The sequence below is a fragment of the Sphingomonas sp. 2378 genome, from assembly GCF_038084995.1.
GTDB lineage: Bacteria > Pseudomonadota > Alphaproteobacteria > Sphingomonadales > Sphingomonadaceae > Sphingomonas.
The window spans coordinates 1-50,053 of the sequence record NZ_JAXCMJ010000026.1 but is presented as its reverse complement, the minus strand read 5'-3'; the positions used below and the strand labels follow the sequence as shown (position 1 = coordinate 50,053).

Sequence of the window (50,053 nt, the reverse complement as noted above, 5' to 3'; positions counted from 1 at the left end):
TCGCATGCAACGCCGCGCGCGGGATGCGCTGATCGACAGCCAAATGTGAGGCCTTCGTTCCGGTTGATCCCATCTACGGTAATGAGCGGACGCTTACGGTCAGGCCGTTACTGTCCTCCGCAGGCTCCCAAAGCGCTGCCATCGCGGCGAGCGTCAAAAGAATGTACAACCCCTTATTGGCTATCAACTATCATTCGCAATAAGAGGGTTGATAGTGACGGGCAAATGAAAATGCGAATAAATCGCATTGGTATTATTTTTGGGGTGGAATATATTTGAGGCGCATTGTGGAGTGGCTAAGGACCCGAATGGGTGCACAAAACGGCGGAAGGGTACGCGGAGCGGCGAGGCGCCCGTGCAATCATCGACGCCGTCGCGCCTTGCCCGTAGCGTGTTGGAGCTGCGCCTGGTTTCGGCAGGGCGATTCAGTTTTTCCTGACATTCACAGGCCTGGTGATCCGGCTTCGGCTCAGCCCAGGATGCTCTGGCCCATTTCCAACCGCTTGCCGCTGGTCACGATGACGCGGTCGCCCAGTTTCGTCGCGGCGAACAGCTTGCGCGCGAAGCCGAACGGTACGCCGATACAGCCATGGGTCGCATTGCCATAGCGAACGTCGCTGGCGTGGATGGCGACCCCGTCATTGGTCAGCCGCAGCATATAGGGCATCGGGGCGTCGTAGAGGTTGGAGACATGGTCCGCATCCTTCTGAAGGATCGGGAACACGCCGAGCGGGGTCGGCATATTGTCAGCGCCGAAGATCATCGCCGCCGCACCGATCTCATGGCCGTCGCGGAAGATCGATACGACCTGCGCTGCCAGATCGACGGTGATGACCACCGGACCCTGCGGCGCGCCGCTTTCGTCCCAGACGAATTCGCCGTGATGCAGCGGCTTGTCGATCGGCAGGATGTGGCGGACGACGAAGGGAGCGGGTGTCGGGCTGGGTGTCGGCGACGGAGCGGTGGGCGCCGGCACGGCACTGGCCCTGGCGGCGACCGGGCCGCTGGGCGCGGTATTGGGCCGAGCGGCGTGGCGCGACAGCATCACGCCACCGCCCACCGCACCCAGGAGGATGGCGCCCGCGAGAAGTTGCAAGGGTCGCATCGATGCCATCCTAGGGCCAATCGACATTCATGCTACTCCTTTTTCTCTCTTTCCTGGATAGGAGAGAGAGTCAGCGGAGCTTGCCAGCGTGTTGGCTAGCGCAGCTTGAGTGAGGGGTTGAGCGAGCCGAAGGCTCGCACGCGCTCCGCGCGCACCGCTCACCCAGCTCCGACTGGGTTCAGGAGCTATTGGTCGACTTGCGTAAGGGGCGTCGGATTGATTCATTAGCAGCTAAGGCGCCGCTGATGAGTGACCTGTTCTGGCTGACGGATGAGCCGACGCGCCGGATCGAGCCATATTTTCCGTTGTCGCAGGGTGTGCCGCGCGTGGATGATCGGCGGATCGTGAGCGGCGTACGGTCCGCTCAAGACGATCTACAATCGGTTCATCCGCTGGAGCCGGATGGGGGTGTTCAACCGCATCTTTGCGGGGCTGGTGGCCGAGGCCGAGCCAGCAGACCAGCTGATGATCGACACCACCCACCTGAAGGCGCATCGGACAGCGGCCAGCCTGCTCAAAAAAGGGGTTCGAGCGATGCTCTCGATGTATCGGGCGTGCCAAGGGCGGTCTGAACTCCAAGCGGCACGCCGTTTGTGATGATCGTGGCCGCCCGCACGTCACGCTCCTTACCGAAGGGCAGATGAGCGACTACAAGAACGCTATCCTCATGTTCGAGGCGATGCCGGCCGCTCCGGTGCTACTCGCCGATCGCAGCTACGACGCCGACTGGTCCCGCCAGGCGCGCGGTGTACGCGGCACCGCTGCCTGTATCCCGTCACGCGAAGGTCGAAAATGCCGATCCCGCATGACGCCCTCCTCTACCGGCGCCGCCACAGGATCGAGGACATGTTGGCCGCCTCAGGAGCCTGCCCCGGCGAAGGCCGAGGACTGGCGAAGCATCCACACCCGCCATCGCCCTCGCCGCATCCGTCATCTTCTGGATCAATCGATGAATCTTGAGCCCAGCGCCTCCGCCTCATCCTGGCGAAGCTGGCCGCGCTGGCGCATACGGATGGGATGGTTCTCCTGATGGGGTGGATGAACCCGAGATACGCCGCGAACGTCCGACCGACGCCGCCGATCCGATCAATGTCCTGCCCGATCCTATCAAGGTGAGGCGGGGGGTGGTGCATCTGGAGCACGGCGGAGCTAAGGTTCCTTCCATGACGACGCTGTCCGACCTCGCCGAGCTGATAGAGCGCCACTGGTTCGTCCATGGTCGCGAAACCCCGATCCCGGGCCTGCTCATCACCCGTGCGGAGGAGCCGACCGGCATCATCCGATCGGTCTATAGGCCATCCTTCTGCCTCGTCGTGCAAGGTGCGAAGACGTCGGTCCTGGGGTCCACGCCCTATCATTATGCCCAAGGCCAGTGCTTGCTCGCTTCGGTCGACCTGCCGGTCACATCGCGCATCGTGCGGGCGAGCACGGCAGAGCCCTATCTCGCCCTATCGCTCGCGATCGAGCCCGCGAGCGTGGCCGAACTGGTCGCGGAGCAGGCCGGGCTGCAAGGCTCGGGCGCTGCCTTCAACGCGCTGTCGACCAGTGATCATGACCCGGCGTTGCGCGATCCTCTCAGGCGGTTACTCGAGCTGCTCGACCATCCGGCGGATCGGGCGGTGCTCGCCCCGCTGATCCGGCGTGAGATTGTGTGGCGGCTGCTCGGTGGGACGCTCGGACCGGCGCTGCGCCAGATGGGCCTTGTCGACACCCATGCCGCACGGATCGGGCGCGCGACGGCGTTCATCCGAGACCATTATGCGGAGACGTTGCGGGTGGCGGACCTCGCCGCGCTGGCGGGTATGAGCGTCCCCGGCTTCCACCGCCACTTCAAGGCGGTGACCACGATGACGCCGGTGCAGTTCCAGAAGCAGGTGCGGTTGCAGGAGGCGCGCCGCCGCCTGGTTGCCGCCCAGGATGTCGCGCGGGTCGGCTTTGCGATCGGCTATGAAAGCCTGTCACAGTTCAGCCGCGACTATCGCCGCCTTTTTGGCGTGCCACCCGGCCGCGATGCGGCGGCCCTTCGCGCGCTATTGGTGCCGGAGCCGACTTTGCCCTAATACTTGACTCGGTCAACAAACATGGTCCAGCATGGTGATCATGGAAGATGCAGACATCACCGCCATCCGTCGCTTCAACCGCTTCTATACCCAGACGATCGGCGCGCTCGACGCGCATTTCCTGGGCACCGAGGCGAGCCTGCCCGAAGCGCGGCTGTTGTTCGAGATCGCCACGCGCGAGCCGGTGACCGCAACCGTGTTGCAGGACGCCCTCGGCATGGATGCGGGCTATCTCAGCCGCCTGGTCGCGCGTTTCGAGAAACGCGGCTGGATCGTGCGCGAGCGGCGGGAGGACGACGCCCGCGCACGGGACCTGCGGCTGACCGAGCCGGGGCAGGCGGCCTTCGCGGTCGTCGACCAGCGGCAAAGCAGCGCGGTCGGCGACCTGCTCGGCACCGTGGAAGGTCAGGCGCGGCGCGATCTGATCGAGGCGTTGACGCGCGCTCGGCTGCTGCTCGACCCATTATCAGGCGGACCGTTCGTCATCCGCCCTTTCCGCACCGGCGAACCCGCACTGATCGCCGCCCGCCAGTCGGTGCTCTATGCCGAGAGCCATGGCTGGGGCCGCGAACTGGAGACGATCGAGAGCGAGGTGACGGCGACCTTTCTGCGTGACTTCGATCCGGCGCGCGAGCAATGCTGGATCGCCGAGATCGACGGCGTGATGGCGGGCGCGGTGTTCGTCACCGACGAAGGGGAGGGGATCGCACGGCTGCGCTTGCTCCATGTCGAGCCCTTTGCCCGCCGCCGGGGTATCGGCGATGCACTGGTCGAGCGCTGCGTCAGCTTCGCGCGGAAAACCGGCTACCGCGCATTGGTGCTGTGGACCCACACGGTGCTGGAGTCCGCGCGCCGCATCTATGCCGCGCACGGCTTCGTGTGTGTCGAGACGGCGATGCACGAAAGGTTCGGCGTTCCGCTTCAGGGGGAAACGTGGCGACTGGAACTGACGGCATGAGCAGTGGCCTGACCATCCGCCTAGCGACCGAAGCCGACCTAGGGGCGCTCCGCCAATTGATGACGCTGTCGATCGATCGCGGGCAGGCCGCGGTGCTCACCCCCAGGCAGATCGTGGCCAGCAGGGCGGTGATGGGGCTCGACACCCAATTGGTGCGCGACAGCACCTATTTCGTCGTCGAGGACCATGGGGTGCCAGTCGGCTGTGGCGGCTGGAGCCGGCGCGCGACGCTCTATGGCGGCGACCATAGCACCGACCTGCGCGACCCGGCGCTGCTCGATCCGGCCAAGGACGCCGCGCGCATCCGGGCCATGTATACGCACCCGGATCACGTCCGGCGCGGGATCGGCCGGATGATCCTTCACGCTTGCGAAAAGGCCGCGCAGGGCGAAGGCTTCGCCGCCGTCGAACTGATGGGAACGGTCGGCGGCGTGCTGCTCTATACGGCCTGCGGTTACGAGCCGGTCGAACGCGCTGATACGGAGGTCGACGGGGTGGTCGTGCCGCTGACCCGCATGCGCAAGCGGCTGCGTGATATGGCCTAGCGGGCCGGCGGCGAAAATTCCGGATGAGCACGTCGCACTGGCCATCGCTGTCTCGTCGTGGCGTCGGAACCCAGGGAGACCGACCATGACACCTGTGTCGCGAACCGGCACGCTCTGGTGCCCGAAGCGATCAAGGCTATGATGGCGCTGGAGCAGAGCTTCATGACGAGTGGGCTCGATCACAGTCTGCTGGAACTGGTGAAGTACCGCGTGTCGTAGATCAACGACTGTGCCTTCTGCCTGCGCATGCACTCGACCGATCTGCGCCGTCATGGCGAAAGCGAGCTGCGGCTGTACATGCTGAGCGCATGGCGGGAATCGACGCTCTATTCGGATCGCGAGCGGGCGGCGCTTGGCTGGGCGGAGGCGTTGACGCACTTGCCCTGTCGGACCTGCTGGCGGAGGACGTCGCGATCCATTCCGGCGGCGGCGGTCGTGTGATGGGGTCCCACAATATCGTTCGGGGTCTGGCAAAGGCGCGACGGCTGTTCGCAGAGCTACGTCGCGAGTATCCCAACGCGCCAGCAGAAGTGATCCGCTTCGCGAGAGTGATCCGCTTCGCGACGATCGACGGGCTGCCCGGCTATGTCAGCCGTGGGGGCGGCGACGGATCGCGGTGATCTATATCGTCCGCAATCCAGACAAACTGGCCCACGTCGCGGCGGCTCTTCAGGCCGGCCGAGCTGCCGCACGGGGCTGACGCCGGAGCGCCAGCAGCATCACGAGTGCTGCCGCCGCCATCGCCGCACCGGCCAGCGACACGACCGGCAGTCCCATTCCGGCACCGATCACACCTCCGCCTAGGGCCGCCCCAAAGGCGTTGCCGAGGTTGAACGCGCCGATATTCATCGCGGAGGCGAGATTCGGCGCGTCGAAAGCCGCGTCCATCACCCGCATCTGCAACGGCGGCACGATCGCGAAGCTGGCGATGCCCCAGATCAGGATGGCCACGGCGACGGCCCATGGCCATTGCATCACGCCCGCAAACACGACCAGCACCGTGGAGAGAACCGCGAAGCTGCCGATCAGCGTCCGCTCGATCGACCGATCGGCCAGTCGGCCGCCCAGCGTATTTCCGATCGTCAGCCCGATGCCGTAGAGCATCAGCATGGCTGTCACGAAGCCGGTCGATGCGTGCGTCTCCTCCCGCAGGATCGGGACGATATAGGTGAAGACGGTGAACATCGCGCTGGCCCCCACCACGGTCAGCGCCAGCGCCATCACCACCGGCCCGCGCGTCAGCACCCGCAGTTCGGCGCGCATGTCGCCGCCCTTGGTGGCAGGAAGCGGCGGTAGAGCGAGCCGCAGCGACAGCATGGCGACCGCGCCCACGCCCGCGATCCCGGCGAAGGCGGTACGCCAACCGATCGCCTCGCTGACCCAGGTCGCCGCCGGTACGCCGCCGATCGTGGCGACGGTCAACCCGGTGAACATCGCCGCCACCGCGCCCGCCCGCTTGTCCGGCGGCACGAGGCTGGCGGCAACCACCGAGCCGACGCCGAAGAAGGCGCCATGGTTGAACGAGGTGACGACCCGCGCCGCCATCAGCATCCAGTATCCGCCCGCCACTGCCGACAGCGCGTTGCCGAGCGTGAAGATGCCCATCAACGCGATCAGCAGTATCCGCCGGTCGATCCGCCCGGTGGTGAGCGTCATGAGCGGTGCGCCGATCAGCACGCCCATCGCATAGGCGCTGACCAGCAGCCCGGCGGCGGGGATCGACACATGCAGGTCGGCCGCGATCACCGGCAACATGCCCATCGGCGCGAACTCGGTCACGCCGATGCCAAAGGCACCGACCGCCAGCGCGAGCAATCCGAGGTTGAACTTCATGATCGTGGCTCCCGTCAAACCATCGATGGCGCGAGGCGGGCAAAACCCTCCTGCTGCCGATAGGGCGTGTGCGGATAGGGCGACAGCACGTCGCTCGCCGCATCGAGCGCGGCCACCTGCTCGGGCGACAGCGCCCAGCCGACCGCACCCAGATTGTCGCGCAACTGCGCCTCGTCGCGCGCGCCGATTATGACCGACGCCACGGTCGGCCGCCGCAGCAGCCAATTGATCGCGACCTGGGGCACGGTCTTGCCCGTCTCGGCCGCCACCGCCTCCAGCGCATCGACGACGCGGTAGAGATGCTCGGCCTCGACCGGCGGCGCGAACTGGGCGGTTTCGTGGAGGCGGCTCCCCGCCGGGATCGGCCGCCCGCGCCCGATCTTGCCGGTCAGCCGCCCCCAGCCGAGCGGGCTCCAGACCAGCGCGCCAACACCCTGGTCCGCCGCCAGCGGCATGAGGTCCCATTCATACGCACGGCCGATCAGCGAGTAATAGACCTGATGCGCGACGAGGCGCGGCCAGCCATGTCGGTCGGCGAGCGCTTGCGCCTTCATGATCTGCCAGCCGGGATAGCTGGAGACGCCGGCGTAACGCACCTTGCCGTCGGCGATCAGCCGGTCGAGCGTGCCCATCACCTCCTCGGTCGGCGTTGACGCGTCGAAGGCGTGAAGCTGAAGCAGGTCGATCCGGTCGGTGCCAAGCCGCCGCAATGCCGCCTCGACCGCGCCGATCAGCCGCGCCCGCGACGCGCCCCAGTCCTGCGGACCGTCACCCATCGGCAGGCCGGTCTTGGTCGAGATCAGGACGGCATCGCGCCGCCCCTTGATTGCTTCGCCCAGCACCTGTTCCGATGCGCCGTCCGAATAGACGTCGGCGGTGTCGAACAGCGTGACTCCGGCGTCGAGGCAGATGTCGACCAGCCGCCGCGCCTCGCTGGCGTCACTTGTGCCCCAGGCGCTGAACAGCGGTCCCTTGCCACCGAAAGTCCCCGCGCCGAACGACAGCACTGGAACGCGCAGGCCGGACGATCCCAATTGCCTATATTCCATAACACCTCCTTTGCGAATGTCATTGTCAGACGCATAGATGGCCGGTGAAGGAGCACGGCGGAACCGCCCGCCGGTGCAAAGGATCTATGCCTTGGACGCAAAGATAATCGGCAACGACGATCGGGCCCGCTCCCTTGCCCTTTTCGCCAGCGTTGTGGAGGAGGGCAGCTTCTCCGCCGCCGGCCGCACGCTCGGGCTGACGCCATCGGCGGTGGCGCGGGCGATCGACCGGATCGAGGCGCGGCTGGGCGTCCGGCTGCTGCTCCGGTCAACCCGCGCGTTGACGCTGACCGCCGAGGGGCAGGCCTATCTGCTCGCAGCCCGGCGTATCCTCGCCGATCTCGACGATGCCGAGCAGCAGATCGCCGACCAGGGCGCACCGCGCGGACGGCTGCGGATCAGTGCGGCGCTGGCGCACGGCCGGTTGTGCGTCGTCCCGCTGCTCGGTGACTTCGCGCGCGCCTATCCGCACATCCTGATCGATATCGCGCTGACCGACACGCTGGTCGACATCGCTGGCGGACAGGCCGATGTCGCGATCCGCTTCGGCCCGCTTGCCGACAGCGGACTCACCGCGCGAAAACTGTCCGTGGCCCGGCGGGTGATCGTGGCGTCCCCCGATTATCTGGCGCGGGCTGGCACGCCCAGGGTTCCGGAGGACCTGCACGCCCATAACTGCCTCAACTTCAACTTTCGCCGCGCCGAGCCGATCTGGCCGTTCCGCCGTGACGGAAAGGATTTCACACTGTCGGTCGACGGCGGCATCGTCGCCAACAATGGCGAGACGCTAGGCCATCTCGCCGCCGCGGGCGTCGGCATCACCCGCGTCGGCCGCTTCAGCGTCGCGGCGGAGATTGCGGATGGACGGCTCGTCCCGCTCTTGGAGGAATATAATCCCGGCGACGTCGAGCTGATCCACGCCGTCTTCGTCGGCGGCTCCACCACCCCGGCACGCGTGCGGGTGTTCGTTGACTTTCTTGTCGAACGGCTAGGCAGCCCAGTCGGGTGACCGGCTTGATACCGCCGACCGCAGGAAGGCGGAGAGCCGATCATCGTCGCTCATCGCGACATTGAAGCGCAGATGATCGCGCCAGCCACCGCTGGTACTGAACACCGGGCCCGGTGCCAGCACGATACTCTCGGCGAGGGCGCGGCGCGCAAGGTCGACGGCGTCGACACCGTCCGGCAAGCGCGCCCATAGGAACAGGCCAGATGAAGGCTCCATCCACGGCTCGATACCGACCGCGCGCAGTCGTTTGGCGACTTTGGCGGTGGCCCGGGCCAGTCGGGTACGGACACCGTCGACGTGACGCCGATAGCTACCATCGGTCAGCACCGCATGGAGTAGGTTGGCGGCGAGCGGACTGCCCGCCATCGACGTCGCGATTCGCAGGTCGGCCAGCCCATCGATCCAGTCGGGCCGCGCCGCGATATGGCCACAGCGCACCGCTGCCGACAGCGATTTCGAGAAGCTGCCGATGCGGATCGTCCGGTCGAGCCCGTCGAAAGCCGCCAGCCGTGGCGACGGCGTGTGCTCGAAGTCGGCGAAGATATCGTCCTCGACGACGACCATGTCATGCGCCTCGGCGATCTTGAGCAGCCGGTGTGCGGTGGCGGCGGCGAGCGACGCGCCGGTTGGGTTATGGATGCCCGAGTTCGTCAGATAGAAGCGCGGCCGATGCGTTGCGGCGGCCTCGGCGAAGGCGGTGACGTCCGGCCCGGTGGGTGTCATCGGCACACCGACCACATTGGCCCGGTGTGCCCGCAGAAGCGCGAGGAAGTTGAAGTAGCACGGGTCGTCGACCAGCACGGTATCACCGGGCTGAAGCAGAAACCGGCACACGAGATCGAGCGCATGGGTGCCGCTGTCGGTCAGCAGGATCTGGTCGGGGCCGGCTTCAATCCCCTGATCCGCCATCCGCCTCGCCAGCAATGCCCGGAGTGGGGGCGAACCCAAGGGGGACGCATAGCCCGCCAGTGTGCCGTTCTCATCGGATCGCGCCGCCCCGCGCATCGCCTTGCGGAGGGCATCGCCCGCCAGCCAGTCGTCGGGCAGCCAGCCGCATCCCGGCATCAATTCATGGCGCCGCTCGCCCAGCGACTGGCGCAGCATCCAGAGTGGATCGACCTCGCGCTCCTTCGTGCTGGCCAGCCGATCCAACGCCAGCGGGGCCAAGGGAGCGGCGACATAAAAGCCGGATCCCGGTCGCGAGCGAATGACGCCTTCGGCCGCGAGGCGGTCATAGGCCTCGACCACCGTCGAGCGGGCGACGCCGCTTGTCTCGGCCATGGCGCGGATCGACGGCAGCCGTCCGCCCGGCGTCAGCGTGCGGGCGTCGATCCGGTCACGGATCGCGCGGACCACCATGCCGGTCCGGGTTTCGTCGGGCGCGCTAGCCATCGTACTGCCAATCTCATCAATACAGTTCGGCATGATCGTACCGATGTGTATCTGTCGTTGCCAGTCGTCGCGCGATAGTACGAGCTAACATCAACAGGAGATGACCGTGACCCGCCCATTCCGCCTCGTCGACGTATTCGGCACCGATCCGCTGACCGGCAATCCCTTGGCCGTCATCGCCGATGCCGATGGCCTGACGACGGACGAGATGCAGGCGATCGCGAGCTGGCTGAATTTTTCGGAGACGACCTTCCTGCTGCCGCCGACCGATCCATCGGCCGACTATCGCGTGCGCATCTTCACCATGGCGCACGAACTGCCCTTCGCCGGGCACCCGACCTTGGGCAGCGCCCATGCGTGGGCGGAAGCGGGCGGACAGCCGAAGCAGGACGGCGTGATCGTGCAGGAATGCGGCGTCGGGCTGGTGACCATCCGGCGCGATGGCGACCAGCTTGCTTTTGCCGCCCCACCGCTGCTGCGCGGCGGCACGCCAACCGAGGCGGAGATTGCACAGGTTGCTGATCTGCTGCGGATCGACCGTACGGCAATCGTCGATGCCGCCTGGGCCGACAACGGCCCCGGTTGGATCGCGGTCATGCTGGAGTCGGCGGAGGCGGTGCTGGCGGTCGAGCCGGCGCGGCACCACCCCGAGCATATCGACATCGGCATCGTCGGACCGCATGCGCCCGGCAGCGAGGTCGCGTTTGAACTGCGCGCGCTCTTCACCGACGCGCATGGCGGGCTGATCGAGGACCCGGTGACCGGCAGCCTCAACGCATCCGTCGGCCAGTGGTTGTTCGCCAGCGGTCGGGCCAGTGGCAGCTATCTCGCCGCGCAGGGCACGCGCCTCGGACGGAGCGGGCGTATCCATGTCTCGCAGGATGAGACCGGCCAGGTTTGGGTCGCCGGTGCGACGCGGACTTTGTTCTCCGGGCGGACGCAAGGGTGATGCAGGTCGCGGTCCTGACCTTCGACGGCTTCAACGAACTGGATTCGTTCGTGGCCGCCGCGATCATCAACCGGCTGCGCCCGCATGGCTGGGCCGCGCACATCACCGCACCGACCGAGACGGTGACGTCGTTGAACGGCGTCACCGTCCATCGCCAACGGCCGCTCGAATTTCTCGAGGAGGCGGATGCGGTGCTGATCGGCAGCGGTGTCCGCACGCGGGAGATCGCCGACGATCCGGCGATGCTCGCCCGGGTTCGCCTCGATCCAACGCAGCAATTGATCGCGGCGCAATGTTCGGGGACGCTGTTGTTAGCCAGGCTCGGCCTGATCGGCGACCTGACCGCGTGCACCGACCTCACCACCAAGCCATGGGTGGTGGAGGCCGGTGTCACCGTCATCGACACACCGTTCGCCGCTCATGGCAATGTCGCGACGGCGGGCGGTTGTCTTGCCGCGCCCTATCTCGCCGCATGGCTGATCGCGCGCGGAGGCGAGCCCGAACTGGCACGAGAGGCACTTCGTTACGTCGCGCCGGTCGGCGAGAAGGCGCGCTTCGTCGACCATGCCATGGCGGTCGTCGCGGGCGAGTTGGCGTTCGCCTGACCCGCCCGCGCGCTCAGTTCGTTGAGAGCCGTCTTGAGCTTTACGCCTGTTGGCCTTCCCAGCCTTCCAGGACGATCTTGCCCCGCGTGGTGGCGCTCTCGATCCGGCGGTGCGCCTCGATCAGGTTGGCGGCATTGATCGGCGAGAGCGTGTCGGTCGCCGTGGTGCGAATGCGCCCCTCGTCCACCAGTTCGGCCACCACGTCCAACAGTCGCCCCTGCTCGCCGACGTCCGGTGTGTCGAAGAGCGACCGCGTGAACATCAGTTCCCAATGGACCGACACCGCCTTGCGCTTGAAGGCGACGATGTCGAAGCTGGCGGGATCGTCGATCAGCGCGAAGCGCCCCTGCGGCGCGATCAGCTCGGCGATGTCGGCCAGATGGCGATCGGTATGGGTGGTCGAGAAGACGAAGGCGGGCGCGCCGATCTCCAGCGCGGCGATCTGCGGTGCCATCGGCCGGGAATGATCGATGACATGATGCGCGCCGAGGTCGCGCACCCAGCCTTCCGTCTCGGCGCGCGAGGCGGTGGCGATCACGGTCAGGTCGGTGCGGGCCCGCGCGATCTGGATCGCCGCGGAACCGACGCCGCCCGCGCCGCCGATGATCAGGATGGCACGGGCGCCGCCGGCCGGCTGGTCGTCGACCTTCAATCGGTCGAACAGGGTTTCCCACGCCGTGATGGCCGTCAGCGGCAACGCCGCCGCCTCGGCGAAGCCGATGCTGCGGGGGCGATGGCCGACGATCCGCTCGTCGACCAGCTGATATTCGGCATTGCTGCCGTCGCGCATCAGGTCGCCCGCATAGAAGACCTCGTCACCCATCTTGAAGCGGGTGGCCTCCGGGCCGACCGCCTCGACTACGCCCGCTGCGTCCCAGCCGAGGATGCGCTCGTCCCGCCCGTCGAATGGCGCGGCGCCAGTGCGAACCTTCGCGTCGACCGGGTTCACCGAGATGGCCCGAACCGCGACCAGAATGTCGCGCCCGGTCGGAACGGGTCGTGGCATTTCGACCTCGACAAGGGCTTCGTCCCGGTCAATCGGGCCGGGCTGGCGATAGGCTATGGCGCGCATGGGTCTTGCTCCTTCTGCTGACGCACGCGAGATAGGGACGGTGTCAGCTTATGTCGTAGGCACAAAAAACGCCCATAGTGTTGAAAAGGATACCGCCCCGATGGCGAAAGCCCGTCACTGCCGCCTCGATTGTACCCCGGGCTGCGCCGTCGAGGCGGCGGTGAGCCTGATCGACGGCAAGTGGAAGGCGGTGATCCTCTACCATCTGCAGGACGGACGCACGCGCTTCAATGAGTTGCGCCGCCGTGCCGGGGACGTGACGCCGCGCATGCTGACCAATCAGTTGCGCGAGTTGGAAGCCGATGGCCTGATCGAGCGCGAGGTCTTCGCCCAAGTGCCGCCCCGCGTCGAATACAGCCTATCGGACCGTGGCCGATCATTGTCGCCGATCATCGCAGCGCTGAAGGACTGGGGCGACGCGAACATGGATCTCTTTGCACGGCGGTAATCATTCGGCCGATGCGCTGACTGACTTTGCTGACACCGCGTGAACTTCCCCCAACGCGGTGAGCGTCTTGTTCGACCGGGAAGGGCGACCCGATCCTACCCCCGCGTCCCCGCGATATAGCGCGAGACATTGTCGGCCAGGACGTTCAACGGCACATTGCCCCCGTCCACCACGGCCTGGTCGAAATCACGCAGGTCGTAGCGGGGGCCGAGCGCCGCCTTGGCACGGGCGCGTTGGGCCACGATTTCGGCGCGGCCGACCTCATAGCCGCAGGCCTGACCCGGCCACGCGCAATAGCGGTCCACCTCGCTCACCGCATTGCTGCGGGGCAGGCCGGTGGCGGCGATGAACTCGGTCAGCGCCTGGTCGCGCGACCAGCCGATGGCGTGGATGCCGGTATCGACGATCAGCCGCACCGCCCGCCAGGCCAGCCCCATCAGATACCCCAACCGCCCGGCCGGATCGTCGGCATACATGCCCAGTTCATCCGCGAGTTGCTCGGCATAGAGCGCCCAGCCCTCCGAATAGGCGTTGAAAGCCAGAATCGAGCGGATGAGCGGCAAGGCCTGCGCATATTCGCCTTGCCAGACATGGCCCGGAATCCCTTCGTGATAGACCAGGTCGGGGATGGTCACACGGTTGTGGATGGTCGGGTCCCCCAGATTGACCCAGACCTTGCCCGGCTCTCGCGCGTCGATCGTGCCGGGTCCGCCATAGGCCGCCGGAGCCCCCGCTTCCTGGGCGAGCGGCATGCGACGGATCTCCAGATGCCCGCGCGCCAGGCGGCGGAACGCATCGGGCAGGCGGGGCCGGATCGCGTCGATCCGCGCCTGCATATAGGCGACGATCTGCTTACGCCCCTCGTCATTGTCGGGAAAGCCGATGCCCGGCCGACGCTGATAGGCAATGGCGCGCTCTGCGACGCTGCCCTGGGTCAGGCCTTCCTTGCGCAGGATCGCGTCCATTTGCGCCTGAAGATCGGCCAGGCGCGCGCGACCCATCTGGTGGAGCTCGGTCGGACTGCGGCGGATGGTCGTGCTCGCACGCAAGCCCCAGTCGTACCATTCGGGACCATGGGGGCGGCTGCCCATTCCTGCGGCATCGGTCGCGACCGCGCGCTGGGCGCGCAACTCGGCCAGCTGTCGCTCCAGCGCGGGCAGGATGCCCGAGCGCACGATCCGCGTCGCGCGAGCCGTCCAGTCGCCGGGGATCGCCCGTGTCTTGCGCGCCAGAGGCCCCACCAGCGGGCCGTCGGCATTCGCCGCCTCGGCGATGGTGCGGGTCATGCCGGTGATCGTCTTGTCGAGCAGGAAGGCGGGCGGAACCAGCCCCTGTTCGCGCGCTTGGCGGATACGCACCGTCTCGCCGTCCAATTGCGCTGCCATGGCGGCCAGGCGGGCGAGATAGGCCTCGGCATCGGCGGCATTGCGCACAGGCTGGTCGCCGTCCAGCATCTGCGGCACGTCGAGCCACGCGCCGACATTTTGGATGACGCCATAGGGCGTGTTGCGCCAGTCGCCGATGGTCGCAACGCCGTAAGGCAGCGCCATGCCGTCGAGCGCGGTCCGGAAGGCGGTTTCGACCACCGCGATGCTGGTCGCGGTCGAGGAGTCCAGCCCCGTACGGGGCAATCGCGCCAGTTCCTTCCGGCTTTGGGTCAGGAAACGCTGGCGTGCGGCCAGCCCAGCGGGCGAGCGATCCTCCAATCGCCGCCGGAGATCGGCCTGCGCGCCTTCGTCCACCCCCAGCGACGTCGCCCGCTCCGGGATCAATGGCAGTAGGCCCTGCGCGATCCGGTCGAGCAGCGCGGTGGCATTCGTGGGCGGCACTGCCCCATGCAGGGCGGTCGCGGCGGTCAGGGCGGTGGCGCCGGCCAGGGTGTCGCGGCGCGAGAAAAGCTGGGTCATGCGATAGTGATGACCAGCCGTCCCGCTCCCGTCAAATGCTCGTGACCGCTCAGGCATTCTTCCCTTTTGTCGAGCGTAAGGTGAAGGGAACTCAACATGCTCGGTGGCCTGTTGTACCCGCTCAGGGCTGACGACGGCTTCCCATGGCGAGCAGTGCGAAGCACAGCAGGCTTGCGCCATGCAGCAGATAATGGACCGGGCGCGCGGTGCCGGACATCATCAACAGCGCGATATCCCCCGCCGGAATGACGAGCGTTGCCGTCAGTATGATGGTCAGCGCCCGCCACCGCGCCGACAAGGTCAGCCCGAGCAGATACAGTGCCAGCGCCACATCCCGCAGTCCGATGGCCCGGACGAAGGTCGTCGCGGCGACGTCGCGGGTCGGCGCACCGTAGAAACTCGCGCCCGCCCGCGGCATCGCCAGGAAGAACAGCCCCAACAGCAGGAACACCAGCGACACCGCGATGATCGTGATCGCGAACGGACGGAACCTCGTCATCGGCGTCCTTCCATCGAGCGATTGCGCTCTTCCTACAAAGAGTCACGGGAACTTCCGTTCCGCGCCTTCGCTGCTGTACCGAGAACAGGAGAAAAGCGATGAGCACAGCCATTCGGGATACCAAGCCCGGCGACCCGTCGCGGTTGCCCGATCCGACGGTCGAGGCCCAGCGTCCGGCGCCGCCGCGCAAGACGTGGCTGATCGGCGCGGCGGCGGCGGGCGTGGTCACGGTTGCTCTGTGGCTGGCGCGCGGATCGGCACGGGGGAAGGGGGCGGTCGTCTATCCCCCGGTGGACATGTTGAAGCCCGTCGCGCCCGATATCTGGATCGTCGACAGCGGCCCGATCAATGCAATGGGCCTGACGTTGCCGGTGCGGATGACGGTCGTCCGGCTGAAGGACGGCGGGCTGTGGCTCCATTCGCCGACCCGCCACACGCCCGCGCTGGAACGGGCGCTGGCGGAGCTGGGACCGGTGCGGCATCTGGTCGCACCGACCGTCGCCCATTGGACGTTCCTGGAGGCGTGGCAACGGGCCTGTCCCGACGCGACCAGTTGGGCGGTACCGGCGCTTCGCGATCGCGGTGCGGTCCGGCGATCTGGGGTGCGGATCGACCGCGATTTGCTGGATACGGCTCCGGCGGAATGGGCCGACGCGATCGGCCAGGGGATAGTTCGGGGCGGTGCGGGCTTCGAGGAAGCCTGGTTCCTCCACCGGGACAGCCGCACCCTGATACTCGCCGACCTGATCGAGAATCTCGAACCCGCCAAATTGCCGCCCGTCACCGCCGCGATGATGTGCGCGACGCTGGCGACCCGCGCGACGACGGGCGTCCATGTCCGTGCGGCGCTGACCTTGGGCGGGGAAGCCGCGCGGGCAGCGATCCGCCGCATGGTCGCGACCGCGCCGGAGCGGGTGATCTTCGCCCATGGCACCCCGTTCGACAGCGACGGCGCGGCGCGGTTGTGGCAGGCCTTCGACTGGATTGCCCCTGGCGGTGCTGTCCCCGTGCCGGGATAGGCACAGGATACCCCTTCGCTATTTGAGCACGAGCGCGGCATCGACGAGCTTCGCGTCGTGCATCTGGTTCAGATAGGCTTCGTAATAGGCCTTGTGAGACGCGCCCACGACCGCGAGCAGCCGGGTGCCGGGCTTCCAACCGAGCACTGCGCGGATATTGGCGACCATGCGCAGGTTACGGGTTTCCCAATAGGCGACATATTGCCGTCCATAGGCCTGGGGCGAGGGTTCGTTCAGCGCCGCGCCCCAGTCCGATCGATAGGCTTCCGCACCATAGGCGGGCGCGTTGTACGCGCGGTACAGGTCGAGCAGCCCGTCGGGACGGCCAAGTCCCGCACTCAACGCATTTCCCTGCGCGATCCGGGCCTTGGTCGCGGGATTGTCCCAGGCGGCGGTCAGGGCCGCGCCATAGGCCTTGTCGTCCACCGGAGCGCCCGAGGAGGACTGGTCGTCGACGCCCCAGACCCGCTCCAGCCCCAGGCGCGCGGCGAGCGCCGCGACGATCAGGCTGTCCTCGCTCTTCCTGGCCACCCTCTTGTCCAGATGGGCAGCAAGGTCGGCGGTCAGACCATCGGCCGCGCGGCGTTCTGTCGCAGGCAGGCGGAGCCACTGGACCAGCGCCGATGTCGGCTCTCCGGCCGCCAGAAATAGCAGAGCCAGGTGACGGCGTTCGGCGGGGGAGGGCGAGGCGGGCCAGTTCGCCAGCCGCCGCTCGACCTCCGCATTGGCGGCAGACACGCCCAGCCCGGCGGCGTTTCCGGCGGCGGTTGGGTCGTAGCAATAGCTCTCGACCGACGATGCCTGGCGCTCGCCTTGAGCGCGCAAGCTGAAGCACAGCAGCCCCGACATATTCTCATTGGCGATCGCCGTCGGTTTCCAGCGGGCGAGGCGGGTGAGCAGCGGCTCGACCATCTCCGGGCCGATATTGCCGGGCAGTTGAGACAGATGCGGCGTGCCGAGAACCAGCACCTCGTTCGGGCGGCCCGCGATCGGTCCTTTCAGCATGTCCGGATGAAAGGACGGGCGATACTCCTGCCCCGATGCGGGCGACAGGGCGGCGGTCAGGCAGAGGGCGGCGCCTAGGAGGGATGTGTGCATCGGTTTCGCTTTCGTTCGTTCGTGGAGGGAGGTTGGCGGACGGTCGTTCTGGGGCACTCTAGTCGTGGCGCAGGGCCCAGGCGGGGGCCGCGCGGCTGGCACGCAGGGCCTGGCCGAGCACGGTCAGGACCGCGATGACGAGCGCCAGCACGGACGCGCCGACGAAGAAGACGGGCGACAGCGCGATACGGTCGTCGAACCCGGCCAGCCATGTCCGCATCGCGACGAATGCCAGCGGCCAGGCGATCAGGTTCGCCAGCAGCACGGGGCGGAGGAACTGGCCGACGAGCAGCCTGACGATATCGGCCGAAGACGCCCCCAGCGTCTTGCGGATCCCGATCTCCTTCACCCGCCGCTGCGTGTTGAAGGACGCGAGCCCCCATAGGCCCACGCAGCCGATCAGCACGGCCAGGCCCGCCCCGATGCCGAACAGCCGCGTGGCGCGATCATCCTCATCATAGAAGGTCTGGAGCAACTGGTCGCCGGTATCCGCCCTGAACGGGGATTCCGGTGCCACCCGGACCCAGGCGGCACGGACGGCGTCGCGCACCGTGCGCGGATCGCCGGTAAAGCGCATGGTCGCGACCGGATAGGGCACGATGCCGTGAGTATAGGTGTAATAGACCGGCGTGGTGGGCAGGCGGGGCGAGAAGAAGCGCAGGTCGTCGACCACGCCGACGATGGTCATCGCGCGGGGCCGCGCCACCGTCTTGCCGATCGCCTCCTGTGGCGACACGAAGCCGAGCGCGGTGACGGTCTTGCGGGAAATGACGATGTTGCTCGCCTCGCTCTTTTGCGCGTTACGCGTGTCGTCCATCCGGTGCGCGTCGTCCAGCAATCGGCCCGCCACGGGCTTCGTGCCGAACAGGCGGAAGAAGTCCGATCCGACATGGATATGCCGGACGGCGGGCCCCGGTCCGGGCCGCCCCGCCAAAAGCAGATTATCCGCATTGTTGTTTCCGACATCGCCAAGACCGGTATCGGAGGTCGTCACCATCGACACGCCGGGCACGCGGCGGAAGGAGGCGATCAGGGCGGGGTGCTTGACCGGATCGACATAGCCCAGCCACGGCGCGACCAACAGGCCTTCGCGCTGGAAACCCAGATCGGCGGCGCGGACATGCCGGGTCTGCGCGACAAGCACCCCCGCACCGATCAGGAACGCGATCACCAGGGCGAACTGCCCCATGACGAGCATTTCCCGCACCCGCGTCCCCGCGCGGCCGCCGCCCGGTGAGCGCGCCGAGGCAAGGACCGCCGCCGCCGGAAAGCGCGACAGGAGCAGCGCCGGGTAGAAGCCCGCCGGAACACCGACACCGATGGCAAGCAGCACGAGCACCGGTACGACCAGCGCATAGGGCATGCTCAACGACAGCGCACCCGCCGCATTGACCAGCGGCAGGCCAAGCTCCGCGAGCATCAGCCCCAGCATGCCTGCCACCCCGGCGGCCAGTATCGCTTCTCCTAGGAACTGGCGGACCAGCGTGGCCCGGTCGGCGCCCAGGACCTTGCGCATCGCCACCTCGCGCGCCCGCAGTCCGGCACGGGCACTCGCCAGATTGACGTAATTGACGATCGCGATCAGCAGCGTCAGCACGCCGACCAGACCGAGCGTGACGATGGTCAGCTTGCGGCTGGCGCTTTCCTGTCCGGAGGGCTGGAGATGCGCCTCGGTCAGGGGCAGCAACGGCAGGCCGATCCGCGTCGCCACGTCGTCGCCCAGGTCGCGCCGCCCATGCCGGGCCACGAAGCCGGGCATCTTCTCTTCAAACGCCTTGGCGGCCGCTTCATCGGGAAAGCGGAGATAGGTCCTGAGCGAGGTGCTGCCCCAATGGTTCCACCAGTCGCCCAGGTCGCTGGTCGGCAATCTGGCGAGGATCGAGAATTTGAAATCGGTCGTCTTGGGCAGATCCTCGAAAACGCCGGTCACACGGTGTGGCGCGGTCTTGTCGAGTGCGAGGGTCAGGGTCTGGCCGATCGGATCGGCCTCGCCGAAATATTTCCTGGCGGCCGAGCGGCTGAGGATCACGCTCGCGGGATCGGCGAGCGCGGTGGCCTTGTCGCCCGCTACCCAGGGCAGGTCGAACACCTGGAGGAAGCTGGCGTCGGCCTGGCCGATATCGTCGAAGGTGGCGATCCCGCCCCGGACCACGCTGCCCCCGTCCTTACCGTCCATATTGGTGCCGCCCATGAAGCGGGTGCCGACCAGACCGGGCAGGTCCTGCCGCAGTTCGTCCAGAAGCCCGCCCATCGTACTGGGATAGCGACCGGCGAAGGGCCCGTCCGCGCGCTTCCAGTCGGTCTGGACGAGATAGACTTCATTATGATGCGGCAGCCATGTCTCGAAGCTCGTCTCGAACCGGACATAGAGGGTGAGGACGAAGAACACCGCGATCCCGACTGCGAGGCCGCCGATGTTGAGCGCGGCATAAAGCTTGTGGCGCGTCAGCGAGCGATAGAGCGAGATGAGGGCGAAGCGGTTCATCGACCTGCTCCTGAAACCACGCACGGAACGAAGGCGCCAGCTTCGGCGAGAGGGCGTGTGCCCGCATGGAGGGATTGTCGTGTCATCGCGACGATCGTCGCTGTCCAGCGCCGAAAAGCCTAACCCACGATGACGAAAGGGGTTTTGTGCTGACCGCCTAGGTCGGGCAGGACCGGGTGGAACAATCTGTCCGAAATCGGACAGCGGTACGCCGCGTCAAGCTAGGTCGAGCGCTCGCGCAAAACCGTCGCTCGGGCCCCGTCGTCTGTGATGGGGCCCGAGCGACAGGCAGTCTTACATCTTCACGCGGGCACCGACGAACATGAAGCGGCCAACCGCCGTCGTCGGTTGGATGGTCTGGCCATAGTCGGGCAGCTGATCGAACAGATTGCTGACACCGCCGTAGAATTGGAAGTGGTCGGTCGCATCGACGCTGGCATAGATATTATGCTGCCAGCGCGGCTTGATGTAGTAATATTCCGCCGCCACGAAGTCCGGGTTGCTGCCCGAGGTCTCGCGGGTATAGCGCAGCGTCTTGTCGAACCATTGCAGGCCATAGTTCAGGGTCAGCACACCCTTGGTCCAGGACAGGTTCGACGTCACCTGATATTTCGGCGCGACCGATGCGATCGTCCCACGATAATTGGTCGCGGGCGCCCCCGGCACGCCGATGAACAGCAGCTTGTCGAGATAGTTGCCGTTCACCTGGAGGTTGAACAGACCCAGATTGGCGGTCGGCAGGCGCCAGTTCAGATTGAAGTCGAGACCGGCGGTCTGGAACGACGCGACGTTCTGCGGCCCCACGCTGAAACCGATGACGTTGCCCGCCTGCACAACGCCGCTGCCGGGACCGTTCTGACGGGTGATGGCCCCGCAGAACTGGTTGTCGAGCGTCGGGGAGTCGACGCACAGCTGCGCCAACTGGATCGGCGAGACGGTGTTGATCGCGTTCTTCAAACGGATGTCATACCAGTCGGCCGACAGCGTCAGGCCCGGGATGAAACGCGGCGACAGGACGACGCCGGCGGTCCAGGTATTGGCCTCCTCCTGACGCAGCAGCGGGTTGCCGCCCGCCGTTCCCGACACGTTGATCGAGCGGTTGTCGTTATAGGTCGCCGGGTCCGCCCCCAGGCCCTGCAGCAGCGTGCGGCAGTTGGCGGCACGATATTGGGTGCCGTTGCCGGTGTTCGCCGGGATGCAGGGGTCTTCGTTGAAGAAGGCGAAGGTCTGCGACCGGCCACCGAACAGTTCGCCGATATTGGGCGCGCGGATCGCGACCGAATAGGTCCCGCGGAAGGTGATGTCGCGGATCGGCGCATACATGCCGTCGACCTTCCACGTCGTGGTGCGGCCGATCGTCGAATAATCCGACACGCGGATGGCGGCACCCAGTTCCAGGTCATGCGCGAAGCGCATGTTCTTGGCGATCGGCGCGTTCAGCTCGGCAAAGACTTCCTTCACGTCGAACGATCCGCGCGTCGGGCTGAGCGCGTTGGTGAACGTCAGGCCCTGCTGCTCGAGGGGGTCGGGCGTGAAGCGGCTGATCTCCTTGCGATATTCGGCACCGAACGCATAAGCGAGCGGACCGCCGGGAAGCTCGAAGAACTTCGCGAAATCGCCGCTGACCGACGCGGAGACGACATGCTGCTCGACGCTCGAACGGTCGGTGGTCGGCGCCAGGATGAACGCGATTCCGGCGGGATCGGACAGCCCTTCGCCCAAGATGTTGATCGGGCGGCACTGACCAGGCTGGAACGTCGTGCGCGGCAGGACGGTCCGCCCGCTCGAATAGGGCTGGTTCGGAGCCCAGTTGGGATCGAGGTTGGCGCGGCAGGTGATCTGCCCCGTCGCCGGATCGCGCACCGCGTCGATCGCGGCGAAGAAGCGGTCCGAATAGATGTCGTTGGTGTACTGGCTACGCACGTCGGTGCGCCCGAAGACATAGGACACTTCGTAATGCGTCTTGTCTTCCAGATCGCCGCGCAGGCCGATGACCGTGCGATAGGTGTCGCGCTTGATGCTCTCGCCGCGCTGGCCGTTGCCGTTCACGCCGAGGTCGAAATTGTCGCGGCTGACCAGTGCGCCGCCGATCTGGGGATCGATCGCCGCCCGGATGTTGGCGGGCAGATAGGGATTATCGCCTTCGACCAGGATATTATAGTCGAAGGTCGGCTGGGCCAGCGAAAACGACTTGGTCGTCGCATATTTGGCTTCGCCGAACAGGGTGACGGTATCGCTGATGTCATAATGACCCAGGAAGTTGGCGATATGCCGCTCGATCCGGGGCTGTAGATCGTTCAGATACCGCGAGACGGGCGTGCTGGAGCCGCCCACCGCATAGCCGCCGGGATAGGCGGTGCCGTTGTCATAGACCGCGCCGGTGCCCGTGAAATCGGGCACGCCGTCGCCATCCACATCCACCGCGCCGTCGGGCGAGCTGCCATAATAGCGGGCGTCGGTGATCGGAATGCGCGCGGGCACGGTGCCGTTGGGGTTGCGCGTGAACACAGGATAGACCGACTGGCCGAATTGCGGGCGCTGCTTGGCCTGGAGCCGGTCGTCGATCGAATATTGATAAGCCAGTGCGACGTTGCCGCGCCCATCGGAGAAGTTGCGACCGCCGGTCACCGCGATCAGGCGCTGGCCCGCATCGCCACGGTCCGAGATGCCGGCCTGTCCGCGAACGGTCAGCCCTTCGAAATTCTGCCTCAGGCGGAAATTGACCACGCCCGACACACCGTCCGCACCATAAATGGCCGAGGCGCCGCCGGTCAGGATGTCGACGCCTTCGATCAGGTCGGTCGGGATGGTGTTGATATCGACCGATTGCTCGCCCGGAATGCCGGACACGTGCCGCCGTCCATCGACCAGGGTCAGCGTCCGCTGGCGGCCGAGATTGCGCAGGTCGAGCGTGTTCAGGCCGGTTTCGCCGATGCCCGCACGATCACCCGAGTTGTTGGCCGAGCCGCCCGAGCCGACCAGCGCGGGATAGGCGCGCAGGAAGTCGGTGACGTTCGTCGTACCCTGCGCCTCGAACGTCTTGGCGTCGAGCGTGACGATGGGGCTGGGGGTGGAGAAATCCTGGCGGCGAATGCGTGAGCCGGTGACGACCACGTCGCCGGTCTGGCCCGCATTGCTGCTGTCCTCGACCGTGCCGGGATTGGGGTTCTGGCCCGGCAGATTGGCGTCGGTCTGCGACGTCGCGGGTGCCGTTTCCTGTGCCTGGGCGGCGCTGGAAAGGCTGGCGACCGCGACGGCCATCGCGGCCACCCCATGGGCGAATGCGATCCGCATGATTTAACTCCCTGTAACATTTGGTTTGTTGTTTAACCAAAACGCCCATGGAGCCGCGGTGACAACAGCGTCATTAACTGAAATCGAAAAATGGCCGTAAGCCGTGACATTTCCACAACAATTTATGACCGGTATGTCACCCGGACCGATGGGGAATCGATGGATCGTCACCTAGCGGCCATCGATGAGCCGTCCGGCATCTCCATCCCTGTGAAGGCAAGTATCCAACCTCATGAAATGAATGGATTTGTCACGGCTTTCCGGGGATATTGACCAAACCGGCAAAGCAAGATCGGGCTTGGATCATCAGGGGAGGAAGCCGCCATGCGAAAGACCGTCGATCGAACCGCCATGGTTGCCGCTTCGCTGTTGCTGGCGACGGCCTTCCCGCTGACGCCCGTGCTGGCGCAAAGCGCGCCGAACGCCGCCGATCCCACCGGCTTTGCGAGCGGGCAGGAGATACGCGGGCAGGTCGCGGCGATGCGTGCCGAGATGAAGCCCGATCAAGGTTTTATGTGGCGCCCCCTGGTCGGAGACGGACCGCGCGTCGCGGCCATCGAGATCTGGAAGAAGCCGGGCCGTCCCGCCGTTCATCCGACCGAGGCGGAATATGCGATGGTGCTGGAGGGGGCGGGGACGATCGTTTCCGGTGGAACGCTGGTCGCACCGGAAACGCGTCAGAAGGGACTTGTTGAGGGGACGGAGATCAAGGGCGGCACGACGCGGACATTGGGACCGGGCGACGTGCTGCTCGTCCCGGCGGGCGTACCGCACTGGTTCGGGATCACGGGCGACCGATTGGTGCTGCTGGGTATGAAGCTGCCCGCAAACCCGTGATCTGCGCGCTCAGGGTTGCGACGGAGCGGGTTTGGCGGGTGCGCTCGTCTGTGCCCGGCGCATTTCGTCGATCTCGGCGGCGGTCTTGAAGTCGAGCAGTTCGACCTGGAACACAAGGTCGGAATTGGCCGGGATCGGGCCGGAGGCTTGCGCGCCATAGCCCAGCGCCGCGGGGATGCAGAGGCGCAGGATGCCACCGCGCCCGATCATCTGGAGCCCCTGCGAAAAGCCGGGAATGACCTCGCCGACGGGCATGGGCGATTGCATGGACTGGTCGAAGACCGTCCCCGTCGCAGCCAGATAGCCGATATAGTTGACCAGCACGGTCGCATCGGCGGACGGCTTCGGCCCCTCGGCGGCACGCAGCACCGTATAGCCCAAGCCCGACGGCGTGCGCGCGGCGCATTGCCGCTGGGCCGCCGGAATGACGGGGTTGAGAGGCAGGGGGATGATTCCGCCATTCGCCGCCACCGACTGGCTCGGGGCGGCGGGGACCGCCTTGTTCGTCTGCGCCGCCGCATGGACGGGCGCCGCCGCCAGCAAGGGGAAGGACAGGGTGGCGAGGAGATGGCCCAAGGCCTGCGATGAAAGCGTCATGCCCGACGCCGTAATCGGCCTTGCGGCAGCAGATCAAGGGGTGCCGCCCTTCGACCCTATCGCGCCGTCTTTCGGATGAGTTGCATCAAGGCGGCGTCGAGCGCCGACAGGAAACGGGAGCGGTCCTCCTTGCCGAAGGGCGGCGGTCCGCCGATGCGATCTCCTCCGGCCCGCAAGTCGCTCATGATCGCGCGGACGGCGACCGCATTGCCGATCGAACTGGTGGTGAACGGCTTGCCGTTCGGCGCGATCACCGCCGCGCCGGCCTTCAGACAGCGATCCGCAAGCAAAATGTCCGCCGTGACGACCACCGCCGCCCCGTCCGCCCGTTCGGCGATCCAGTCATCGGCGGCGTCGAAACCGTCGCCGACCACGATGCGGCTGATCAGCGGGTGCTGCGGAATGCGCAGATGCGTGTTGCTGACCACCGTGACCGGCACGGATAGCCGATAAGCGACGCGATAGATTTCCTCCTTCACCGGGCAGGCGTCGGCGTCGACCAGGATATGGGGGCGGTTCTGCACGGCGGGCCCTTGCCATGACCGAGCGTCGGACGGCAAGCACCCTCCCTGCGGTACCCTTTGGCGGCCGCCGTCAGAATTTTGCGCGCACGCCGATCCGGTAGAAGCGACCCAGCGTGTCGTAGAGCGCCGGATTGACGTCCAGCCCGGTATTGGTCTGGGGCGAGGGTTCGGGGTCGTGGTCGAGCAGATTGTCGACCTTGAAGAACATGCTGACCGCAGGCGTGACGTTCAGCGACCCGCCGATGTCGAGATAGAAGGCCCCCTTCATGAAGTTGCGGTCGATGGTCGGGTTGTTGCCGGTCGATACCGGGCAGTTGGTTGAGCAGACGACATATTGGTTGCCGATCACGCCGTCGCTGAACCAGCGCTCCTGGATCAGCAGGCTGAATTTCTCGGTGTCGTAGCTCTGGATCGCCAGCCATTTCCAGTCGGGCGTCGCACCCGAATTGGCGCCCGCGCTGTCGACAGGGATCGTGCCGGGCAGGCCGGGATCGGTGACGAACTTGATGACGTGCGTGGCGAGCGCGCGCAGCGTCAGGTTGCCGTTCAGCCCCAGCGGATTGCGCCACTGATAGCTGCCCTCGATATCGAAGCCGCTGGTCTTGATCGAGGCGAGGTTGAACGCCTGGACGTTGACGAAATTGGGCCCCGCCGTGTTCTGGAGATTGAAGGCGCCGCACGTCTCGGTATTGCCCTGGAAGCACAGGTTGACGATCTGCGCCGCCGACAGGCTGGACACGACGTCGTTCACCTTGATCGTGTAATAGTCGAACGACAGGCTGAGCCCCGGCAGCCAGCTTGGCCGGGACAGGACGACGCCCGCCTCGGTGCTGCGTGCGATTTCGGGGCGGAGATTGGGATTGCCCAGGGTGTTCTGGATGATCAGCACCTGGGTATTGCGGAACGGATCGGTGAAGTTGGGGACCGTCGTCGTGGTCGGCGCGGCGAACAACTCGGACAGGTTGGGCGCGCGAACGTCGCGCGAGGTGACGGCGCGAAGGCGGAACCCGTCGAGCGGCGTGTCCCAGGTGCCGCCGAGTTTCCAGGCATAGACCGCGCCCGAGGTCGAATAATGCGTCGCACGCCCCGCCGCGTTCAGATTGGCGCGGCCCAGCGTCACCGAATTCACGATCGGCAGGTTTAGTTCCAGGAAGCTCTCATACACATCATATTTGCCCGAGCCGTTCTTGTAATTGCCCGCATACCAGTTGCTGCCCACCGTCGAATTGAGCGACGGGTCGGCGGGATAGAGCGCCGAGTTGGGGCTGATATCGGAGACGCCCGCGCCATAAGGGTCGGCGTTCACGCGATATGCCTCGCGCCGATATTCGATGCCGGTCGCGATCGACAGCGGCCCGGCCCACAGGTCGATCAGATTGCCCGAGATGGTGCCCGCCGCCACGTCCTGGGTCTGGCGGGTATGCTGGAACGGCCCGTTGGCGGGAACGATATAGGCAAGTGCCGCGGCGGAGGGCACCGCGCCGCCGAAGATGTTGATCGGCTGGCATCCGCTGGCCCGCGCGGCGGCGTCGGCGCAGACGATCTGGCCGTTGATCGCGGTCGCGTTGATCGCCTGGTTATAGCGGCCGGTCAGGCTGATATTGTCGACATCGATGTCGGTGACGTTGATCCCGTGCTCGTAATAGACATCGTAGTTCCAGGTGCCGCCGAACACCTCGGCCTTGCCCTTCAGCCCGCCGACGAAGCGGTACTGGCGGCGGTCGGTATTGACCTTGATGTTGGGCAGGATCGCATTGCTGAGGCCATAGCCGAACTGGGTTATGCCGTTCGCCGCGCACTGCTGCTGGATGGACCCGGGCAGATAGGGGTTGGCGCACTGGATCGTAAGCCCGGTCTTGGCAGCGCCGGGATTGGGCTGGTTGCTGGTCCTCACCTGCGCGATGTTGGCGGTGACGTAAAGTTCGGCATCGGGTGCGATGTCATAGCCGATCCGGGTGTAGCCGTTGATCCGCTCCAGCGCGGATTGCAGCGAGGTACCCGATCCGACATGCCCCGACTGGTCGCCGCCGACGCAGAATCCGACATAGCATCCGACGACATTGCCTGCCGCGTTCTTCGCGGGCACGCCGTTCGAGCCATATTGGAAGGGGAAGGGGTTGCCATTGGCATCGAACGCGGTGCCCTGAAGCGGTCCGGAACTGATCAGGCCGTATTTGGTGTATTGATAGGCCTGGCCATGGTCGCGGTAGAGGAATTGCGGCGTGCTGCCGTTGCGGATGCCGGTGTCGACCAGCGTGGTGGCGCGATACCAGTCGCGGCTTCCGGCCAGATCCTCGCCGAAATTGCCGGGCCCGACACCCTGATCCTTGGCATATTCGCCGCTGAGGATCAGGTGCAGCCTGTCCCCGGCCAGCGACTTGCCGAACGCCGCCTGGGCCAGCACCTGACCATCGTCGCCATAGGTGGTGACGCCGGATTGCAAATTGCCCTTGAAGCCGGTGAAGCGCGTATCGGTGATGAAGTTGATGACGCCGCCCACCGCGTCCGATCCCCAGGAGGCCGAGGCGCCGCCGGTGACGACGTCGACCCGCTTGATCAGCAGTTGCGGAAACTGGCTGATGTCGGGAACGCCGGTGACGTTCGCGCCGACCACCCGCTGCCCGTCGAGCAAAGTCAGGGTGCGGATCGTGCCCAACCCGCGCAGCGAGAAGGAACTGAGGCCCTGCTGGCCGCTCGACGTGCTGAACGTGCCTGTGGTCGCACCGGTCGATCCCTGAAGCGAGGGCAGTTGCGCGACGGTGTTGAAGATATTGGGCTGGGCGTTCTGCTGGATCTGCTCCTCGCCGATCACCGTGGTCGGCGTCGGGGCGTTATAGCCGTTCGCGATGATGCGCGTGCCGGTGACGATGATGTCCTTGGCGCTGGTCGTCTCTTCCTGCGGCTCGGGAGTGGCAGCGGGTGCCTGTTGCATGGGTGCGGCCCAGGCGGGCGTCGCGACCAGCGCCAGCGCAAGCGCCGCGAGGCTGGTAGCGTTACCGGATTTCGTCGTGACGCCAAGGCGCCGCTTGCCCATTTTCATCGATCCATCCCCTCATCGCGATCGGACCGCCCCCGTTCGACGGCGCGGTCCTTTCTTATCCCCCATCTTATCGCGGCGGCCGGGGCGGAGCATATACGACCATGGTCGGTATGGTGATCGCTCAGGGATGCGCGGCGTAAAGCGCGTGATGGGTCAGGATGAATAAGGTCCGCCCGTCCGCGCCGCCGAACAGCAATTGAAGAGGGCGGTCGGGCACGTCGATCCGCCCCTGCTCGCGCCCGTCCGTGCCATAGACGAAGATCTGGCCGTTCGCGACATAGACGCGGCCGTCCGGCCCTGTCGCGACACTCTCCCCACCACGATTGGCGAAGGGTTTCAGGTCGGTGACGGTGCCGCCAACGCCCAGCAGACCGGTATATGTCCGATCCTCCGATCCGTTGGCGATCGCGACCCGACTGCCGGGCTTTCCGACGATGAAGCCATAGGTGTCGAGCGTATCGGAAAAGCGCCAGCCGCGATGGTCCGCTGGCCCCTGCTGCCACACCCGGAATGCGGGCAGGGCAATGCTGCCATCGGGGGCGACATAGGATTTCGGTTTGGCGGCGGCGATGTCACGCGCGAACATCTCGGCCAGCGTCGTGAAGCGGTCGGTGGCGGGGTCATATTGATCCCGGAACTCGCCATTGTTCCACAGGCTGGCGGGCATGGCGATCCGGGCTCCGGACGGCGTCGCGGTGGTCGGCGACAGCGGTGCGATGGTGGCGGGCGCCTTCGGATCGATGCTGTAGACGGTCGCTGCCGCACCCGCCGAGGACAGCACCATCAGCTTGCCCGATCCATCGACCGCCAGGTTGACCGGATCGAGCGGAGCCTCCGATACGATCGACAACCCTTCCGCCTCGCTCCAGCCATGGATGCGGTGGAAATAGCGGTCGACGAAATAGAGCTTGCCGCTCGTATCCGTCGCACCGCCGCCTATCGAATAGAAGCCATCGGCCAAACGGCGGACCGTCGTCAACGACGGGGAGGGGGCGGGCAGGGGCGCGGGGGTGACGTCCAGCGTCGCGAATTCGCGCTCGCGGACCTCGGCCCCCCGCGTCATGTCGCGGATCGCATTCTCATAGGGATATTTGCTGGCGCGTAGATAGGTGCCGCAGCCATCCGCCTGACAGGTGGCGAAGCCGCTCTCGGCATTCACATGGACGTTGCGGAAACGGATCTCGTTCTGGCCATAAAGCGCGACCGCCGCCCGTGCAGACTGGAGCGAGCGGGTGACGCGATAGGCGTGGAGGTTGGCGAACAGCACATCGTGCGAATTGCGTATCTCGAAGGCGACGGCATCGCGGCTCTCGCCCGCCTCCTCCTCGGTCTGCGGTGCCAGGAACTCCCAATGCGCGACGCGGTCCAGCACGATCTCGGCACGACGGTGATGCTCGGCGGAGAGTTGATAGACATGGCCCGGCGTTTCGGTGTCCGACACCGTCATGCCCGCCGAGGCATAGGTGTCGGGCGTCCACAGCCCGTTGAACGTACCGCCGCCGCCATCGGTCACCCACAGGCTGGGATAATGGCCGTCCCAGCGCTGCATCGGGTCGGGATCGCCGGTGTGATCGGCGTTATACGGATCGAAGCGGCTGCCATCGGCACGGAAGGTGCCGTGGCCGCCCTGGAACTTCACGTCATCGACCAGCGAGCGTTCGCCCGCGCGCCAGAGCAGCGCCGTCGCACGGGGATTGCGTCCGCCCGGCGCCAGCCCCAGGCCGGAGACGATCGCATCGCCGCCACGAGCGCTCTCGATCACTCCCTTGGCGCTGCCGACCCCGCGAAAGGCGGGACTGTTGTCGGTCAGGACGATCTGGGTCAGGCTGGGATGCAGGCCGATCAGGACGCTGTCGGGGCGCAGGCGCAGCGTGTCGCTGATCCGGTAGAAACCGGCGGGGAAGTAGAGGACTGGATGGCTGTCGATTGCCTTTTGCAGCGCGGCGGTGTCGTCGGTCGCGTCATCGCCCTTCACCCCAAGAGCGCGGACATTGGTCCAGTCCTCGACCGGCGGCAGCGGAGGTATGGCGCGCGCGGTGTGCCTGGGTGCGGACGACAAGGGTGTCGCATCGACCTTCGTCTCGTACCGCCCGGTCTGGCCTAGCGAAGGCACCGCCATGCCGTGCGTGAAGCGGCTTACCCGATAGCGGCGCGACGGACCCGCTACGTCGCGGCCGCTCTCGCGGAAACGGGCGAAGATGGGTGTGTCGATCGCGGTCGCCGCCTCGAACCCGATCTGGGTATAGGCATTGTCCTCGTTGCTGATGATGACGCCCGCGCGGCGAACCCGCTCGAACCGGACATGCTTGCCCCACAGCCAGTCGCCATAGCCCCGATCGATCTCGATCCCGACGGGCGTGTCGCGGATCACCGTATTGACCAGCGTCAGCCCCGCCTCATGCTCGCGGATGGCGGCGTCACGCTGTCCGTCGAAGCTGGAATCGAGCAGCGTATAGGACCAGGCGGGCGAGGGCTTCTCGGTAAGGATACCGTATCGTCCGCCATGGAAATGCAGGTCCTGCCCGAGATTGCCGACCTGATAGATGCCCGCCAGCGCATCGCCCAATCGAAAGTCGATATGCGCCAGATAGCTATGCTGCGCGGTATGAAAACGGACGGCGGTAGCGGCTTGATTGCCCGCGCCGATCTCGAAATCGACATTGGCCATGGCGGAATAGAAGGTGCCCGAATTGGCGTCGGCAATGGTCGGGTCGAAGGGGACGCTGGTCGGCGGCGGCACGGGAACGCGGGGGGCGTCCTTGCCCGCTTGCGGTGGCAGGGTGCCGGTAAAGAAGACCATGCTCCCGACTCCCTGCTGGAAACCCGGCGTTCGGGGGGCGAGCACGAAAACAGGGCGCGTCCTGCCCACGCCGAACAGCCGGACGCCGGGCCGCATATAGAGGGTGCGGCTCAGGCGATAACGGCCCGACGGCAGGAAGACGATGCCGCCGCCGCCCTGGCCCGCGACACGGTCGATCGCCTGCTGGATCGCCGCGCCATCGTCGCTTCGCCCATCGCCCTTCGCCTGGACGGTCACCGCACGGGGATCGTCCGGCGCACGGGTGAAGACGGAGACACGGTCCGCCGCCAGCGCGGGCAATGCCGCGCTCCCGACCAACAGCAGCGAGACGGCAAGGCGAAGGCGGCGCGGCATGGCGGTCATCCTCTTGGACAGGAACGGATCGGGGACAGGGGAATTGCGATAGGCACGTGCGCGATCGGGCGCGATTGCGACAAAGGTCGTAATGGCGTTTCGGCCGACCACGTCGGATAGCGGTGATCGGACAGGCCCGGCAGGAATGCCGGATGAAAGGACAAGGGTGACGGGTGACGGCGGGCAAGGGAATCGAAGCGGCGACCGACCCCTATGGCATCGTGGTGATGGGGGTCAGCGGCACCGGCAAGTCTACGCTGTCGCAGCGGTTGGGGGCGGACCTCCATTGCCCGGTGCTGGAGGGCGATGATTATCATTCGGCGGCGAATGTCGCCAAGATGCGCAGCGGCCATCCCCTGACCGATGCGGATCGCTGGCCCTGGCTCGACCGGCTGGGGGCGGCGATCGGGACGGAGGCGAAACGCGGCGGCGTGGCGGTCGCGGCGTGTTCCGCGCTCAAGCGAAGCTATCGCGAACGGCTGCGAAGTGCGGCGGGATTGCCCTTGTTCTTCGTGCTGCTGGATACCGATACGGATGAGATCGCGCGGCGGATGCGCGGACGTGCGGGGCACTATATGCCGCCCAGCCTGCTCGACAGCCAGTTGGCGACGCTGGAGCGGCCCCTGCCTGGCGAATGCGCGCTGTCGCTCGATGCCGGGCATTCCCCCGATCGGCTGGTCGCGGAGGCGCTGGCCTGGATCGACGGGGCGAGGCACGCCTGAGGCCCTCACGGCATCAGCCGTTTGCGCCCCTGCGACAAATGCCACCGCATGGCGAGTGCCGCTCCGTCCGCGTCGCGCGCCCGGATCGCGTCGACGATGGCGTCGTGCTCCTCCATCATCGCGCCAATCACCTCGGGCGGGCGCGAGCGCGAGATGTCGACCCCGGCGCGCAGGATGTGCATCACCTCGTCGTGCAAATGATCGAAGACCGGCAGGAAGGCCGAGTTGCCGGTCGCCTCGACGATCGCGCGGTGGAGCAACCAGTCCTCGTCATGCGCCGGCGCGTCGGACAGCAGAGCGGCGCGGAGCGCGGCAAGTGCCTTCTCGATCTCGTCCAACTGTTCGCTCGACCGCCGGATCGCGGCCAGCCGCGCCGCCTCCGCCTCCAGCACGAAGCGTACCTCATAGGTGCCCAGCGTCTTGGCGAGTTCGTCCATCGGCATATGCGTGCCCAGCCGCTCCGACGGGCGGCGCTTGACATAGGAGCCCGCGCCACGCCGCGCTTCGGTAATCCCGTCAGAGGCGAGCCGGGCCAGCGCCTCGCGCACGATGGTGCGTGACATGCCGAACGTCTCGGCCAGCCTCGCTTCGGAAGGCAGGCGGTCGCCGATCCCCAGCCCGTCGTCGTTGATGATGCGGACGATCGCCGTATAGGCCCGGTCCGCCAGCCGCCCCTCGTTCATGCCCACCCCCGTTCAGACGATATGGCTCAGGATCATCACCAGCGCGAGGCCGACCACCGAGATCACCGTCTCCAGCATCGACCAAGTGCGGAAGGTGTCGGCGGTGCTGGTCCCGACATAGCTTTTGACCAGCCAGAAGCCGGGATCGTTGACATGGCTGAAGAACACCGACCCCGCACCGATCGCCAGCACGACCAGCTCGGGCGCGACACCCGATCCCGCCACCACGCCGGGCATGATGCCGACCGCAGTGATGGTCGCGACCGTCGCCGATCCCGCCGCCAGCCTGATCCCCACCGCGACCAGCCAGCCGAGCAGCAGCGGCGAGATGGCGTACATGGTCACCAGTCGCGCTAGCAGATCGGACAGCCCCGCGCTGACCAGCACCTGTTTCAATGCGCCGCCAGCACCGATCGCGAGAAGGATGGCGCCTGCCGCGCCCATGGTCTCGTGCCAGACCGCATCCTGAATCTTCGCCTCGCGCAGCCGACGTCCGAACAACAGGGGCAGGGCGAGCAGATTGGTGACGAGCAGCGCGATCACCGGATTGCTGGCGGCCACCAGCCAGGCGCTGCCCTTCCATGCCGGGGATAGCTGACCCAGTTCCCCGGTCGCGATCAGCAGCACGGGGAGCAGGACGATGAACAGCGCCGCCCCCAGCCCCGGTGTCGCAACATCCAGGCGATGATCGCCCAGCACCGGCGGGGCCAGCCGCACACCCGGCGTCACGATGCGCGCCAGCGCCGGGCCCGCGATGATCGCGGTCGGGATGGCGATCAGGATGCCGTACAGCATCGTCCGGCCCAGATTGGCCCCCAGCGCTTCGACCGCCAGCAACGGACCCGGGTGCGGGGGGACCAGCGCATGGACCACGCCCAGCCCGGCGAGCGCGGGCATGATGAGACGCAGCTTGGCCGCGTCGCGCGCCGGGCCATCCGGTGCGTCCATCGCCTCCGCCGCCGCCACGACGATCGGCAGCAACAGGACAAGACCGGTTTCGAAGAACAGCGGCAGGCCGATCAGGATCGCGATGCCCAGGGTCGCCCAGGGCGCGGCTCTCGCGCCGGTCAGTCGCAGGGCGCTTTGGGCCAGGGCGGCGGCGGCGCCCGACAAATGCAGCATCGCGCCCAGCGACAGGCCGAGCGCGACGACCAGGCCGGTTCCGCCGACGATATCGCCCACGCCCTTTTGCACCGCCTTGGCGATATCGGCCAGCGGCAGTCCGGCGAGAAGCCCGACCGCGAAGGCACCGCACAGCAGCCCGATAAAAGGATGGAGCCGCCCGCGAACGATCATCAGGACCGCCAGCATTATGCCTGCCAGCGCGGCGGCGATCAGCCTGACGTCACTGCCCGTCATCGCATCGCCCGTCGCAAGACGATGGTCATGCTTCGTGGATCGCGCATCGACACCCCTCCTTCGGCATTGGGGCGGTGTGTTCACCTGCCCATGGTTCATGCGGAGTTGTACGACAGGTTTTTGCAATCCGGCAACATAAAAGGGCTTGATCCTGAACAATGGCTGGGCGCATGGTGAAAACCTGTCCAACCGAATCCGTCCATATGGAGCGCGTTCGGGGGACGATCGGACCATGTCGGCGTGCACGACCGACAGCCGATGGCCAACGAGCCACATGGAGGAGGATGACGATGGAAGGGATGCACTCGATCGCCCGTCAGCCCGCAAGTCCGGGCCTTGCCGCACCCATGGCGGCGGCACTCGCGCAATTGACTCCGACCCAGATGAAGGTCCTGCGCGGCGTTCATTCCGGCCTGCTCAACAAGCAGATCGCGTTCGATCTGGGCATCGCCGAGGCGACGGTGAAGGCGCACATGACCGCGTTGATGCGCAAGCTGAACGTGCGCAACCGGACCCAGGTGGCGATCGCGGCACAGGCGCTCAGCCTCCACGGCTGGCAACCGGCTTGATCCAGTTTGGCGACGTCGACGGCCCGGCGGTTACGATGAGGCCGAAACAGGGAGAGGACCATGAAAACGAACTGGCTGCTCGGCGCGGCGGTGGTGATGGCGTTCGCGCCGTCGATGGCGACACCGGTCGCGGCACAATCCTCGAGATCGGTCTATAGAACCGCCCCGTCCGACCCGCAGGCGGTGACGATCCGTGGCGTCGGCGATGGCCGCGCCGACGATAGCTCGGCGATCCAGCAGGGGATCGATGCCGCGGCGAAGAGCGGCCATGGCGGGATCGTCTTCCTGCCGTCCGGTCGATACCGGATCAGCCGCACGATTATCCTGCGCTCGGGCGTGCGGATATTCGGCGTCGGCGCGACCCGGCCCGAAATCCTGCTGGGCGATGCCACGCCGGGTTTCGGATCGGGCATCGCCGCCATGCTGACCTTCGCGGGTGAGGACCAGTATCGCGCGGGCAAGCCGCCGGTGCCGGTGCCGACGACGGTGCCGTTCGACGAAAGCCTGTTCGACGCGACCTCGACCACCTTCTATTCCGCGCTGGCCAATATCGATTTCCGTATCGGAGCGGGCAATGCGGGCGCGGTGGCGGTGCGCTTCCGCGTCGCCCAGCATGGCTATTTGCGCCATGTCGACTTCCATCTGGGATCGGGCTTCGCCGGTATCTATCAGGCGGGGAATGCCGCCCAGGGCCTGCGCTTTTTCGGGGGACGATATGGTATCGTTACCGAGAAGACCTCGCCCGCCTGGCAGTTCACGCTGATCGATTCCGATTTCGTCGGGCAGCGCGAGGCGGCGATCCGCGAGCACGAGGTCGACCTGACGCTGGTCAACGTCGCGATCCGCGATACGCCGGTCGGGATCGAGATAGATCGCGGCTATTCGGACTCGCTCTGGGGCAAGCAGGTGCGGTTCGAGAATGTCCGCGATGCGGGCGTACTGATCTCGTCGGAAAGGAGTGTGTTCACGCAGATCGGGTTCGACGATGCGGTGGGGATCGCGACGCCGGTCTTCGCGCGCTTCCGCGACAGCGGCCGGACGGTGAAAGGCGCGGGAGCGCGCTACCGCGTCGCGGACTTCTCCTACGGCCTGAAGGTCCCGGCGCTGGGTGAGATGGGCGACTTCGCGACGGATGTGCGCATGACGCCGCTGGCCAAGGCACCCGCCCGGCCCCGTCCCGCCATCCCAGCGCTCCCCGCCATGAACGCCTGGACCAATGTCCGTGACCTGGGCGTCAAGGGCGACGACACGACCGACGATACCGCCGCACTGCAACGCGCGATCGATACGCACCGCGTGCTTTACCTGCCGATGGGACGCTACCGGATCAGCGACACGCTGAAGCTGCGGCCGGACAGCGTGCTGATCGCACTGCATCCCAGCCTGACGCATATCTATCTGGCGGATGACTCGCCCCCCTATCGCGGGGTCGGCTCCGCTCGCGCGCTGATCGAGAGTGCGAAGGGTGGGGCGGGGATGATCTCCGGCGTCGGGCTTTGGACCGGCGGCGTCAATCCGCGCGCCACCGCGCTTCTGTGGAAGGCGGGCGAGGCTTCGCTGGTGGATGACGTGAAGATCCAGGGTGGCGGCGGCACCGTGCTGACGCCCGGCAGTCCGATCGGCTTCGGTAGCGATCGCGCGCGGTTCGACGGCCAATATCCCAGCATCTGGGTGACGGACGGCGGCGGAGGTACGTTCAACGCGCTATGGTCGCCCAATACCTTGGCGTCGGCGGGTTTCCATGTCTCGAACACCACGACGCCGGGCCATGTCTATCAGCTTTCGGCCGAGCATCACTACCGCGCCGAGATCGTGCTGGATCATGTCGCGAACTGGGAGTTCCTCGCCCCCCAGACCGAGCAGGAGGTGCGCGACGGGGTCAATGCCGTCTCGACCGAATTCCGCCACAGCCGCAACATCCTGTTCGCCAATTACCATGGCTATCGCGTGACGCGCACCGCCAAGCCGATGGACGCGGCGGTCAGGCTCTACGATTCGGGCGATATCCGTTTCCGCAACGTCCATGTGAACGCCGAGAGCGGCTTTGCAAGTTGCGACGAAAAGGGGTGCGGCACCTTCATCCGCGCCAGCAAATATCCGTTCGAGAACGCGATCAAGGACATGACCCGCCAGACCGAGGTGCGCGAGCGCGAGTTCGCCAGCCTCGACGTGCCGCCCGCGCCCGCAACGGCGGCGGTCCAGTCCGCCGTGCCGGTGTCGCCGGGCGTTCGCAAGCTGGCGGACGGATTCTACTCGGTCGCCGGAGGCGCGATGGATGCCAAGGGCAGGCTCTACTTCATCGATCGCTTCTTTCAGCGCATCTATGGCTGGTCGACGGCGGAGGGGCTGAACATCGTCGCCGATGCGCCGCTCGACGCGGTCAATCTGGCGGTCGATCGATCCGGGCGATTGCTGGTCCTGTCCTCGGCGGGGCGTGACGGCACGGTGTACAGCATCGATCCCGCCCACCCGGCGGCGGTCACGGTCATACCGCCGACGCCATCGCGCCAGCATCAGGGGGCGACGACGCTGCTGCCGGTCAATGTCTGGGCCAATGGCGAGTTCGCCGACCGGATCGACCCGAAAAGCTATGCCTATCCGACCATGGCCGACCTGTTCACCGCCAAGATGGGCGAGGCCAAGGCGCAGGAATATGTGTCACCCGATGGTTCGCTGGTACTTCCGGCCTTCCGCGTGTGGAACCAGGGGCCGGACGATCACCGGGGCTGGCGCTGGTCGGATACCCTGGATGCCCATGGCTTCGCATCCGCGCCCAGCGGTGGCGAGGTCGTCGTCACCAACGAGTCCGAAAACCGGACCTATGCCGGACGGGTCGGGTCGAACGGCACCGTCACCGATTTCCGCGTGCTGGCCGAACGGGGCGGGGAGAGCGTGACACGCGATGCGGCGGGCAATCTCTATGTCGCGAACGGGCAGGTGTTCGTCTATGCGCCGGACGGTCGATTGCTACGCCGGATCGACATGCCCGAGCGGCCGCTGCAACTGGTGATGGACAAGGACGGTGCCGGACGGTTGTTCGTCCTGACGCACCATTCGCTCTACGCCGTCGATCTCTGACCGCCTCAACGCCCCCATACGCCGGGTACGGCATCCACCGCCTGGGCGATGGCCGCCGCAATGGCGCGGTCGTCCCCGGTGTCGGGGTGGGAGTCGCATCCCCGGAAGGACAAGCCCGTCACCGGCACGAAGCTGATCCGCCGTTCGCCTTCGGTCTTTAGCCGGTCGGCCACCTTGTCGACCTCGGCAGCGATTTCGCCATCGGCCAGATCGGTCGCCCAGAGGACGAAATACGCCTTGGGATATTTGCGCCGCAGGTCATGGACGAAGGCGACATAGCGGCCCTCGAAATCGCGGTGCAGCGCATCGCGATCGCGCCAGCGTTCCCCGGCCTTCAATGGCGTGGTGAAGTCGTTGGTGCCCAGGGCGATGACGACGATCTGCGGGTTCCAGCCCGGAGAGCTTGCCGCGATATCGGAGTCGAACAGGGCGAAGGGATAGGCCTCCGGCAGCGTCGGCGCGGCAAAGCCGCCATAGTTGCGCACGATCCCCCGGCCGGAAATGGCGTTGACCTGATAATCGGCGTTATAGCGCGCCGCCGTCACGCCCGCCGGGCCGAGCGAGGTGTTCGTGGTCTCCCAAATGGCGTCTTGGCCGCATTGCCGGGTGAGCGAGGTGTTTCCGTAGCCGACCGTGTGGGAGTCCCCGATGAACTCGATCTGTCGGGCGCGGGGATGTGGAGCGGGGAGGGGCGTCGTGCCGCCGGGGGCGAACAGGCCTCGAAACTCGGTCGGCCCCGCCTGGCTTTCGCTGACCACATCGACGCGGATGCGGTGTTCGCCCGCGCCCTGGGCGGTAACACGATACAGGCCGGGCGCGGGGCGGACGAGCGATATGGGCGCGCCGCCATCGATCGCGATGCGAAGCGAGACGGCACCCGGCCCGATCCCCAGATCGACGGCTGGCCCACGGAAGGCTCCCTCCCAATAGGTGCCGGGCCATTGCCGACGATAGCTGGTCCCATCGACCACGCGTCCGCCGTTATGGAGGGGCAGGGGATGCCCCGCTGGTGCCTCCGCGGCCAGCGGTCGGATCGCGCCCTGCGGACCGGTTCGAGCCTGCGAATCGGAAGGCAGGCCGGTCAGCAGCAACAGGCTGGCGGGGATTAGGCCACGAAGCATCGTCTCTCCTGAAGGGACATTGTTCGTCTTGCCCCTGCACGGATTGCTAACTCCGTTGCGATCCGGTGCAATCGGAATCCTCTTCCGGATTTGCCTTGTTGACAGTTTCGTCATGAAACCGGCACGGCAGGGAAAAGCGATAGGAGAGATTTGACGATGGCGTTTTCCCGGAGCCTGGCCATGATCGTGGCCGCGACCGTCCTGAGCAGCGGCGCGATCGGGCAGCAGGCGGCCCCCGTCGCGCCCGACGCCGCAGCGGTGGCGCATCCCGATCTGTGGCCCAAGCTGTCCCTGAAGCGCCAGCGTGATCCCAAGGTCGAAGCGCGGGTCGAGCAGATCCTGTCGCGGATGAGCGTCGAGGACAAGGTGGGTCAGTTGATCCAGGTCGACATCGCCTCGATCACGCCCAAGGACCTGGAGACCTATAAGCTCGGCTCGATCCTGAACGGCGGCAATTCCGCGCCCAATAACGACGAATTCGCGCCCGCGCCCGAATGGCTGAGGCTGTTCGACGCCTTCTGGGACGCCTCAACGAAGCGCAGCGACGGTCGCCCGCAGGTGCCGTTGATCTGGGGCACGGACGCGGTGCACGGCGCGAACAATATCGTCGGCGCGACGCTGTTCCCGCATAATATCGGGCTGGGTGCGGCGCGCGATCCCGAACTGATCCGCAAGATCGGCGCAGCGACGGCGGCGGAGACGGCGGCGACCGGCATCGACTGGAGCTTCGCGCCCACCGTCGCGGTGGTGCAGGACGACCGGTGGGGTCGCACCTATGAAAGCTATTCGGAAGATCCCGCGATCGTCGAATCCTATGCCGGACAGATGGTCGAGGGCATTCAGGGCCGGGTCGGCGGCGACTTCATGAAGCCCGGCCACGTCATTTCCTCGATCAAGCATTTCCTGGGCGATGGCGGGACCGGCGGGCGGGACCAGGGCGATACGCGCGTCTCGGAGGAGGTGCTGCGCGACGTGCACGCTGCCGGTTATCGCAGCGGCCTGGTCGCCGGCGCGTTGACCGTGATGCCCAGCTTCTCCAGTTGGAACGGCACCAAGATGACGGGCAACAAGAGCCTGTTGACCGGCGTGCTGAAGGACCGGCTGGGCTTTGACGGCTTCACCATCGGCGACTGGAACGCCCATGGGCAGGTGCCGGGTTGCAGCAACGAGGATTGCCCGGCGGCGATCAATGCCGGGCTCGACATGTTCATGTACTCCGGGGCGGGCTGGAAACAGCTCTATGACAACACGCTGCGCGAGGCGAAGGACGGAACCATCCCAGCCGCGCGTCTGGACGATGCGGTGCGTCGCATCCTGCGGGTGAAGATGCTGGCCGGTTCGTTCGAGGCGGGCCGCCCGTCCTCCCGGCCCGTCAGCGGGCAGTTCAAGCTGATCGGTGCGCCCGAGCATCGCGCCATCGCCCGTCAGGCGGTGCGGGAGTCGCTGGTTCTGCTCAAGAACAATGGCGGTGTCCTGCCGCTGAAGCCCGGTGCGAATATCCTGGTCGCGGGTCGCGGCGCGGACAATATCGGTCAACAGGCGGGCGGCTGGTCGATCACCTGGCAGGGAACCGGCGTCTCCAATGTCAATTTCCCCAACGGCCAGTCCATCTGGTCGGGGATCGACGAGGCGGTGCGCGCGGGCGGCGGCAAGGCGACGCTGGCGGTCGATGGCCGCTATGCGACCAAACCCGACGTCGCCATCATGGTGTTCGGCGAAACCCCCTATGCCGAATTCACCGGCGACCGTCCGACATTGGAATATAGCCCGGAGGACAAGAGCGACCTCGCGCTGCTCAAGAAATTCAAGGCCGCCGGTATCCCGGTCGTCGCGGTGTTCCTGTCGGGCCGTCCACTCTGGGTGAATCCGGAGATGAATGCGGCGGACGCCTTCGTCGCGGCCTTCCTGCCGGGAACCGAGGGCGGCGGCGTGGCCGATGTCCTGATCGCGGGGCGGGACGGCAAGCCGCGCCATGATTTCCACGGCAAGCTCAGCTTCTCCTGGCCCAAGCGCCTCGACCAATATGTCCTGAACAAGCGCGACCCCGGCTATGATCCGCTGTTCCCGATCGGCTATGGCCTGACCTATGCGCAAGGCGGCACGGTGCCAATGCTGAGCGAGGTGCGTCCGGCGGTCGCGGCGGGGGATCAGAACGCCCTGTTCGTGCGGGGCCGCGTCGTCGCAGGGGCGCGGCTGGACCTGGGCGGCGCGGTGCAGCAGAGCCGTATCGACCGCGCCGCACAGGAGGACAGCCTGCGCTTCGCCTTTGCGGGCAGCGGCCCGGCCCGCGCCGCGATCGAGGAGGCCAAGCCGATCGACGTGACGCGCGAGTCGAACGGGCAGTTGAGCCTGTTGCTCGATTACCGCGTGACGGCGGCCCCCACGGGTGAGGTTACTCTGGGCATCGAGGGCGGCAAGGCGGCGTCGGCGCCGATCACGGGCGCGCTCAAGGGCGCCCTCGGCGAATGGCGGCAGTTGGCGGTGCCGTTGCGCTGCTTCGCCGATGGCGGGGTGGACATGGCCGCCGTATCCCGGCCCTGGGTGCTATCGACCTCGGGCAAGCTGACGCTCGATATCTCTTCGATCCGGATCGCCAGTGCGCCTCCGGGGCCGGTGAGTTGCGGCGTGCGCTGAGCCGGGGTGATTGGCGGGGGGCGACCGGTCGCGGTCAGCCCCGCCCTTATTCGGCGTTCTCCAGACGAAATTCCACGCCCTCCCAGAAACGCTTCAGGCGATCCAGCGCATGTTGCCTGATGCGGCCTACCTCGTCGTCGGACATCGCCTGAACCCCGGTCGCCTGCAACCGGCCGAAGTCGCGCAACATGCTCTGCGCCGTCGCGCGACAGGCGCCTACCGGGTCCTTGTCGCCGACGAGCAGCAGCGCGTACAGATTCTCCATGATGAAGCCATGGGCGGCCAGATTGCCCGCAATGGCCTCCGCGAATTCGTCGTCCAACAGCGATCTCCTTACGCCCTCGTAAGCGTCGGAGCGCGTTGGAAGTTGCAGGACCAGCCGATCAGAGCCGCAGGCGCAATTCCGCCAGCAACGTGCGCGGCTCACCGGGAAAACTGCCCGTCTGTGCGGAAAAGCCCGAGGCGGTATAGCGCTTGTCGAACAGGTTATCGACGCGCAGCATCAACTCCGCGATCCCCAGGCTCTTGGTGATCGAGGCATCGAAAATCGTATAGGGCTGCACCGTCTGGCCCGACAGGCTGATCCTGCTGGACAGATATTCGCCGCCGAAGCCGATCGCCGTGCCGATCGGCGCGATCTGATAGCGTGTCCAGAAGCCGAGCTGATGGCGCGGCGCATTGGCGAAGCGATCGCCGACCGCGTTGGTCAGCGACTGCCCCGCCACCGTGCCGGTGATCTTCGTGTCGTTATAGGCATAGTTGGCCAGCAGCACCCAATCGGGTGTCAGGTCCGTCGACAGGTCGAACTCGAACCCCTTGCTCGTTACTTCTCCGATCGGACGGAGTTGATCCACGCCGTTGACGGGCGGCTGGGACGGATCGACCTGAAGCAGGTTGCGCCGGATGATCCGGTAGATCGCGGCATTGGCCTGAAGCCGCCCGCCCAGCAGCACCGACTTGACCCCCGCTTCGATCTGGCCGCCCGTCACCGGGGCGAAGGGGCCGCCCGCATCGACATTCTGACTGGCGGCGCTTTGCGGCTCGAAGCTGCCGGACCAACTCGCATAGAGCGACAATCGCTCCTGGGGCTTGAAGATCGCTCCTCCGCGATAGGTGAAGCGGCCATCGCTATAGGCCGAGCTTGCCGTCGTCCGTCCGCCGGTGGCGGTCGTCACGGCGTCATCGAACCGGTCATAGCGAACGCCGCCGACGATCAGCAGCGCGTCGGTGATGCTGATCTGGTCCTGAAGATAGCCGCCCTGCCGCTTGGTCCGCGTATCGGTGACGGCGAAGGGCAGCGCGGCGACGCGGGCGACGTCGCGGCCGGTGACGGTGTAGACCGGCTTGCTCAGCGACAGCGGCGTGACCCCGTTCCGCAGAATCCGCGAGTCGAGGATGCTGGTCTCGTCATACCAGTCGGCACCGGCCTGGAATTTGTGGGTCATGCCCGCAATTTGGACTTTCGCGGTCGCGTTGGCCATGAACGACAGGCCGTCGACGCTGCGGATCTGGTCGCGGAACTCGCGCGCGATCAGATCGGTGCTCCCCGCCACGAAGCCGCGCGGTTCGTGATATTGCTGCGTCTCGGTCGCGTCGAAATAGCGGGCGCCCGCGTCGAACGTCACCGCATCGCCGATCGTGGTGGCGTAACGCGCCTGATAGGCCTGCGATTTCAGATGGAGGAAGTCAGTCGGCTCATTGGCGTTCCAGCGGATGTCGCCCAGGAAGTTGCCGTCATTGTCGACCGGCACGCCGCGAAGGCGGTTGGCCCGAAGGAAATTGTCATAGACGGTCGCCTGGACGGTCAGCTTGCCGCCCTTATTGGTTCGGAACGACAACCCGCCATCGCCGATCAGCGCGCTGTTCTTCGTATTGTAGCGAAAGGGCTTCATCGCTTCAAAGAAGCCGCCGATGCGATAGGTGACGACTCCCTCCGCATCGACCTTGCCCGTCGCCTCCGACGAAATGCCCGCCCGGTCATAGTTGCCGAGCGTCGCGACCGTGCGCAATGCGCTCACCTCGCTCGGTGTCTTGGAGACATAGTTGACGATCCCACCCGGAGAGCCGGGGCCGAAGAACAGACCCGCCGGGCCTTTCAGCACCTCGACGCGGCTGATGTTGAACAGTTGCGGGACCGAGAAGCCGATAAAGGGATTGCCGCGTTGCCCGTCGTAGAAGGACTGGTCCTGTCGAAAGCCGCGAAAGGTGACCCCGGCATAGCTGAATGCACTGACGCCCGAGATATTGCGATAAATGTCGGTCGCATCCCGCGCGCCCTGATCCGTGAACAGGTCGGAATTGATGACCTGCAACGCCTGCGGGATGTTCAACGGGTCTTCGGCGGCCTTTCCGACCGTGGTGGTATCGACCCGGTACAGACGCTGCGCCCGCCCGGTGACGACGACTTCCCTGTCTTGACCCGCGTCTTCTTCGACACGGTCGGACGGGAGGCCGGGCGGCTGTGCCATAGCGGGCATGCACACCAGTGCCGCGACCCAGCCAGCCGCCATCGTAACAAATTTCACATGCCACCCCTTTATTGCTATCGCCTCGCATTAACGAGATTAGGGTTCCGGTGCAACCGTGATGGTCGATGGTCGATGAAGACAGGCAATCGACCGGGGCTTGTGCATCGATCGCGCAGTGCCCGCCATCCTCCGTGAACGGAATGCGTTAAGGCGAGATCATGACCGACGCATCGCTTCCCGCCGCCCTCAGCAAGGGCTCTTCCGAATATCGACGCCTGACCCTGGCGATGCTCTTCGCCGGGTTCGCGACCTTTTCCACCCTTTACGCGGTGCAACCCCTATTGCCGGAACTCGCCCGGCATTATCGCCTGAGCGCCGAGGCCGCCTCGCTCGCCGTGTCGATGGCGACCGGGCCGCTGGCCATCGGCATTCTGGTGGCGGGGGCGCTTTCCGATCGATGGGGACGCCGCTCGCTGATGACGATCGCCATGATGGCGGCGGCGATCCTGACCCTCGCCAGCGCGGTCGCGCCGAGCTGGTACGCGCTGCTCGCCCTGCGGCTGCTGGCCGGACTGGCGTTGGCGGGGGTCCCGGCGGTCGCCATGGCCTATGTCGCCGAGGAGGTGGATGCGGGTTCGATCGGCTCGGCCATGGGCCTTTACATCGCAGGAAGCGCGCTGGGCGGAATGGGAGGGCGGTTGGTCGCCAGCCTCGTCGCGGCGGTGGCCGATTGGCGCTGGGCGATCGCGGCGGTGGGTCTGGCGGGGCTGGCCATGGCGGAGGCGTTCCGCCGTCTGGCCCCCGTGTCCCGGCGGTTTGTCGCGGGCGAGGCCGATTGGCTTTCGCTGCCGCGCGGTGCCGTGACCCTGTTTCGCGATCCGGCGCTGCGGCTGCTTTATGCCGAGAGCTTCCTGCTGATGGGCATGTTCGTCACGGTCTACAACTATGCCGGATTCCATCTGCTGGGACCGCCCTATCATCTGGGACAGGCGACGGTGGGGGCGGTCTTCCTCCTCTATGTCCTGGGATCAATGAGTTCGAGCCTGTTCGGCGGCCTGGCGGGTAGGGTCGGGCGGCGAAGGATATTCTGGCTTCCCACTGCGCTGCTGATCGGCGGGGTCGCGCTGACCCTGGCTGCGCCCCTCTGGCTCGTCGTCGCGGGGATCGCCGTCGTGACGATCGGCTTTTTCGGAGCGCACTCGATCGCCAGCGCCTGGGTCGGCAGGCGCGGCGGTGCGATGCGGGGGCAGGCGGCGGCGTGGTATCTATTCTTTTATTATATGGGGTCGAGCATATTGGGCTCCGCCGGGGGGATCGCCTGGACGCACAGGGGCTGGCCCGGTGTGGTCGGTTTCTGCCTGATGCTGGGACTGTTTGCGCTGATCGGCAGCCTGCTGCTGTTCTGGGTCCGACCCCTGACGGTCGAGCCGGTTTCGACGCCGGTCGTGCCGCCTCAGGCTTGATCGACCTTGGCGGAAGGTCGGACTGTCGGCGATGGTCTCAACCGTCACGGTCCAAGGGCAGACGATGAAACGCTAAGTCGTTGCCGCAAGGGTCGATCGAGGGCAGGGAGGGGCATGTCCCCATCCAACCCCGAACCGATCCTGTCGCGATCATCGCCTCCTTTATCGCTTTTCGGGCTCGCCAATGTCGGGGGCGTGATCGCGTATCTGCCGCTGCTGACCTTGCTGGTACCCTTGAAGGTGGAGGCGATCAGTCCGGACGGGCGGATCGCGCTTCTGTCGCTGATCGCCGTGTCGGGCGCCGTGGTGGCGAGCCTTGCCAATATCCTGTTCGGCTGGCTCAGCGATCGGTCGGCGCAGGCGGGCCGGGGTCGGCGGCTATGGATAGCGATCGGCTTGGTCGGGATACTGGCAAGCTATGCTTTGATCGGTCTGGCGACGACCCCCGTCTCAGTGATCACGGCGATCCTGTGCTTTCAATTGGCAGTCAACGCCGTGCTTGCACCGTTGATGGCGATCATGGCCGAGGAAATCCCGGATGCGAAGCGGGGCATGGCCGGAGGATTGATCGCGCTGGGCAATCCGGCGGCGGCGGCGCTGTCCGCATGGTTGGTCGGCGAAGCGATGCTGGGAGAGGGCGGGCGGCTCGCGGTCGTCGGCGGAATGATCGCGGTCTGCGTCTTGCCGCTGATCCTGACCCACGCGCGGGCGCTCAACGTGCCGATGGTTCCCGAGACGGCGCGATCACGCCCCCCTCGTCGGGACTTGTGGATCGCGGGTCTGTCCAGGCTGCTGATCCAGATTGCGGGGGTCGTGCCCCAGGGCTATCTCCTTTATTATTTCCAGACGATCGTGCCGCCCGCCGAGCGCGCCGATCTGCCTCGCTGGATCGGGCAGGTCTTCACATTGGGCTTCATCGTACCGCTGCCGATCGCATTGCTGTTCGGCCGCGCGGCGGACAGGCCCGAACGGCGCAAATATGTCCTGCTGCTGGCCGCCCTGGTCGCGGCGGCCGGGTTGGTCGCCATGGCCTCCGCGCAAAGCCGGGAGGCGGGGGCGGCGGCCTTCATCCTCTACACCGCCGGATCGTCGGTGTTCGCCGCGCTGCATTCGGGGCTCAGCTTTCAGTTGCTGCCCGATCCGCGTCATCGTGGAAGGGATTTGGGGCTGTTCAACCTGACCAATACCCTGCCGAGCCTTTTGGGAGCGATGCTCGCCTGGGTATTCGCGACGCCGCAGGATTTCGACACCGTCCTGCTGGTGCTGGCCCTGATCACCATGTCGGGTGGGTTGGCGATCCTGGGGGTAAGGACATGGCGATGATGGGCTGTCCCGGCGTCACGGATGATCGGCGTTCCGACTGGGCGAGCGGGTGAAGGAATTGTAGAACCGCGATATGCTGAAGTTCCTGCGCCTGCTGACGGCACTGATCGCCTGTGTCCTTTCCAACGCCGCTCTGGCGGAATGTCGCATGGGCGCTGTGGATGCCTTGCCCGAACGCGCCCTCATCCATCTGCCTTCAAAGCCCTCGACCGTCGCGATGCCGTTGCTGGTGCTTCTCCACGGCAGCACCAGCAACGGTGCGGAGATGCTGCGGGACAGCGGGATGGCCGAAACCGCGGACCGCCATGGCTTCATCGTCGTGGCGCCAAACGGGGGTATCCCGGCGGGCCGTGGCTTCGTCTGGAATATTCCCGGTGTCCCGACCGTCACGGGCGCATTGCCGCCGAGGACGGCTCGTGACGACATCGGCTATCTGACCGGGCTGGTGGACCGCATGATCGCGACCGGCTGTGTTGATGGCGCGCGGGTCTATGCGACGGGCCTGTCCGGTGGCGGGCGTATGACCTCGCTGCTGGGTTGCCACGTGCCGCACCGATTTGCCGCGATCGCGCCGGTCGTCGGCTTGCGGGCGGGTCGGCCGCTCGAAGGCGATCCCGACCGCGTCGATCCCTCGACGTGCCGCCCCGGAATTCCGATGCCCGTCCTCGCCTTTTCGGGCGACGCCGATACGACCAACCCCATCAGCGGCGGTGGTGCGCCCTATTGGCGATATTCGCAGACCACGGCGCTCGCGCGCTGGGCCGCGCTGAATGGCTGTTCGCGCCCCTATGCCCGGACCATCGACGCGAGCGACTATGAGCAGGGCTATACGCTGTGCAGGGGTGATGCGACCGTCGCAGTGCGCGTGAAGCGGGGCGGGGGGCATAGCTGGTCCACCGTCGATAACGAGGCGATGTGGGCATTCTTGTCCCACCATACGCGCTGACCTGCGGCGGTCAGGCGGCGAGGGCATAGCGGCGGCAATGGTCGAGATAGCCCGCCTCATGGCTACCCGCGAGCGACACGACGCTTTCCCACAGCCATGACGGGGTATCGAGCGCGCCCCGCCGATCCGCCTCCAACGTCTCCAGCCAGTCGCAACGGGTCCGGTCATCCATCTGCCGTGCATGGGCCTTGCCCACGACGAAAGCGAGATGACGCGCGGCCTTCACCGCCTCGCCCTGACTGAACTGGTCGACCTCCAGCTTCAGGTCATGCGGGGTCAATTCGCGGATGAAGAGCGAGCGCTCCAGCATATGCACCGGCATCATCCGCGCGCCCAGATAGGGGGACATTGCGTTCGCCGCCGTCACGACACGCTCGGCATCGTCCTTCGGCATGGCCGCGCCCGGTGCGGCGGGGGCGATGGGGGTGGTGGCTTCCTTCAGGTCGATCAGGGCATAGGACCAGTTGCCCTTGCCCGTCTTGAGCCCCACGATCGCGGCATAGCGCAGCAGCCCCAGCGAACTACACCCCTTCATCCAATAGGCCGCATCGACCAAGCGAACCTCACGCCCCTTGGGCTTGCCCTTCAGCGACAGGACCATCCGGGCGACGTCCTCATCGGCGAACAGCGTGGTCAGGGCCTCGCGTTCCTCTGGCGTCAGATCCCAGAATTTCTTGCCGAGCGGGATACGCGGCTCGACGGCGTCCAGCCGTTCCTTGGCAAGGTGCCGCCAACGTCGCCCCAATGCCTCCCGCTCGACGCTGCGGACGATCTCGGACTTGGTACCCGGATCATCGCTGCCCGGATCGCGCATTGCGGCGGCATAGCCTTCGACCATTTCCTCCATCATCCGCATGGTGACGACGCCGGGCAGGTCTGAGCCACGTGCCGCCGTCGCCAGCGACAGCCCCAACCGGATCAGGTCATGTGCGGGATTGCCGATAACGGCCTGGTCCAGATCGCGGATCTGGATTTCCACCGCGCCTTCGCCGTTCGCCACGGGCCCGAGATTGCCGAGATGGCAGTCGCCGCAAATCCAGATGTCCGGTCCCCGAGGAACCCGTCGGGCGGAAGGCGAGTCCGCCAGCCATTCATAGAATTTCGCCGTATTGCCGCGAACATAGGCATGGGCGGACCGGGCCTTTTTAAGGGTGCGTTTGGCCTCGAGAATGGCGAGACGTTCGGTGGGAAGGGGCATTTACGATGGAGCCTCGGACGATGTTTGAAGCAATAACGCCGCACGGCCCCAAAAGTGACAAAACATTGCTGAGCGGCATGCTACCTCGCCGAGCCGACGACCGCCCGCGTCACATCTCCCATCAGGCGCATGCGGGCGGGAATGGATTCCCGCGTGCTGGCGATCATGACGGCAACGGCGTAGCGGTGCCCATCGGGCGCGACCAACAGACCGACGTCGTTGTATCCGGTTGAAAGGCTGCCCAGATCCTGCCCGGTCCCCGTCTTGTGCGCGAGCGTCCAGCCGGGACGAAGCCCGGACTTGAGGCGGAGCGGCCCGGTCTTGCTCGAGCGCATGAGCGTCAGCAGCGAAGACGTCGATCGTGCGGTCAGCAACTTGCCCTGTGCCAGGAGCGAAAGGCCGAGTGTGACGCCGTTCGCCGACGCGCCGTCCATCGGTGCGGCCAGATAGCGACGCAGCGCCTTTTCCCGCGCTTCGTAAGTCATCGCGGCGCGGGCCTGGAGGAAGCCCCAGCCTCCGGCCCATTCGGGTCGCCATTGCAAACCGGCGGTCCGCGCCTGCAATTCCCGCTCGCCGGGGCCGAACTTGACGCCCGTCACGCCCTTCTGGGACAACATGCGATTGATCGCATCGGGTCCGCCGACCCGCCACAGGAGCACATCGTTGCATGTATTGTCGCTGCGCGTCATGGCCCCTCGCAGCAACTCGCCGATGGTCGTCCGATAGCCCGTCTTGCCGACAAGGGCGCGGATCGGTTGGTGAAAGACGGTCAGGTCCGATCGATTGACGGTGATCGGATCGGAGAGTGACAGGCGACCACGATCGACCGCATCCATGACGGCGATCGCGACCCACAGCTTGCTGACGCTTTGTTGCGGGCGGGGACGGTCGCCTTCCCACGCCACGACCCAGCCTTCATCGATATCGCGGACGCTGATGCCCACCTCGCCCTTGAAGGTGCTGCCAAGGGCCTGAACCGCGTTGAGCAGGTCGGCGGAGGGCTGGGGGCG

Annotated in this window: 39 protein-coding genes and 2 pseudogenes; 20 read left to right on the top strand and 21 right to left on the bottom strand. The window is 66.4% G+C overall.

The annotated features are described in order from the left end of the window. Positions 1-469: 469 nt before the first annotated feature. On the bottom strand, positions 470-1,105 hold the full coding sequence (locus tag SM191_RS13135) for a L,D-transpeptidase family protein (RefSeq protein ID WP_341506588.1): 636 nt from the start codon (positions 1,103-1,105) through the stop codon (positions 470-472). A 245-nt stretch (positions 1,106-1,350) separates the two neighbouring features. On the opposite strand from SM191_RS13135, the pseudogene SM191_RS13130 reads away from it, so the two are divergent. From SM191_RS13130 to SM191_RS13100, 7 genes and pseudogenes are all read left to right on the top strand, one after another. Then, positions 1,351-2,058: pseudogene (locus SM191_RS13130) on the top strand (IS5 family transposase). 210 nt (positions 2,059-2,268) lie between these two features. Next, positions 2,269-3,165 (top strand): AraC family transcriptional regulator, encoded by an 897-nt coding sequence (locus SM191_RS13125; RefSeq protein WP_341506587.1) that lies wholly within the window; start codon positions 2,269-2,271, stop codon positions 3,163-3,165. 40 nt (positions 3,166-3,205) lie between these two features. Next, positions 3,206-4,123, top strand: a complete 918-nt coding sequence (locus tag SM191_RS13120) for a bifunctional helix-turn-helix transcriptional regulator/GNAT family N-acetyltransferase (protein ID WP_341506586.1) — start codon at positions 3,206-3,208, stop codon at positions 4,121-4,123. Beyond that, a complete protein-coding gene (locus tag SM191_RS13115) occupies positions 4,120-4,668 on the top strand; it encodes a GNAT family N-acetyltransferase (protein ID WP_341506591.1) in 549 nt (182 codons plus the stop codon). The genes SM191_RS13120 and SM191_RS13115 overlap by 4 nt, the downstream gene beginning before the upstream one ends. A gap of 57 nt (positions 4,669-4,725) precedes the next feature. Beyond that, positions 4,726-4,887, top strand: a complete 162-nt coding sequence (locus tag SM191_RS13110) for a hypothetical protein (RefSeq protein ID WP_341506585.1) — start codon at positions 4,726-4,728, stop codon at positions 4,885-4,887. Between the two features lie 27 nt (positions 4,888-4,914). Then, positions 4,915-4,977 (top strand): annotated as a pseudogene (locus SM191_RS13105) (carboxymuconolactone decarboxylase family protein); the annotation flags it as partial. Further along, entirely contained in the window at positions 4,977-5,288 is a 312-nt protein-coding gene (locus tag SM191_RS13100) for a hypothetical protein (RefSeq protein WP_341506592.1), read from the top strand. The pseudogene SM191_RS13105 and the gene SM191_RS13100, both read left to right, overlap by 1 nt. 49 nt (positions 5,289-5,337) lie before the next feature. Here the strand turns inward: SM191_RS13100 and SM191_RS13095 are convergent, their stop codons facing one another. Beyond that, a complete protein-coding gene (locus tag SM191_RS13095) occupies positions 5,338-6,501 on the bottom strand; it encodes an MFS transporter (protein WP_341506584.1) in 1,164 nt (387 codons plus the stop codon). Positions 6,502-6,515: 14 nt separating this feature from the next. Then, on the bottom strand, positions 6,516-7,550 hold the full coding sequence (locus tag SM191_RS13090) for an aldo/keto reductase (protein ID WP_341506583.1): 1,035 nt from the start codon (positions 7,548-7,550) through the stop codon (positions 6,516-6,518). 91 nt (positions 7,551-7,641) lie between these two features. Between SM191_RS13090 and SM191_RS13085 the strand changes: the two genes are divergently transcribed. Beyond that, positions 7,642-8,559: a LysR family transcriptional regulator gene (locus SM191_RS13085; protein ID WP_341506582.1), complete on the top strand. Its 918-nt coding sequence runs from the start codon at positions 7,642-7,644 to the stop codon at positions 8,557-8,559. On the opposite strand, the gene SM191_RS13080 is transcribed toward SM191_RS13085, so the two are convergent. Next, positions 8,539-9,951 (bottom strand): aminotransferase-like domain-containing protein, encoded by a 1,413-nt coding sequence (locus SM191_RS13080; RefSeq protein WP_341506581.1) that lies wholly within the window; start codon positions 9,949-9,951, stop codon positions 8,539-8,541. The two genes, SM191_RS13085 and SM191_RS13080, sit on opposite strands and share 21 nt — an antisense overlap. A 106-nt stretch (positions 9,952-10,057) precedes the next feature. On the opposite strand from SM191_RS13080, the gene SM191_RS13075 reads away from it, so the two are divergent. Both SM191_RS13075 and SM191_RS13070 read left to right on the top strand, forming a co-directional pair. Further along, entirely contained in the window at positions 10,058-10,900 is an 843-nt protein-coding gene (locus SM191_RS13075; RefSeq protein WP_341506580.1) for a PhzF family phenazine biosynthesis protein, read from the top strand. Next, a complete protein-coding gene (locus SM191_RS13070) occupies positions 10,900-11,505 on the top strand; it encodes a DJ-1/PfpI family protein (RefSeq protein WP_341506579.1) in 606 nt (201 codons plus the stop codon). Before SM191_RS13075 ends, SM191_RS13070 begins: the two co-directional genes overlap by 1 nt. Before the next feature lie 40 nt (positions 11,506-11,545). Here the strand turns inward: SM191_RS13070 and SM191_RS13065 are convergent, their stop codons facing one another. Then, positions 11,546-12,577 carry a zinc-binding alcohol dehydrogenase family protein gene (locus SM191_RS13065; protein WP_341506578.1) on the bottom strand — a complete coding sequence of 344 codons (1,032 nt, stop codon included), beginning with the start codon at positions 12,575-12,577 and terminating at the stop codon, positions 11,546-11,548. 100 nt (positions 12,578-12,677) lie between these two features. On the opposite strand from SM191_RS13065, the gene SM191_RS13060 reads away from it, so the two are divergent. Next, positions 12,678-13,025 carry a winged helix-turn-helix transcriptional regulator gene (locus SM191_RS13060; protein WP_341506577.1) on the top strand — a complete coding sequence of 116 codons (348 nt, stop codon included), beginning with the start codon at positions 12,678-12,680 and terminating at the stop codon, positions 13,023-13,025. Positions 13,026-13,120: 95 nt separating this feature from the next. Here SM191_RS13060 and SM191_RS13055 read toward each other — a convergent pair whose 3' ends face one another. Beyond that, positions 13,121-14,932 carry a DUF885 domain-containing protein gene (locus SM191_RS13055; RefSeq protein WP_341506576.1) on the bottom strand — a complete coding sequence of 604 codons (1,812 nt, stop codon included), beginning with the start codon at positions 14,930-14,932 and terminating at the stop codon, positions 13,121-13,123. A gap of 121 nt (positions 14,933-15,053) precedes the next feature. After that, on the bottom strand, positions 15,054-15,431 hold the full coding sequence (locus SM191_RS13050) for a DUF4267 domain-containing protein (protein ID WP_341506575.1): 378 nt from the start codon (positions 15,429-15,431) through the stop codon (positions 15,054-15,056). Positions 15,432-15,529: 98 nt separating this feature from the next. Between SM191_RS13050 and SM191_RS13045 the strand changes: the two genes are divergently transcribed. Then, complete coding sequence (locus SM191_RS13045; protein WP_341506574.1) at positions 15,530-16,450, top strand: DUF4336 domain-containing protein; 921 nt, start codon at positions 15,530-15,532, stop codon at positions 16,448-16,450. An 18-nt stretch (positions 16,451-16,468) separates the two neighbouring features. Here the strand turns inward: SM191_RS13045 and SM191_RS13040 are convergent, their stop codons facing one another. The 3 genes from SM191_RS13040 to SM191_RS13030 all read right to left on the bottom strand — a co-directional run bounded on the left by SM191_RS13040 (position 16,469) and on the right by SM191_RS13030 (position 23,327). Then, on the bottom strand, positions 16,469-17,548 hold the full coding sequence (locus SM191_RS13040) for a DUF5694 domain-containing protein (RefSeq protein WP_341506573.1): 1,080 nt from the start codon (positions 17,546-17,548) through the stop codon (positions 16,469-16,471). A 58-nt stretch (positions 17,549-17,606) separates the two neighbouring features. Continuing rightward, positions 17,607-20,033, bottom strand: a complete 2,427-nt coding sequence (locus tag SM191_RS13035; RefSeq protein WP_341506572.1) for an ABC transporter permease — start codon at positions 20,031-20,033, stop codon at positions 17,607-17,609. A gap of 294 nt (positions 20,034-20,327) precedes the next feature. After that, positions 20,328-23,327 (bottom strand): TonB-dependent receptor plug domain-containing protein, encoded by a 3,000-nt coding sequence (locus SM191_RS13030; protein WP_341506571.1) that lies wholly within the window; start codon positions 23,325-23,327, stop codon positions 20,328-20,330. Between the two features lie 324 nt (positions 23,328-23,651). Between SM191_RS13030 and SM191_RS13025 the strand changes: the two genes are divergently transcribed. Beyond that, positions 23,652-24,164: a cupin domain-containing protein gene (locus SM191_RS13025; protein ID WP_341506570.1), complete on the top strand. Its 513-nt coding sequence runs from the start codon at positions 23,652-23,654 to the stop codon at positions 24,162-24,164. A gap of 9 nt (positions 24,165-24,173) precedes the next feature. On the opposite strand, the gene SM191_RS13020 is transcribed toward SM191_RS13025, so the two are convergent. The 4 genes from SM191_RS13020 to SM191_RS13005 form a co-directional block, all read right to left on the bottom strand. Continuing rightward, a complete protein-coding gene (locus SM191_RS13020) occupies positions 24,174-24,761 on the bottom strand; it encodes an FKBP-type peptidyl-prolyl cis-trans isomerase (protein ID WP_341506569.1) in 588 nt (195 codons plus the stop codon). 56 nt (positions 24,762-24,817) lie between these two features. Next, on the bottom strand, positions 24,818-25,285 hold the full coding sequence (locus tag SM191_RS13015; RefSeq protein WP_341506568.1) for a YaiI/YqxD family protein: 468 nt from the start codon (positions 25,283-25,285) through the stop codon (positions 24,818-24,820). Positions 25,286-25,355: 70 nt separating this feature from the next. After that, positions 25,356-28,319, bottom strand: a complete 2,964-nt coding sequence (locus tag SM191_RS13010) for a TonB-dependent receptor plug domain-containing protein (RefSeq protein WP_445949857.1) — start codon at positions 28,317-28,319, stop codon at positions 25,356-25,358. A 127-nt stretch (positions 28,320-28,446) separates the two neighbouring features. Then, a complete protein-coding gene (locus SM191_RS13005; RefSeq protein WP_341506566.1) occupies positions 28,447-31,488 on the bottom strand; it encodes a glycosyl hydrolase family 28-related protein in 3,042 nt (1,013 codons plus the stop codon). A gap of 164 nt (positions 31,489-31,652) precedes the next feature. Between SM191_RS13005 and SM191_RS13000 the strand changes: the two genes are divergently transcribed. Further along, positions 31,653-32,201 carry a gluconokinase gene (locus SM191_RS13000; RefSeq protein WP_445949856.1) on the top strand — a complete coding sequence of 183 codons (549 nt, stop codon included), beginning with the start codon at positions 31,653-31,655 and terminating at the stop codon, positions 32,199-32,201. Positions 32,202-32,206: 5 nt separating this feature from the next. Here SM191_RS13000 and SM191_RS12995 read toward each other — a convergent pair whose 3' ends face one another. Next, positions 32,207-32,884, bottom strand: coding sequence for a FadR/GntR family transcriptional regulator (locus SM191_RS12995; protein ID WP_341506565.1), 678 nt, complete (start codon positions 32,882-32,884; stop codon positions 32,207-32,209). A 12-nt stretch (positions 32,885-32,896) separates the two neighbouring features. Continuing rightward, positions 32,897-34,243 (bottom strand): GntT/GntP/DsdX family permease, encoded by a 1,347-nt coding sequence (locus tag SM191_RS12990; protein WP_341506564.1) that lies wholly within the window; start codon positions 34,241-34,243, stop codon positions 32,897-32,899. Between the two features lie 347 nt (positions 34,244-34,590). Here SM191_RS12990 and SM191_RS12985 point away from each other — a divergent pair, with 347 nt between their 5' ends. Together SM191_RS12985 and SM191_RS12980 are read left to right on the top strand one after the other, a co-directional pair. After that, positions 34,591-34,812 carry a helix-turn-helix domain-containing protein gene (locus SM191_RS12985; protein WP_341506589.1) on the top strand — a complete coding sequence of 74 codons (222 nt, stop codon included), beginning with the start codon at positions 34,591-34,593 and terminating at the stop codon, positions 34,810-34,812. 60 nt (positions 34,813-34,872) lie between these two features. Next, a complete protein-coding gene (locus SM191_RS12980) occupies positions 34,873-37,890 on the top strand; it encodes a glycosyl hydrolase family 28-related protein (RefSeq protein WP_341506563.1) in 3,018 nt (1,005 codons plus the stop codon). 5 nt (positions 37,891-37,895) lie between these two features. Here the strand turns inward: SM191_RS12980 and SM191_RS12975 are convergent, their stop codons facing one another. Beyond that, positions 37,896-39,011, bottom strand: coding sequence for an SGNH/GDSL hydrolase family protein (locus SM191_RS12975; protein ID WP_341506562.1), 1,116 nt, complete (start codon positions 39,009-39,011; stop codon positions 37,896-37,898). A gap of 156 nt (positions 39,012-39,167) precedes the next feature. Between SM191_RS12975 and SM191_RS12970 the strand changes: the two genes are divergently transcribed. Further along, the gene (locus SM191_RS12970; RefSeq protein WP_341506561.1) at positions 39,168-41,645 is read left to right on the top strand and encodes a glycoside hydrolase family 3 protein; all 2,478 of its coding nucleotides are present in this window, start codon (positions 39,168-39,170) and stop codon (positions 41,643-41,645) included. Between the two features lie 46 nt (positions 41,646-41,691). Here SM191_RS12970 and SM191_RS12965 read toward each other — a convergent pair whose 3' ends face one another. Both SM191_RS12965 and SM191_RS12960 read right to left on the bottom strand, forming a co-directional pair. Next, on the bottom strand, positions 41,692-41,967 hold the full coding sequence (locus SM191_RS12965; RefSeq protein ID WP_341506560.1) for a hypothetical protein: 276 nt from the start codon (positions 41,965-41,967) through the stop codon (positions 41,692-41,694). Positions 41,968-42,028: 61 nt separating this feature from the next. Then, positions 42,029-44,170: a TonB-dependent siderophore receptor gene (locus SM191_RS12960; protein ID WP_341506559.1), complete on the bottom strand. Its 2,142-nt coding sequence runs from the start codon at positions 44,168-44,170 to the stop codon at positions 42,029-42,031. Positions 44,171-44,331: 161 nt separating this feature from the next. On the opposite strand from SM191_RS12960, the gene SM191_RS12955 reads away from it, so the two are divergent. The 3 genes from SM191_RS12955 to SM191_RS12945 all read left to right on the top strand — a co-directional run bounded on the left by SM191_RS12955 (position 44,332) and on the right by SM191_RS12945 (position 47,845). Continuing rightward, entirely contained in the window at positions 44,332-45,576 is a 1,245-nt protein-coding gene (locus SM191_RS12955) for an MFS transporter (protein ID WP_341506558.1), read from the top strand. Between the two features lie 114 nt (positions 45,577-45,690). Beyond that, positions 45,691-46,899, top strand: coding sequence for an MFS transporter (locus tag SM191_RS12950; RefSeq protein WP_341506557.1), 1,209 nt, complete (start codon positions 45,691-45,693; stop codon positions 46,897-46,899). A gap of 73 nt (positions 46,900-46,972) precedes the next feature. Next, complete coding sequence (locus tag SM191_RS12945) at positions 46,973-47,845, top strand: alpha/beta hydrolase family esterase (RefSeq protein WP_341506556.1); 873 nt, start codon at positions 46,973-46,975, stop codon at positions 47,843-47,845. Between the two features lie 10 nt (positions 47,846-47,855). On the opposite strand, the gene SM191_RS12940 is transcribed toward SM191_RS12945, so the two are convergent. Together SM191_RS12940 and SM191_RS12935 are read right to left on the bottom strand one after the other, a co-directional pair. Continuing rightward, the gene (locus SM191_RS12940) at positions 47,856-49,043 is read right to left on the bottom strand and encodes a DUF2252 family protein (RefSeq protein ID WP_341506555.1); all 1,188 of its coding nucleotides are present in this window, start codon (positions 49,041-49,043) and stop codon (positions 47,856-47,858) included. An 80-nt stretch (positions 49,044-49,123) separates the two neighbouring features. After that, a partial coding sequence (locus tag SM191_RS12935; RefSeq protein ID WP_341506554.1) for a serine hydrolase occupies positions 49,124-50,053 on the bottom strand: 930 nt, incomplete at its 5' end.

Bases quoted from the DNA above. Each gene is read 5' to 3' on its own strand.
- SM191_RS13135 (WP_341506588.1), bottom strand. From the start codon at position 1,105: ATGCGACCCTTGCAACTTCTCGCGGGCGCCATCCTCCTGGGTGCGGTG.
- SM191_RS13125 (WP_341506587.1), top strand. From the start codon at position 2,269: ATGACGACGCTGTCCGACCTCGCCGAGCTGATAGAGCGCCACTGGTTC.
- SM191_RS13120 (WP_341506586.1), top strand. From the start codon at position 3,206: ATGGAAGATGCAGACATCACCGCCATCCGTCGCTTCAACCGCTTCTAT.
- SM191_RS13115 (WP_341506591.1), top strand. From the start codon at position 4,120: ATGAGCAGTGGCCTGACCATCCGCCTAGCGACCGAAGCCGACCTAGGG.
- SM191_RS13100 (WP_341506592.1), top strand. From the start codon at position 4,977: ATGGCGGGAATCGACGCTCTATTCGGATCGCGAGCGGGCGGCGCTTGG.
- SM191_RS13095 (WP_341506584.1), bottom strand. From the start codon at position 6,501: ATGAAGTTCAACCTCGGATTGCTCGCGCTGGCGGTCGGTGCCTTTGGC.
- SM191_RS13090 (WP_341506583.1), bottom strand. From the start codon at position 7,550: ATGGAATATAGGCAATTGGGATCGTCCGGCCTGCGCGTTCCAGTGCTG.
- SM191_RS13080 (WP_341506581.1), bottom strand. From the start codon at position 9,951: ATGGCTAGCGCGCCCGACGAAACCCGGACCGGCATGGTGGTCCGCGCG.
- SM191_RS13070 (WP_341506579.1), top strand. From the start codon at position 10,900: ATGCAGGTCGCGGTCCTGACCTTCGACGGCTTCAACGAACTGGATTCG.
- SM191_RS13065 (WP_341506578.1), bottom strand. From the start codon at position 12,577: ATGCGCGCCATAGCCTATCGCCAGCCCGGCCCGATTGACCGGGACGAA.
- SM191_RS13060 (WP_341506577.1), top strand. From the start codon at position 12,678: ATGGCGAAAGCCCGTCACTGCCGCCTCGATTGTACCCCGGGCTGCGCC.
- SM191_RS13055 (WP_341506576.1), bottom strand. From the start codon at position 14,932: ATGACCCAGCTTTTCTCGCGCCGCGACACCCTGGCCGGCGCCACCGCC.
- SM191_RS13050 (WP_341506575.1), bottom strand. From the start codon at position 15,431: ATGACGAGGTTCCGTCCGTTCGCGATCACGATCATCGCGGTGTCGCTG.
- SM191_RS13045 (WP_341506574.1), top strand. From the start codon at position 15,530: ATGAGCACAGCCATTCGGGATACCAAGCCCGGCGACCCGTCGCGGTTG.
- SM191_RS13040 (WP_341506573.1), bottom strand. From the start codon at position 17,548: ATGCACACATCCCTCCTAGGCGCCGCCCTCTGCCTGACCGCCGCCCTG.
- SM191_RS13035 (WP_341506572.1), bottom strand. From the start codon at position 20,033: ATGAACCGCTTCGCCCTCATCTCGCTCTATCGCTCGCTGACGCGCCAC.
- SM191_RS13030 (WP_341506571.1), bottom strand. From the start codon at position 23,327: ATGCGGATCGCATTCGCCCATGGGGTGGCCGCGATGGCCGTCGCGGTC.
- SM191_RS13025 (WP_341506570.1), top strand. From the start codon at position 23,652: ATGCGAAAGACCGTCGATCGAACCGCCATGGTTGCCGCTTCGCTGTTG.
- SM191_RS13020 (WP_341506569.1), bottom strand. From the start codon at position 24,761: ATGACGCTTTCATCGCAGGCCTTGGGCCATCTCCTCGCCACCCTGTCC.
- SM191_RS13010 (WP_445949857.1), bottom strand. From the start codon at position 28,319: ATGGGCAAGCGGCGCCTTGGCGTCACGACGAAATCCGGTAACGCTACC.
- SM191_RS13005 (WP_341506566.1), bottom strand. From the start codon at position 31,488: ATGACCGCCATGCCGCGCCGCCTTCGCCTTGCCGTCTCGCTGCTGTTG.
- SM191_RS12995 (WP_341506565.1), bottom strand. From the start codon at position 32,884: ATGAACGAGGGGCGGCTGGCGGACCGGGCCTATACGGCGATCGTCCGC.
- SM191_RS12990 (WP_341506564.1), bottom strand. From the start codon at position 34,243: ATGACGGGCAGTGACGTCAGGCTGATCGCCGCCGCGCTGGCAGGCATA.
- SM191_RS12985 (WP_341506589.1), top strand. From the start codon at position 34,591: ATGGCGGCGGCACTCGCGCAATTGACTCCGACCCAGATGAAGGTCCTG.
- SM191_RS12980 (WP_341506563.1), top strand. From the start codon at position 34,873: ATGAAAACGAACTGGCTGCTCGGCGCGGCGGTGGTGATGGCGTTCGCG.
- SM191_RS12975 (WP_341506562.1), bottom strand. From the start codon at position 39,011: ATGCTTCGTGGCCTAATCCCCGCCAGCCTGTTGCTGCTGACCGGCCTG.
- SM191_RS12970 (WP_341506561.1), top strand. From the start codon at position 39,168: ATGGCGTTTTCCCGGAGCCTGGCCATGATCGTGGCCGCGACCGTCCTG.
- SM191_RS12955 (WP_341506558.1), top strand. From the start codon at position 44,332: ATGACCGACGCATCGCTTCCCGCCGCCCTCAGCAAGGGCTCTTCCGAA.
- SM191_RS12950 (WP_341506557.1), top strand. From the start codon at position 45,691: ATGTCCCCATCCAACCCCGAACCGATCCTGTCGCGATCATCGCCTCCT.
- SM191_RS12945 (WP_341506556.1), top strand. From the start codon at position 46,973: ATGCTGAAGTTCCTGCGCCTGCTGACGGCACTGATCGCCTGTGTCCTT.
- SM191_RS12940 (WP_341506555.1), bottom strand. From the start codon at position 49,043: ATGCCCCTTCCCACCGAACGTCTCGCCATTCTCGAGGCCAAACGCACC.